Source organism: Desulfitobacterium sp. (assembly GCF_034927245.1).
Taxonomy (GTDB): domain Bacteria; phylum Bacillota; class Desulfitobacteriia; order Desulfitobacteriales; family Desulfitobacteriaceae; genus Desulfitobacterium_A.
In genome coordinates this window covers 57,672-113,663 of record NZ_JAYFQK010000038.1, presented here as the reverse complement: position 1 = coordinate 113,663, position 55,992 = coordinate 57,672, and the positions used below count along the sequence as shown (strand labels likewise).

The following is a 55,992-nucleotide window of genomic DNA, read 5'->3' as shown; positions in this document are numbered from 1 at the left end:
AGGGACAGGACGTGAGCATCAAAAGAGAACGCCCGATACTTTTCAGCACCCTTATGGTGCAAGCCATCCTCGGCGACCGCAAGACCATGACGCGTCGGATAGTAAAAGGAACCGCGCTCGAATGGCTCGAAAAGGATGGCTTCTCCCCCTCGTTTGTGGCTGACCCCGAAAATAGGCTATCCCCTTACACGGTCGGCGACATCCTCTGGGTGAGGGAGACATGGAACGGCGACTGGTGTGACCATGTAATTTACAAAGCCGATGGAGGCAGCGCAAAAGAAGCCGGATACACCAAGGAACCTAAATGGAAGCCATCTATTTTCATGCCCCGTAAGGCGGCGAGACTGTTCCTGCGCGTTACCAGTATCAGGGCGGAGCGGCTTCAGGACATCACAGAGGCGGACTGTTACGCAGAGGGCATCATCAAGGTGCCGCTGGGCGAAAACATGGAATGGGCTGAAGGAGGCTGGGCGATTGAGAAATTCGCGCACTTATGGGACAGCCTCAACGCCAAGCGTGGATACGGATGGGACACGAACCCGTGGGTATGGGTGATTACATTCCAAAAGGAGGACGCACTATGAAGACCAGACACGACCTTCTCGGCGACCTGCGCCGCACGACGGCGGGCTTCGTAGGACAGACCTTCACCGAGGAGATGCGCCAGCGCATCCGCATCGATGCCACAGAACTCATGAACACCGCATACGACGAAGGACAGGCAGCCATGACCTATCACGTTTGTGCCAACGCAGGAAACAAGAACTGCCCACAGGGAGAATGCGATGAGGAATATGAGGCGGTCTGCCGCCAGTGCGTTTTAGATGGAGGATTTGAGATATGAGCGACAGCCAGAAAGGAGAGAAATATGTATAAAACAACCGGGAGAATCGATAGCTTTGACGACATACCGTGGGACGTTCCGATTACTGTCACAGGCAGCATCGATGGAAACAGAGCGTGGATGCAGAGAATGTCGGGCGCGTTTAAAAGAGACAGCGGAGATTTTCGGTTTGTAAACGATTTTGGAATGTCTACACACTTCAAAAAGGGCGACATCATTTCACTAAATATACTGGAGAGGAGCGAGGAGATATGAACGACATCGAGCAAGGAATCAAGAATGTTCTGGAATCGCTCGCGGATACCTTCGAGGCGGGGAAGCAAGCGAATTTCGGAGAACTCGCCGAACGCATCCTCGAAAGCGAACACGGCGCACTCTGGTGGAAGACCCCTGAAAATTTCAGCGTCGGCTTTGTTTTCCCAGCAGAACAAGCCTTAGAAGTAGCAATCGAAAAACGATACCCCGGCGCGGACGCCCGGACGATACGAACCCTCGTCGCAATCCATGCCCACTACACTGGGATAAAGAAGCACCTCGAACGCCTCATAGAACACTTTGAGGGCTTCGGAGCGGTCGCAGACAAATCCCGCCGCCTGATTAACGCCTACGTGACATGGCTCACGACAGGCAAAACAGACGACTTCAAGGACAGAAAAGACCCTGACAAGCGCGGATGGGACTGCCCCAGCGTAGGAACTCCAGCGCAATGGCACAACCTCATCAAGGGAATTCTTTTCTTCTACACGGATGGCGCGACCGTCGAGCCGTTCATGCCATACCGCGAATTGTTGTTGCTCTATCAAGAAAAGCATAAGGAGGAAGAACAATGAAAACAGCCATCACAATCGCCCTGCTCATCATCGCTGCCATTTCATCACTCGGCGGCATCGCCCACGAGGATGAGCATAGGGGCAGGAACGCCGCCATCGTCGCGGCAGTATCCATCGCGGCACTCGCCGCCGTCGTCATCGCGGGAGGTGTGTAGCGTGAGTGGAATCCACAGAACCAAAATCGACTGGGCAGACAGCACGTGGAACCCCGTCAGCGGATGCCTTCACGGATGCCCCTACTGCTACGCCCGGAACATAGCGCGGCGATTTCAACCCAAGCTCTCGGAGTGGCCGGAGAACGGCACCATCTACGCGACGGCACACGACCCCCGGTGCTTCGTGGCGACCAAACCGACAGTCCTCCGGGATGCGGACGGGAACTACCTCCGCTCTACCCCGTACCCAAAAGGTTTCGCACCGACAATGCACGGTTACAAGCTGCAATACCTGAAGACCGCAAAGGAGCCACGCCGGATATTCGTCGGCAGCATGACCGACCTATTCGGTGACTGGGTGCCGGATGAATGGCTTGCCGCCGTCTTCCGCGAGTGCCACGAGGCACCCCAGCACGTTTATATGTTCCTCACCAAGAACCCAAAGAGGTACACGGAACTGGCGGAGAAGCACCTCCTCCCGGAGGGCGACAACTACTGGTGGGGAACGAGCGCACCGACCCCTGAGACGGAATTCTGGTACAGCCAGAAACACAACACCTTTGTGAGCATCGAACCAATCCTCGCGCCGTTTGAGACCGCAGGAGCGGAAGCCCTCGCCAACACGAACTGGGTAATCGCCGGAGCCATGACTGGGGCGGGCGCACGAAAATACCGACCAGAGCGTATCTGGGTGGAAAATATCCGCGCGGCGTGTGAGAGCGCGGGAGTGCCGCTATTCATGAAAGACAGCCTGACCGACATCTGGGGCAAGCCCCTCATCAGGGAACACCCCGAAAAGATGATGGCGCACATCAACAAAGTCAAAGTCACGGACTGGGCGCGGCTGGAGGCGCACAAGGTACGCGTCGAGAGCGTCCGAGACAAGAAGAACTGTCGCCAATGCGGGGAAAGCGTCCAAGGAAAACCCGCGACACGCATATCTGGCAGGTTTTACATCTGCGACAAATGCTACAAAGGAGGAACCCCAAATGAGCATTGAAAGGTCTGGAGACATCTACACGCCGACCTGCGACCTGTGCGGGGAGGAACTCCCCGGAGAGTTTGACTTCTACGATGCAGTGAACGCGAAAAAGAGCGCGGGATGGAAATCCCAAAAAGTCAATGGAGAATGGCAGGACATCTGCTGTGAATGCCAAAGAAACGGAGGAGATAAAGCATGAAACAGAACACATACAGGAGAACCCCACCCGCCCCCAAAAAGGCGAAAAAGCCAGAGCCGCAGGTACCGACCGAGAGCCAAGAACAACAGATGCTCTTTAACTGGGCGGCATGGCAGCGCGGAAAATACCCGGAACTCGCCCTCATGTACCATACGCCGAACGGCGGGCGTCGAAGCAAAGCCGAAGCGGGACGCTTTAAGGCAGAGGGCGTGAAGTCGGGAGTGCCAGACATCTTTCTCCCTGTCGCTCGCGGCGGTTACCACGGGCTGTACATCGAACTCAAACGACAGCGCGGCGGCAAGGTTAGTGACACTCAAAAGGACTGGGTGAAAGCCCTCGGCGAGCAGGACTACCTCGTCCATGTCTGCAAGGGCTGGGAAGCCGCCAGCAAGGTCATCCTCGAATACCTGAACATGGGGGCGAGCGCATGAACCAAGTATTCTTAATCGGCAACCTGACCCGCGACCCGGAGCATCGCACGACCAACGGCGGAATCAGCACCTGCTCATTCACCCTCGCGGTCGAGCGTGAGCAGTCCAAGAAAGACCGGGAGAGTGGCAACAAGGTGACCGACTACATCACCATCATCACATGGCGGAATACCGCAGACCTGTGCGCAAGATACCTCACCAAGGGGCGGCAGGTCGCCGTCCGGGGAAGCTGGCACAACCGCAACTACGAGGACAAGGACGGGAACAAACGCACCGTCTCGGAGTGCATCGCTGACGAGGTTAAATTCCTCGGCGCACCTCCCCAGCGCGACGACAGCGCGGACGATGAATACCCGCCCTACAGATAGACCACACAAATCACCTATTACAGGGAGCCGCCCTCGCGGGCGGTGTCCCTCGTTGTAGCCAAAAGGAGGCGAATGCAGTGGCAAAGAATTCAGCGGCAAAATTAGATACAAAAGCCCTCATCACCGAAGCGGTGAACGCTGGGCTTCAGGCGGGGAGGGCGCAAGCCTCCTCGACGGCAAAAGACGCATTCAAAGCAACCGAGCGCAGACTGTACGCGATACCCATACTCACCCGCAAGGTTAAAGAGGACATCGAGAAGCTGGAGGAAATCCGCGCCAACGGGCCGCAAAGTCGGAGTAAGAGTATTGTCCGCTTTCAAAAGACAGGATACCGCGTCGACCCAGAGGAAATGCTGGACGCAATCATCCAAGACCTCGAAGCAACCATTGCAATAGACAAGCACGAGATAGAAACCGTGCGCTGTGCGATGGAAGCATTCAAAGACGACCCCTACTACCCCACCGTGACAGGACGCTACATAGACCGCTACGATGACGAGGACATCGCCGCCGACCTCGGATGCAGTGCGAACCAAGTCTGGAAGCAACGGACACGCATCGTCAAGGACATCGCAGTGATGCTATACGGAGCATCGGCGGTGTAAATATAGCCCATAAATTCTGTGATATTTACCCATAAAAACATCCGTGGTATAATGGTCAAAATCAAAAGTGTGTCCAAAAGCCGCTCCAAAAACCGGGGGCGGCTTTTTCATTTGCACTCAAACCGCACGAAAGGAGGCGCGACCCGATGGCAATGGAAATCAGAAAGATGCGGCTGGATGAATTACAGCCCGCTGAATACAACCCCAGAAAAGACCTGCAACCCGGCGACCCGGAGTACGAGAAGCTGAAACGCTCCATCGGCACCTTCGGCTACGTCGAGCCGATAATCTGGAACGAACGCACCCGCCACGTCGTGGGCGGTCACCAGCGGCTGAAAGTTATGCAAGACCTCGGCATCACCGAGGAGAGCGTCGTGGTCGTCGACCTCCACCCCAACGACGAGAAAGCCCTCAACATCGCATTGAATAAAATATCCGGCGATTGGGATATGCCTCGACTGAGAGACATCCTCGAACTGCTCGACACAGGAGCCTACGACGTGACCCTGACGGGATTTGACACGGCGGAGATTGAGGACATCATGACGCAATTCACGACGGAGGAGGAAGCAGATGACGACTTCGACGCGGAGGGCGAATACGAGGCGGTCGGCGAGACCCCATTCACCGAGCGCGGGGACATTTACATCATCGACGGCAAGCACCGTCTGATGTGCGGAGATGCGACCAGCACGGAGGATTTCGACCAGCTGATGGACGGACACAGCGCAAGACTGACCGTCACCGACCCTCCCTACAACGTCGACTACGAAGGAACGGCGGGTAAAATCATCAATGACAAGCAGACAGATACCGCGTTTCAAGCATTCCTACTCGCGGCGTTTGGGAACATTTACCGTGTGAGCAAGCCCGGAGCCGCAGCTTATATCTTCCACGCCGACAGCGAGGGGCTGAACTTCCGCCGTGCTTTCGAGGGTGCGGGCTTCGAGATGAAGCAATGCCTCATCTGGGTGAAGAACGCCCTCGTCCTTGGGCGGCAGGACTACCAATGGAAGCACGAACCCATCCTCTACGGATGGAAAGGCGGGGAAGCCCACTATTTCATCGACGACAGGACGCAGACCACGGTCATCGAGGACGAGCAACCAAACTTTGACAAAATGAAAAAGCCTGAACTGCTCGCCTACATCAAGCAATACGTCAAGCGGCAGGAACAGTACACTACCATCCTCCACGAGAACAAACCTACCAAAAACGCAGAACACCCGACGATGAAACCCGTCTCCCTCGTGGGGCGGCTTGTCAGCAACAGCAGTAAAGCCGGATGGATTGTTCTTGACCCGTTCGGAGGCTCCGGCAGTACGCTCATGGCTTGTGAACAATTATCGCGAACGTGTTACATGATGGAACTTGACCCCAAATTCTGTGACGTAATAGTCCGGCGATACATCGCGTGGTGTTATGACCACGAGAAGACCCCGGAGGTCTCGCTCCTTCGTGGCGGAGAGCCTACCCCCTGCCCGTTCGTCGAAACAAACGAATAAGGGAGGTGAGCCGCCATGCCGAGAGCGCGAGACCCTGCGCGAGATAAAGCGCGAGAGATGTGGGAAGCCTCCGGCAGAAGCCTTAAACTATGCGAGATTGCCGAGCGGTTAAAGGTACCAGAGGCGACCGTCCGTGCATGGAAATCTAAAGACCGCTGGGAGGCGCAGACTTCAAAAAAAAACGAGCGGAACGCTCCGAAAAAAAATACGGAACGCTCCGATAGGAAACGGAACGCTCCGAAGCGTAAACCCGGCGGTCAACCCGGCAACAGCAACTCCGTGGGTGCAGGTGCGCCGCTGGGAAATGCGAACGCCGCCACCCACGGGGCGTATATGCAGATTTACGGCGACCTTCTCACCGACGAGGAAAAAGCCTTGCTCGACATCCTCGACCAACAGGAGGAACGCGACCGCCTCCGCGCCTTGTACGCCCAGCACCAGATAACCGAGCGGCGACTGATGGGGCACATCAACGCCATCGAGAACGGCGCGGAGATGATAACCCACCGCGTCATCAGCACCGCCGAGCCGACAGGCACCAAGGGTGCGGACGGGCGCGAGATTACCAAGGTCGTCCGCCTATCGCAGGAGCAGGAAACCCGAAAGGAGCAGCTACGGAACTTCACCGACGCTCTGACCCGTGTCCGTGCGGAAATGCGCCGCGTCGCCGACAGCCTCCGCCAGATTACCGAGACCGAAGCAAAGGTCAAGGCTCTAACTGCGGGTGACGACGAAATCGCGTCGCTCGTCGAGGCTATCAATTCGGCATGGGAGGAGAAAAAAGATGGCGACGATTGATATAAAAGCAATGCGACGGTTCATCAACTCCCCCGTCGATTTTACGACCCACATTATAGGAGCGACCCCGGACGCGGCGCAACGCGCCATCATGGAGAGCGTCGCCAAGAACCAGATGACCAGCGTGAGGAGCGGACACGGCATCGGAAAGAGCGCAGTCGAAAGCTGGCTCGTTCTCTGGTTCCTTTGCACTCGCCCCTACCCGAAAATTCCTTGCACGGCTCCCACCGACCACCAGCTGAAAGACATCCTATGGGCGGAGATTGCAAAGTGGATACGACACAGCCGAACGCTTGAAAATGTTATCGTCTGGACGCAGGAGCGCGTCTACCTGAAAGGACACGCAAAAGAATGGTTCGCGGTCGCACGTACGGCAACCAAGCCGGACGCGCTTCAGGGCTTCCACGCCGAACACATCCTCTACATCATCGACGAGGCGAGCGGCGTGGATGATGACCGCTTCGAGCCTGTCCTCGGTTCCCTTTCCACACCCGGTGCAAAGCTGCTCATGTGCGGAAACCCGACGCGCCTGACTGGATTTTTCCACGACAGCCACACGAAGAACCGCGCCCAGTATTCGACATTCCACGTCGACGGGCGCAAAAGCCGCCGCGTCTCGCAGGACTTTATCAACACCATCATCGAGATGTACGGCGAGAACAGCGACGTGTTCAGGGTGCGCGTTTCCGGCGACTTCCCAAAGGCTCTGCCCGACAGCTTCATCCCGATGGAGTGGTGCGAGCGACAAAGCGAAGCCGACCGACCCACCCGCGAGCCGAGCCGCATAGATATCGGCGTGGACGTGGCACGGTTCGGAGACGACAGCAGCGTCATCGCCCCCGTGCGAGACAAGACCCTACAGGACGAGCCGGACATCTACCATCACAACGACACGATGGAAATAGCCGGATACACCATCGCCGCAATCAGGCAATACGCCTCCATCGAGACCGTCCGCGAGATTTATGTCAAAATCGACTGCGACGGGCTGGGCGTAGGTGTGTACGACCGCCTCCGGGAACAACGGGAGGAAATCCAGAACAGCATCAACGACAAACGGCGCGAGGCGGCGGAGCAAAACGATACCGACCCCGTGCCTTTCCTTTTGGAGGTTTACGAGTGCCACTTCGGAGGCGAGGGCGGCACGGTAAGCCCAGACGACCCCGTCGAATACGCAAACAGCACGGGCGTGATGTGGGGAACCGTGCGCGAAGCACTGCGCAAGCAGACCCTTGTCCTCTGGCACGACGACCGCCAGATAACCCAACTATCCAACAGACGATACAGCATCAACAGCGCAGGGCGCATCGAACTGGAGCGCAAGGAAGCGATGAAGAAACGCGGCATCCAATCGCCGGACATCGCTGACGCGCTCGCCCTTGCCATGTACGACCCAGTCCAGAGCGACTGGTCAATAGATTTTTAGGGAAAGAGGTGAAAAACCATGCCACTATTCAGCAGGCGGCAGTCCAACGTAAGCAATCAATTCACGCGGCGCGACAACGGCAACAGCATGATACCGCGCTGGTCGCGCCCTCCGGAACGCAACACCGCCGAATGGATAAAGACTTTCAGCACCAGCCCCCGCCTCGCGGTCGTGGACAGAATAGCCTCTGACCTTTCATTCGCGACTGGCAAACTATATGCCATCGCGAGCAACGGCGAGGAGCAGGAGGTGCAGTCCCATCCGTTCCTCGACTTTTGGGACAACCTGAACCCCCTGCATGAATACTCCAGCGCGGCACTCTGGCAACTTCACGAAATATACCTCCTGCTCAAAGGCGAGGGATATTTCATCATTGAACGCGACCCAATGGGAAGACCCTCCGAATTGTGGCCGGTTCCGACGCATTGGGTATTCATGACCCCATACCTCGGTCACCCGTTCTACCGGGTGCGAACATCCAGCGGCGGCATCATTGACGTGCCTGTCGAGGATATGTTCGTGATGAAAAGCCTGAACCCGTTCGACCCGTTCATGCGCGGATTGGGCGCGGCGGAAAGCATATCGGATGAGGTCGAGACCGACGAGTACGCCTCGAAGTTTCAGAAGCGGTTCTTTTTCAACGACGCAACACCGAACCTCATCGTGGCGATGCCGAAAAGCACCGACGAACAGCGCAAACGCTTCCGTATGGAATGGCTCGAACGCTTTCAAGGCGTATTCAAATCCCACGGAATGGCAACCGTCAACGGCGAGGTCAGCGTCCAGCGCGTAGGCGAGACCATGAAAGACATGGATATGGTCAACGGTAGAATGTACCTCCGCGACGCGGTACTGGAGCATTTCGGTGTCCCCCGCGAGATTATGGGCATCACCGAGAACAGCAACCGCGCGACCGCAGAAGCGGCACAGTTTATCTATGCACAGAACGTCCTCATGCCGCGCCTGCGCCGACGCGAGGAGGCAGTCAACAAGCAGCTTCTCCCGATGTTCGGTGAGAACCTCGTCTGGCGATACGACGACATTGTGCCGCGAAACCAAGAGTTTGACAAGATGAAAGGCATAGACGGATGGAACGCCGGACTGCTCCTCAAAGACGAGGCGCGGGAACTGCTCGACTTGGCACCCGCAACCACAGGCGGGCGCGTTTACAAGGGAACGTTCTCTGACGTATTCATCGGCGAGGATGAAGACCCAGTCGCGGTCACTGCCGCCATGACCACATCCCAGCTGGATATGGAACCAGCAGACGCGGAGGACACGGTCGTCATCGAAGACGCGCCGGACAAAGGCGGCGACATTGAGGTGGAAGACGGCACCGACGAGGACATAGTCGAAATACTCGACGCATACGGGCAGAAAGCCGCAGGGCGGCGAATCAGTCTGTCAGCCGCCGAACAGTCAGAGAATGCCGCGCTCCGTGAAATGGGTGCGGCTTTTGAAATTGCCACCATGAAATTCTTCAGAGAACAGGCAAAACGCATCGGTGCCGCACTCGGAGAGACCGAGAAAGCGGACGGCACCGTGTGGGATAATATGCGCCCCTACTTCAACGAGGACGGTACGGTCAACTACGAAGCGTGGAACCTGCTCGATGAAGCCCAGCAAAAAGCCCTTGCGGATAAATTCGTCAGCGGCATGATTGACTGGACGCGCGAGGCGGATATCCTCAACAAAATTTATGAGCCACTGTGGAGGAAAGCCTACGACGCGGGCGCAAAGCACAGCCAAGACCTCTACCGCGTCCATTCTGTCCAGCGTCCCGAACTTGTCAGCACAGCCAAACTGCGCGGCGGCAAGCGCGTCGTCGGTATTCAAGACGCGACCAAGGAATCCATCAGCCGCATCGTCAGCGACGGAATCACCCACGGAAACAGCACCAAGGCGATGGCACAGGAAATCATGCAGGAAATGCAGACCACATCCAGCCGCGCCAAGCTGATAGCGCGACAGGAAACCACCACCAGCCTCACGACAGGGCAATACGACATGATGAGGACGGCGGGAGCAACCACCAAGACGTGGCATCACCGTCCCCAGAAGCAACCCCGTGATGGCAAAAACAACACGCCGAACCATGTGGCATTGAACGGAGAAACCCGCGCCATCGACGAGAGGTTCAGCAATGGGCTACGTTTTCCGCGTGACCCAGAGTGTTCCGACCCCGCCGAGGTCATCAACTGTCACTGCTACGTCACATACGGCGGATTTTAAGAGAGGAGGAACAATATGGCATTCACAGCAAAACAAGCCGCCGATGCAACTAAAGCCCTCGGCGTGGACTTCGACGCGGTAAAATTCACCCCCGACGATTTCCTGCGCGGGATGAACGTCGAACTCGAACACGGCACGGTCGCCACCGTCACTAACATTACGGACGACGACCCCTTAAAAACAGCGAAAATCGTACTGGCGCACCTGAATGAGACCCCGCGCTACTACGACGAAAAGGTCGGGCTGGAGGCTTGGGAAGCGTCCCTCCAAACGGGCGTGAAGACCAAGAGCCGCAAGACCGAATACAAAACACTCCAGTTTGAACTGGAAGAATTTGACGAGGAGCAGGGCATCTTCTCTGGCTACGCTGCCGTTTTCGGCAACGTGGACAGCGGAGGCGACATCATAGAACCCGGAGCCTTCACGAAGACAATCGCCGAGGGCTGGGAGCGAGTGAAAATTCTCGTGCTTCACAATGATTATGACCTGCCAATCGGAAAACCCCTCGAACTGCGCGAGGACGCGCACGGCCTCTATATCAAGGGCAAAATCAGCGATACAGCTATGGGCAAGGACGTGAAGACGCTCCTACGGGACAGAGTGCTGTCCGAGATGTCCATCGGCTACGACCCGGTGACTTTTGACTACGACAAAGAGGACGGTGTGCGGCACCTGCGCGAGGTCAAGCTGTGGGAGGTGTCCATCGTCACATGGGCTATGAACCCCGAGGCGGTCATCACGGGATACAAAGCTACCGAGACCGCAGACCGGGCGACCCAGATGGCAGAGGGCATCATCGCCGACCTGAAAGAGGGGCGTAAAATCAGCACGGTACGCCTGAAATCCCTGAAAGAAGCCTGTACCACGATGGAGGGTGCGATAAAGGCACTCAAAGCCATCATCAAGGAGGCAGAGGGCGAACAGCAGGGAGCCAAGAGCGCACCGCCGCCGAGCCGCACCCAACAGCGGAAACAGCGGCAGGAACCCCAGCAAATCCCAACCATCGAAATCACATTTTAACAAGGAGGAAAACGAACTATGAAGCGTTACAAGAAGGGCAACGCAGCCCCCACCAAAGCCAAGTCCATGAAGATGGGCGCGGACGAACTCGGCGAAATGATTAAAGCCGCCGTCAAGGAAGCGATGGGTGGAGAGAACGACGACGCATCCGAAGATGCGGCTGGCGTTTCCACCGAAGACCTCATGAACATCGTCACCGATGCTATCGCTTCCGCCACCGAAAAGCGCAAGAGCCGTAAAGAAGCTGGCGAGGAAATCGACGACGACCCCACTGAGGACATCATGGCAGAGGTCGCCGAAATCATCGACGGACTCGAAGACGGCGACGAGAAAGAAGACGGCACCGACGAGGACAGCGAGGAGAAAGCCTCCGATGGGCGCGAGGAAGCGCGTGAGGAGGGCGACGAGGGCAAGCGCAAGTACGCGAACCGCAAAGCCACCCAGACCAAGACGCGCTCCAAGAGCCGCAACGCTGCCCCTGCTCCCGCCTCCCGCAAGTATGGAGACATCTACATCCCTCGTTCTGGCGCAACGCAGAACACGAAGAAAATCCCGCCTGAAATCCAACTCGCCCGTGCAGTGAAGTGCTTGGACGTATTCGGGCGGCACGACCCCGACCAAGCCGCGTTTATGGCGCGGAAGCACTACGGCGACGAGGCAATGGAAAGGGAATTCAAAGCCCTGTCCGCAACCGTCCCCTCCACGGGCGGCTACCTCATCCCCGAAATCTACCTCGACGAAATCATCGAGATGCTCTACGCGAAGACCGTCGTCTTTGAACTCGGCGCAAGGAAAGTGCCGATGGCAAATGGCAACCTGAACATCCCGAAGATGACCAGCGGCGCGAGAGCGACATGGGGCGGCGAGCAGCGCAAAATCACTAAGACCCAGCCTGCGTTTGGCAACGTGAAGCTGTCCGCGAAGCGTCTGGAGGCTATCGTTCCCCAGACCCGCGAACTCATCATGTCGACCAACTACAGCGCGGATGCCATCTTTGCCAGCGACCTGACCCGACGCATGGAACTCGGTCTCGACTGGGGCGCACTGTTCGGCAAGGGCGGAGAATTCCAGCCCCTCGGCGTTCAGGCAACCCCCGGCATTCTCAACATCGACGCAACGACCCTTAACAACCCTGACCTCGTGGACGCGAGCGGAAAAATTACTTCTGACTTCCCTGTTTATGTGCGTAGCACCGTGCTGGCAAAGAACGTCGACGACCTCGGTCTCGGCTGGACTTTCAACAGCATGATGGAGGGCTACCTCATGAACTTGAAGACCACCACTGGCGCATACATCTACCGCGAGGAGATGAACAGCGGCAAGCTGCTGGGCTTCCCCTACAAGGTCAGCAACCAAATCCCGACCGACAGCGGCAACAAGACCGCTATGTTCTTCGGAAACTGGGCAGACCTGCTCATCGGCGAGCAACTCGGTCTCGAAACCTACACGACCCTCGACGGCTCGTGGACGGACGAGGACGGCGTACAGCATAACGCCTTTGAGGAGAACCTGACTGCCACCCGTGCCCTGATGTATGTCGATATCGCCGCACGTCATGCGGAGAGCTTCGCTTACATCAAGAACTGCGTCATCGCCTAAGAGCGGCGCAGATTATCGAACAAGGAGGAAAACGCAATGAAACGCGAACTCATGGAAAATGTAAAAGTCGCGCCGTACACCAGCGGCGCGGCGATTGACCGCCAGAACTTTCTCTCCGCGATTGTCGCGGCGGAAGTAACGGCAGCGGGCAAACTGACACTGACCGTCACCCACAGCGATACTGAGGGCGGCCCCTTCACGGCGGTCGCCGACACCCACATCGCACCCAGCGAGGGGAAAACCACGGACGGCGTGGTAGAACTGACCGTCGCGGCGGGCGATAAGGTGAACCTCGACCTCGACCTCGTCGGGTGCAAGAAGTACATCAAAGTCACCGCCAGCGGCGCGGCAGCGTCCGGGGCAACTTACGCATACGCGCTGGGCGACGCGCAGTACGCGCCCGTTTAAGAGGGGGACGAGAGCATGGCAAGGATTTATAAAAGCCCTGCTCCGTCAGCAAATAAGGCAGCACACCCCGTCGTGGAGACCAAGGTCGACGCACCCGCGCCAGCCACGGAACCCACGGCGGCGGCTTCTGCCGCACCAGCTGACAAAGGCAGAGGCAGACCCAAAAAGGACGAGGAAAAATAACAACCCCAGAGGAGGTGACCAACCATGAGTAATACTACGCCCGCCATACCGCTGGCTCCGAACGCGCTAACGACGCTTGAAGCAATGAAGACGATGCTCGGCATTGCGCCGGATGATATCGACCCCCAGCGCGACGTGATAATCGTTAATCTCATCAACAGCGTGTCCGCGTGGGTGGAGCGCATGACAGGGCGGCACCTCGGCAAGAAGACTTACATCCAGCAATACGTCGCCTCCGGCACACAAGAACTCGTCCTGCTTCAATGGCCGATACTCGCGGTCGAGTACGTCAAGGACACCAGCGACGGAGACATCATCCCCGATAGCGAGTACGACTTCAACGTGACCGGGGAAATCGGCGTGCTTTACAAAGACAAAGGGTGGCCGCTTCGGGGATACCGGGGCGGCCTATCCTATGACATCGTCGCTCCAATGCGGTGCTTGGAGGTCAAATACACGGCGGGCTATGTCTTGCCGAAAGACGCGACCGAGGAAGAACCCTCGACACTCCCATTTGACCTGCAGGGCGTGGTCTGGGGCGCGGTTAGTCAGGAATTCGCCACCATGCAGAACGGGGCGCAGGGCTTATCGGCGTTCAGCATTTCGGACGTATCGTGGACTTTTGACAAAAGCCCACGTCAGGAATGGCTCGATACCATAGGCTACTACACTCGACTTTAAGGAGGTGCGCGATGGCAAACAAACCGAACCCCATACTGGAAAACCTCGCCCGCATCCGGCGCGAACTCATGGCACTAAGCAAGATGAAAATTCACGTCGGCATCCAAGGCGACGAGGATAGCGAACTACTGATGATAGCTGGCGTTCACGAGTACGGTGCGACCATTACGGCAAAAAAGGCGAAGAACCTCGCAATACCGTTGAAGCCGTGGCTCAAAGACAAAAGCCCCAGAGACATCGACAACACATGGATACTGCGAACGGATGACGGCGATGTGTTCGTCGTCAGGGACAAAGGCAAGGACGAAATAGAATTTCTGTTTATGCTCCTGCCGACCGTCCATATCCCAGAGCGCAGCTTCATCCGTGGAAGCTATGACAGTGGTAAGCAAGGCATCGAAGCCACGACACGCATGGCAGTCGACCGCATAATTAAAGGCGAGTGGACTGCCCAACAAGCAGCAGAAAACATCGGACTATTCTGCGTTCAGATGACACAGGAGTATTTCAACACCAAGCTGAAGCCCAAGAGCAACATCACGATGGCATCAACCAATCAAGAGGCTCCGCTCGTAGAAAGCGGACGGTTATACCAAAGCATCACATTCAAAGTGGAGGGAGGAGAATAATGCTGAACTTTGCAAAACCCCAGATACCCATCGGTCTCCTCCACGACATGAAGCAGATAACGCCGGGCGGGAGCCACGACAGCACCAACGGAGGGCAATGGAAGCCTACTCTTAACCCAGCAACCGTCACCTTTAAGGGCGTGGTCATGCCGATGTCGAACGAGGACTTGCAGTATATGCCAGAGGGAACCTACACCAAGCAGACGCAAAAGCTGTACACCAACAGCCACCGTCTCGCAGTCGGGGCGACCTTCACGGACACCTACGACGGCGCGACCTACACCGTCACGCAGGAACTCACACACGGCCCGATACACCCCATGAAGCGGTACGCCGTGGAAGCGAGAGGAGGCGCATCGCCAAAATGACATTTTTAGAAGTACGCAACATCATCACCCAGCGGCTGGAACAGTACCTCGGTATCCCGGTGATATTGGGCGACCAAGCAACTCCCCCGCCCGATAACTATCCGTTTTGCTATTACAGCGTGACGACCCCATACGCGCCCACAGGAGCGATGGGAAACTACGAGCAGACCGAGATACCCAGCACGACCAAACTCACGACCACGCGCACAGAACAGCCCACAGCGACCCTTTCCCTCATCTTCTGCAGCATCAACCGATGGAGCAAGGATGAGAACGGCGCAGACACGGAGCCATACATCTACGGAGAAGATGAAGCCCAGAGCCTCGCAGAACGAGCGCAGGGCTTCTTTTTACACGCAGAGTACGACATCCTGTCCAACCTCGGCATCGTGGTCGTGGACGTGACCAACACCACTAACCGCACGACCCTCGTCGTCGACGAGGCGGCAAGACGCTACGGCTTCGACGTTCGCATCCGCTACACCCGCGTGGATAGCCGGACGGACGAGACGGTCGGAAGCGTCACAACATCAGAAACAAAGGAGTGAGATTATGCCTAAAGACGTTATCGTCGTCGTGAACATCGACGCAAAGCCCAGAGCATCGGAGGCACTCGACATCCTGCTCATTTCCACAGCGGGCGCAAAGGACATCGCTACCTACCGCAGCTTGGATGAGGTGCGGGCAGCGTTCCCCGACGTGGCTGGCAAGCCCCAGCGCATTTACAATAAGTGCGCCGCTATGTTTAACCAAGGCAAGACAACGCTCGCCGAGACCCTCATCCGCAAGGTGAAAATCGTCGGCTTCCCCGCCCTTACGGGAGAAACTGATAAGGCAAAGGCGACGGACTTAATCGACAAAATAAAAACCCTGCAGGAGACCGACAACGACTGGTACATCCTGCTTACCGACCGCGATGAGGACGACATAGTCACCGCGCTCGCCAAATTCGCGGAGGACAGTGAACCGACCGAGGCGGAACTCGGCGCGGGCATCGAAGACCATCGTAAATTCTATTTTGGACAGACCGACAACCTCGCGCTCGTGGGCGGGTACCGCCGTAGCGCGATTATTTACAGCGACACCCTGCACCTCGACGAGGAAGCAGACGCGGCGTACCTTGGCAATGTCGGCCCGTTCTACCCCGTCAGCGTGACGTGGAAATTCAAGCGTCCGCAGGGCATCACTATGCCGGACATCACGGACGCGCAGCGTGAAGCACTGGAGGAGGCAAACATCAACTTCCTCACCGAGGAGTATAAGCGGCAGTATGTCAAGAACGGCACCTGCTGGGACGGTGAATTCATCGATGTGCAGATGGGCGCAGATTACATCGCGCACCGTATGCGTTCGGAACTTTATGACGTGTTCCTGCAGAACGCGAAAGTGCCGTACACCGACGCGGGCTTTGCTCTGGTCGCTGCGGCAGTCTTCGCTTCGCTGAATAAAGCGGTATCCCTTGGCGTTATCGCCAGAGACCCGGAGAGCGGCGCGGGCATTTATAACGTCGTCGTGCCGAAACGGTCACAAGCGACTGATGACCAAGCGCGGGCACGGCAGATGCCGGACGTCGTCTGGGAAGCCCTGCTGGAGGGTGCCGTTCACAGCGTAAAAGTCAAGGGAACGCTCCGCGCCTCCCTAAGCGCGTAAGAAAGGAGGATAACGCACAATGGAAGTCAAGACTTACGACCCCAAGAAAGTCACTATTTCGCTCAACGGGCGAGCCATTACGGGCTTCGCGCAGGACGGCGTGGTGACACTGACCCACAACGAAGATATCGTAACCCCCACGGTCGGGGCGCAGGGTGACGTGACCTACAGCGAGAACGCCAACAACAGCGGCAATGCCGCGCTCCCGCTGATGTCCACCTCCGCCTCCCTTCCCTACATCCGCGACCTTTGCGCCAGACGGAAACCTATCCGCCTGTCCATCTCGGACGCGAACGACGCAGACGCAATTCAGGTCAACGAGGAGAACTGCCGCATCCTCAAAATGCCGGACGCACCGCGCGGGAAAGAGGAAACCACCGTGACAGCCAACATTTACATCCCCGACCTGAACTACAGGTAATCAGGGATGGCGGCACAGAACAAGAACTGGCGGCAGAAGCCAAAATCACTAAGCGAAAGGGGCTATAGAAAGTATATGGCTAAGCAGAAAAAGGTGACCGTGAACGGCCAGGAATTCACCCTACAGAGCGTCAGCCCGTCGTGGTATTACGAACTGAACGACAAGGTCGGCAACACAGGCGGCGGCAAACGCGACAGCGTGAAGTACATGGATACGATGTTCAGGAACTGCGTCATCGCTCCCTCCGAGGTCGCAAATGGCGGCATGGGATACTTTGACGAGCAGGAAGACCTGAAGACCCCGGAGGCTCTCATCAAGGAAATCGAATCCTTTCTTCGCGAGTGAACAGGACGTAGGAGAAGCACAGCGACGCGCCCGCCGCAATAAAGAATTCTGGTGCTTTGTCTTTGCCGGACCGGGTATAACTTACACCGAACTAAAGGCTATGGACTTAGCAGAATACCGCGAGGCGGTCGAGGCGCGTATCATTTGGCAAGACGAATGGCGAACAAAAATTAATGGCAGGTAGCCGCCCTTCCTTTCCGGGAGGGGCGGCTGTTTTGCCGTTTACAAGGAGGTGATGGAGATGGCAGACAGCAGGGAAATGACCTACGGGATAGGCTTTGACGCGGAAAAGGCTCTCGGTGACATTGAAAAGGTCGAGAAAGGCATCGAGGGCATCGACCGAGCGGAGCAACAGGCGCAGGTCGGAGCGCAGAACGTCAGCCAAGCCCTAAGTGGCATGGGAGCGTCAGGCGCAGGAGCGGCGAACGAAGCAGGGGCCGCCGCCGTTCGTATGGGCGCGGATTTCCGCGACGCGGGCGACGACGCAAGCGACCGCTTCCGCAAAATGGGCGCAGATGCTGAATCGTTCGGCGCAGCTTTCCGAAAGACCACCTCTGCCGCCATCAAGGACGGACAATCCCTCGCTCAGAGTTTCCAAAAGGGAATGTCGGGTGCGCTTGCATTCACCGGGAAAAAGTTTGACGGTTTCCGAAACAACGTATCGAAAGGTGCGAAGACCATCGGGAACGCCTTTATGCACCCGGTACAGACCATCAAGAGCAAGCTGGCGGCGGCTTTCGACGCTGCCGAGAAAAGCGAAAAAGGCGTGGAAGACCAGTCCGAAAAGACCGAGAAAGCCCTCAATGACATGGGGGCGGCTGGCGAAAAAGGCGGCAATCAGATAAGAGACGCGATGATGGGAGCGTTTAAGGCGTTCCTCGGCATCGAAGCTATCAAGGCGGGCGTGAATGCACTAAAGGATTTCATCGGCTCCGCGCTCGATGCTGCCAAGGCAACAGAAAATACCGCCGCCAAATTCGACCGTCTCTTTGCAGGGACGGACGCGCAGGACTGGGCGAACAGTTACGCCGACGCAGTACATCGAAGCACCACCGAGGTCAAAGGTTTCCTTGTTCAGAACCAAGCCATGTTCTCCGAACTGGGCATCACAGGAGAAGCGGCGACGGAACTGTCGGAAATCACCACCTCCCTCGCCTACGACTTCGGGAACGCTTTCAAGATGGAAGACGCGGAAGCCCTATCCGTCCTTCAGGACGCGATAAAGGGAAACACCTCCGCACTGGCGGAGTACGGCTTCAACCTCGACGACGCAACCCTGAAAGAGGAAGCCCTAAAGCTGGGGCTGTCTGGCAACATCGACCAACTGGACGACGCTACCAAGGCGCAGCTTCGCATGAACGCCATTCTCGACCAGAGCGCAGACGTTCAGCGAGCGGCCATCGAGCAGACAGGCGGTCTGGTTAACAGCACAAAGAGCCTTAAAGGTATCTGGGCGAACTTCATGGAGGACGCAGGCGCAAAATTCAGCCCAGCCATCGAGAAATTCTTCGGTGTCATCATGGACGCATGGCCGCGAATCGAGCCTATGCTGATGGGACTGGTAGAAATGCTCTCGGACGGGCTGTCGCAAGCAATGCCGATTATAACTGAACTCGGCATGACCCTCCTGCCAATATTGGTAGACGTTCTCGGTACGGTTTTCAAAGCCGTGACACCGCTTCTGCAGGTTTTCAATTCGCTGGCACAGGCGATACTCCCGCCGCTGGCGGAAATCCTGAAAGTGCTTGTGGACACCCTGCTACCTCCGATACTTAGCATTTTTGATGCCCTCGTTCCCATCATCCAGACGCTGATGCCAGTCATCAAGCAGATAGCCGAAGCCATCCTCCCGCCCATCGCCCAGCTTTTGGGGCTGGTGGCACCCATTTTGGAGGCTTTGTCTCCTGTTTTGGAGGTCATCGGTGACGTGCTGGGAGTGATAGCTGACGTTTTAGGAAAGACCATTGGCTGGCTCGCGGACGGCGTAGGCAAGGTCGTGGGCTTCTTTTCAAACCTTTTCGGAGGCGCGAAAGAGAGCAAAAAAGAAGTCGAAGGACTAAACGGAGCCGTGAACGGACTGGGCGAGGCGACAAGCAAAGAGACCACGCTCGCCGTGGACACGTCCTCCTACACCAAGGACATCGCCACTGCGTCGGCACAGGCGAACACCGCCGCACAGGAGAACATCATCGCCACCAAGGACATCAGCGACCTCAATCTCCAACTGATGGGCGCGGAGGCGACCAGCACCTACTCCACGATGGCGATAAACGCCGAGGAAGCGTGGACGCGCATGACCAATGCCGCCGAGATGGGCGCAAAGAAAATCGTCGAGGCGTTCAGGAGCATAGCTTCAGCGGCGCAGGGTGTGAACAATGCGAACATCAGCGTATCGGGAGCGAGCATCCCCGGACACGCCAGCGGCACGGACGACTTCGAGGGCGGCTGGACGCGCATCAATGAGCGCGGCGGTGAGGTCGCATTCCTCCCGTCCGGCAGCGCGATAATCCCAGCAGACAAGAGCGACCGCCTCATAGCGGGCGCGACAACCAACAACACCAGCAGTACTACGGCGATCTACGCCCCGCCGCAAATCCAAATCACCATTCAGGGCAACGCCGACAGCGCGGTCATCGACGAGATGATGGCGAAGCTAAAAACGACGTTTAAGAGCCTGTATGAGGAAGCGCGGCAGGATGAATTAACCACAATGTCCCTTAAGAACGCATACGCATAAGGAGGTGACCGAGCATGGCATACACCATCCAAGGTAGAAAAAGCGGCACTGTCCGCTTCACACCCGACGACAACGGCAACATTCAGACCGAGAGCCTAAGCCTTACCAGCAAGGTCACCTCCAACCCCGTCGAGAGCGGCTCCGACATCACTGACCACATCGTCAATGAGACGGCGAGGTTCAGCGTGTCCGGCACCATCATCGGCGGAGAAAAGGCGGTGACCGCGCTGAAGAATATGCGCGACAAGCGCGACATTCTGACCTACACCGGGCGGAGCCGCATATCGAACCTCGTCATCACCTCGCTCTCGTTCGACTACAACGCCAAAAACAAGGACGGGTGCGCATTTAGGGCGCAGTTTCAGGAAATCATCATTGCCTCGTCCGAGCGCGTCGAAGTCGGAGAGATGCCGCTGATGACACAACAGGATGCAGGAAAATCATCCAACAAGCAATCGAAAAAAACCGCAAACGCAGGGACTAAGACCATCGTCACCCAAACGGTGAGCGGTAAAGCCTACGCCAACTACGTCAACTCGTACAAGGGCAACAGCAACAGCGGCCCTGCGACGCGTAAAACGCCCAGCTACAGTGGCGTGAAGTAAAGGAGGCGACGGCATGGCTCTGCAACTTATAGACCTCGGCAACGAGGTCACCTACATCGACATTGATACCGAAAAGGTGCCGTACACCTTCTCGGTCAAACTCATAGACAAGACTTTCACCCTCACCGTCAAGTACAACGAGGTCGGCGGATTTTTCACCGTAGACCTCATCACGACCACGGGCGAGGTGCTGGCATTCGGAGACCCGATACGGTACGGTCGCCCACTTTTCGGAAGCATCGAAGACGAACGCTTCCCCTTACCCGTCATCATCCCCCAATGCCTCACGGACGAGGACATCAGCACGGTCACAGAGGGTAACTTCGGGAAAGCAGTGCGGCTCTACCTCCACGAAAGGCGGGTGGAGTAAATGGACTTCTGGATACGCGACGCAACGCTCCAGATTGGAACGCGGAGATACACGCTGGACACCCTGAACTTCTCGTTTGAAATCCCGTTTGAGGACAGCGAAGAACTGACGACGGCAACCATCACCGCAACCAACCTGTCAGCGGACACGCGCAATAGCATCAAGCGGGGCGATCCCATCATCATCAATGCCGGATACGAGGGAGACATCGGGTGCCTGTTCGTCGGAAAGGCCGCCGCCCTGTCCCACAAAAAGGACGCCACAGACTGGACGACCAAAATCACTGCGACCGTAGCCCTCGACGAGTGGCTGTCGGCTCAGGTGAATAAGACCTACAAGCAGAGCATCACCGCCAAGGCGATGCTGACCGACCTTTTCAACATCTTCGGGCTGGAGGTCGGAGCCTTTGAACTCGCCGAAAATAAGACCTACCCGCGCGGGCGCGTCTGCCGTGGCAAGCTAAAAGATGTGCTAAAAGACATCATCGTGAGCGACTGCAAGAGCCGGATGCTGATACGTCCAACCGGGCAGCTTATCGTCAACAAACCAGACACAGGCGTGAACAAAGGATACCTGCTCTCGGCACAGACAGGACTACTCAAAGCGACCGACGAGGACGAGGTCATCCCCATCGAAACCGCCTTAAACACCAAGACCCCAACGGCGGAGAAAGAAGAAAAGCTGAAGACCCGCGCAAGCCTCCTGAACTACCACATCGGGCCGGCCGATTTAATAAAAATCCAAAGCCAGAGCCTCAATGGTCGCTTCATGGTCGTGCGCGGGCGGCACATCGGCAGCAGGAGCGGCGACTGGAAGACGGAAATGGAGGTGCGTCCAGTATGAAGAACGTCAACCCAATGCGGTACCAGCAACAACAGGATAAGCAAACCAAAGAGGCGGTCAACGTGGCCGCCATCGTCAAGGTTACGGGATTTGACCCCGCCAAGATGACCGTCGACGTTCAGCCTCTATCGAAGCACCTCGAAAATGGCACATACCAGAGCCAGCCGCCCGTCCTTGGCGTTCCTGTCGCCGCGACCAAAAGCGGCGGCTTTGTCTTCCGCCCGTGGATACAGGCGGGCGACATCGGACTGGTGGTCTACATCGACCACGACATCGACAAGGCGGTCGCCGATGGCAAGGAGAGCGAACCGAACACCGAGCGCAACCACTCGACGAGCGACGCGGTGTTTATTGGCGGCATCGTCCCTGGAAATGCTCCTGTGGGCGGACTGCCAGACGGAGCGGCGGTCATCGCCACCGCAGACGGTAGCACCTACATAGCCGTCACACCCGGCACCATCACCCTCGTCGGCAACGTGGAGATAAAAGGCGACGTACACGCCACAGGGAACGCCTCTGTCGACGCGAACGCGACCGTGGCAGGTGATACCACCGCCAGCGGAATAAGCCTCGCAAATCACGTCCACGGCGGCGTAGAGAGCGGCCCCGGTACCACGGGCAAGCCGCAGTAAAGGAGGCAGACGGATGGCAGATGAAAACATGACCCTACGCATTGACCCTAACACCCGCGACCTCGTCCTCGACGAGAACGGGAACATGGAGCAGATATACGGCGACGAGACCACCGCCCAGTGCGTCCGGCTGACGCTCCAGACGTGGAAAGGAGAGTTTTTTCTCGACGATACCCACGGTACTGAATACGACCGCATTCTCGGTAAGAAGCCTCACGAACTGCCGGAAGACGAGGTCGGAGAAGTCCTGCGCGAGGCAATCTTCCAAGAGACTGACGTGGCGCAGGTAGATGATGTGACCGCCGAAATCGGCGACAAAACCGTAAGCGCAGCGTTTAACGCGACGCTGTACAGCGGCAGAAAAATAGGAATGGAGGTGAAGACCTGATGGCGGACATTAACGATTGGGGGCTGACAGACCGAGGTTTCCGCCGCCCAACCTACGCCGAACTTCTGGACGCGCTCGAACACAAGGCGCGGGAACTGTTCGGCACCAAGGCGAACCTTACCGTACGCTCCCCGCTTGGACTTTTCCTGCGCTTGTTCGCATGGGCATTAAACCTCTTGTTTTCCACAATTGAGGACGTTTATAACAGCCGTTTTGTGGATACGTCGGTCGGCACCAGCTTATACAACCTCGGCAAGGCGATAGGTCTCCGGCTCCTTCCGGCGCAAAAGGCTGTCGGGTACCTCCAGATAAGTGGCACGGACGGCGCGACCGTACCCGTAGGATGGCTCGCCGCGACCACCGCAGGAACGCAGTACGTCGTGATGGCGGAGGGAACCATCGCTAACGGCACCGTCACTCTCCCGGCGCAAGCGACACTCGCAGGGCCGGACGGCAACACGGCTGCCGGAACCATTACTTCCATTGTCAACCCAATGGAGGGCATCACGGCGGTGACTAACCCTGCGGATTTCGACGGCGGACGCAACACAGAGACCGACCCAGAATACAGGGAGAGGTACTACGAATCAGTGGACTACGCTGGCGGCGTAAACGCCGACGCAATCAGCGGCGAAATCCTCCAGAACGTGGAGGGCGTGTACAGTGCGGTCGTTTATGAGAACGACACCGACGAGCCAGATGCGGACGGAATCCCGCCTCATGCATTCGAGGCGGTCATCTACGGCGGGCTGGACGGGGACGTGGCGATGCAGATATTCAAGCGCAAAGCTGCTGGCATACGGACGCATGGCAACACGACCGTCCCGGTCGTTTCCGCCAGCGGCATGACCTACAACATCAGCTTCAGCCGACCCGTGCCCGTCCCTGTTTACATCCGCGTCACCAACCTGCAGACCGACCCCCGCAGGTTCCCCGTCGACGGCATAGAGCAGATAAAACAAGCCCTCGTCTCCTACATCGGCGGCGATGCTAAGGGCGGGCTTACCATCGGGGAGAGCGTGATTTTTAACCGCATCCCCACCCCGATTTACTCCGTGTCTGGCGTGGTCGATTTCGACCTCGAAATCAGCGGAGACGGCATCAACTACAGCGTAGAAAACATCCCCATAACGAGCCGCCAAAAAGCCGTCACCGACGAGGGGAAGGTGACTGTCACATGAGCGAGGGATTTCTTAGGACAATGCTCGACGCACTGACGAGCGGATACAACCGCAAAGACCTGCGGAACGCCTACCACAGCCTCCCGATGGACACCAACATCGGGAGGCTGTTCTCTACCTTCGACTTCGGTCTGAAAATCATCCAAGAGCAGACCGAGAAGATGCGGCTCTGGGACGACATAGACAACGCAAGGGGCGCGGTTCTTGACCGCTACGCGGCGAACTTCGGCGTGAAGCGCAACGGTTCGCCCGACCCCTTCCTGCGGCTCCTTATCAAGGTTAAGATGATTTCCCTGCTTTCAGGCGGCGACATCGACACCGTGATAAAAGCCGCCGCCTCGCTTTTCGACATCCCACCCGAAAACGTGGAACTCCGTGAGGTTTTCCCCGCCAAGGTGTGGATTTACATTGACGAGGCATTACTGGACGCAGCGCGGCTCGATACGGCAGAAATCATCGCCCAGATGATGAAACGTATCGTCGCGGCGGGCGTAGGAACGCGGCTCATTTTCCGCACCTATCGCCGATACCAGAACAGCGCGGTCATAAACACCGCTTGTACCGAGTATGCGGAAATCACACTGCGCCCGGTCAACCCCACCCGCACATTCGAACGCACCGCGCATATGAACCAAGCGACCTACGAATACGCCGAGATTACAGTACGCCCGGCGAATTAAAAAGGAGGACATGACAATGGCACAGCTTTATGCTGACGGCAGCTACTTGACCGAAAAAGGCAAAGCCCTCATCGCGAAGCTGCTCGCGTCAAAAGGGCAACTCACATTCACCAAGGTGACAGTCGGATCTGGCACTGTCCCGGAGGGACTGACCCCGGAGAAGATGACAAACCTCGCGCACTACGAGATGGATGGCATGATAGCCGCCATCGACAACCCCCAGAGCGGGGAGGTCTCGGTCGTGGCACAGGTCATCAGTTTGGGGCTGGAGCAGGGCTTCAATGCGACGGAACTCATGCTCTGGGCGGCAGACCCCGACGAGGGTGAAATCGGCTACACCTACCTAACCCTCGCCCAGCACCCTGAATGGATTAGACCAGAGGGCGACCCTGTGAACAAACTCGCCACCTTTACCCTGATAACCGTGGTGAGCGGCGTCGCGCTGGTGTCTGCCATCATCCACCCGGACGCTTTCGCCCGTGCCGTCGACCTTGCAAAATATGCACTCATCGGACACTCGCACGTCGTCGGCGACATCATCGGGCTTCAGGACACCCTCGACAAGCAGACCGCCGACATCGCACTGCTAAACGACCTCGTAAGCGGAGATATGCCCGGAGGCATTACCTTTGCGGCGGACTTCCTCACCCTGTCGAATGTGCGAATCGATGACGGCGTGTACAACCAATCCGCTCGCAGAATTGAGGCTGGCAATGCAAGCTAAGGTAGCCGTCACTGAAGAAAGAGCCTCCTGCCTGATTGCCACCCTTATAGCGGAGACACAAACGCCATGCCCCTGCGACAAAAAGAGCGGTCTCCGCATCGAGGGAACGACCTACGACGGGCGACCGATAGCAATCCGCATCGACGCGAAAGAGGGTGTTCTCTACATTGACGGCATGACACAGGAGGAGGTGGATACCATCAAGCAGAGGAGGTGTCCACTACGTCAGCACCAACAAACAGACAGGGTGACTTAACCGTCATCACCAAAGCAAAAGACCTCTTAAACCACACGCTCACGCTCACGAACAACACCTCGCTATTCCCCAAAAAGGTGCGGTTTACGCTTTGCCAGCGGATGCAGAACGTCGCCCTCGATATTCTGCATGACATCATCGCGGCAAACGAGATATACCCCAAGAGCGCGGCTGAAACGGAACGGAGGCTTTCACTTCAGCGCGAGGTGATGACTAATTGCAAAATCTTCTTAACGTTCCTCGACATTGCGATGGAGCAGGGATACATCGACATCCGGCGATGTGAATACTGGACGAAAATGACCCTCGACGTTAAGAACCTAACTGCCTCATGGTACAAAAAGGATGCCGCACGGTTCAACCCACAGGCGAGACCGTGATGACATTAGGGTGTGCTTTGTACGTGCATGGTTTCTATGTGCGCTTGGCTGCGCTCCCCGAACGCCGCGAACTCGAACAACGTGCGCCACGTGAACACGGACGGGAGCGAGACGAACAACAACGCGTACAACGGCAACAACGGACTGCGCCCCGCTTCGGTGGAAACTGCGACCCAGTAAGCCGCAAGGCTGAAAACGGAAGCCCACCCATCAAAGGAAAGCACATCCTGTCCAACCCGCCCAGCGGCGGCGCGGACGAACACATAACGCCGATGCCGCGAAGCCTGACGAGGAAATCCAAACGTCGGCTTTGCGGCTTTTTTACGGCGAATACGGGAGGGAGAGAATGAAGCCCAACCAGAAATACGACGATTTATGCGATTTTGGCAACCTCTACGCCGCATACCGAGCCGCAAGGCGCGGCAAGCGATGGAAAGATGCGGTCGCAAAGGTCGAAGCAAACGCGCTGGAAGCTGTGGCATACCTCCAAAAGGAACTCACAGAGGAAACCTACAAGCCCGGCATATACCGCGAGTTTTATGTCACGGAACCGAAACGCCGCCTCATTCAGACGAACAGTTTCAAGGACAAAATCGTGCAACACGTCTTCTGCGATTGCGTTCTTTACGACACACTGACCCGCCCTTTCATCCTCGACAATTACGGCTCACAGGTCGGCAAGGGGACGCACTACGGTCTCAATCGCCTACGTGATTTCATGCGCGACCACTACCGCAAGACGGGGAGCGCGGACGGCTGGGTGCTGAAAGCGGATGTTAGTAAATACTTCGCGAGCATCCGACATGACATCCTGAAGCAGGACGTGGCAGAGCAGCTCAAAGACCCGCGATGCCTCCGGCTTGCGTATTTGATAATCGACAGTACGCCGGGCGGTGTCGGTATCCCCATCGGGAACCAGAGCAGTCAGATATTCGCTCTGCTCTACCTGAACAAACTCGACCACCTCGTCAAAGAAGGACTGCGGATTAAATACTACGGGCGGTACATGGACGACTTCTACCTCATCCACAGAGACAAAGCCGTCCTGCTGGAGGCACGGGACATCATCGCCCGGCACCTCGCGGAGCGTGGACTGTCACTGAACCATAAGACCCAGATTTTCCCGCTTCGTAACGGGATAGACTTCCTCGGTTTCCACACCTACCTCACCGACAGCGGCAAGGTCATCCGCAAGGTGCGGAAGTCCAGCCGCGACCGCATGAAGCGGAAGCTGCGAAAACACGCCGTGATGGTCGAGAACGGCGCGATGACCAAGGAAAAGGCGACTGAAAGTTACCAAAGCTGGCGGGCGCACGCCGCGCACGGGAACTGCCGGAGCCTGATAGCGAAGTACGACCAAATCTATACATCGTTATTTGAAAGGAGCGAAGACACAGATGGCTCAACAGATTATTAACCTCCCTGTCGGCGCAAAGGTGAAAGACACCACCTCCATGCTCTACGGGAAGCCTCTCATTTTTCAGATTGCCGACAAGAACCACGCGGGTTACCCCGCGAACTCGGTAACGCTCATCACTGAACGCATCGTCAAAATCATGTGCTTCGACGCTATCGAAGCAACAAACAGCGACAGCAACCGCAAAAGCTACGGAAATAACCGCTACGCTTTCGCAAACCTGCGTCAATGGCTCAACAAGACGGGAACGAACTGGTACACCGCCCAGCACGGCGCAGACGCGCCTCCCAGCGCGGCGAACGTATGGGACAGCAAAAACCCCTACGACGCAGTGGCGGGCTTCCTGACAGGCTTCTCGCTTAATTTCAGGACAGCCATTCTCCAGACCACGCTGACCGTCGCAAAGGCAACCGTAGACGGCGGAGGTTCGGAGACCGTCACAGACGGCGTTTTCCTGCTCTCCAAGGCAGAAGTCGGGCTGGGAGCGGAGAACGGCATCACCGAGGGAAGCCTCCTCGCGTTATTCAACACCAACAACAGCAGCCGCCTTTGTATGCCGACCGCAGAAGCGGTTTCCAACAGCAACTACACTAACAGCAGCCTTTCCGCCAGCCAGAACTGGTATTGGTGGCTGCGCTCCCCGTACGCCGCGACCTCGTACAACGTGCGCCTCGTGTACTCGGACGGGAGCGAGACGTACGGCAACGCGTACTACGGCACCCACGGACTGCGCCCCGCTTTGAATCTGCCATCTAATATCTTGGTATCTGATTCCGCCGACGCAGATGGAGCTTACGTCATCCAATGGAACCAGCCTCCAACAAAGCCACCCAGCATGACAGTGCCAGACACGATAAAGAGCGGCAAGAACGCGACCATCACATGGACGGCAAGCACCGACCCGGATGGGAACCCCATCAGCTACGACCTCGACGTGAGCGTGAATGGCGGCGGTTACTCGAACATTTATACGGGGAGCGGGCTGACCTACAACCACGCCATAACGGTGGCGATGAATAGCGTCAAGTACCGCGTCCGCGCAAAGGACAGCGTCGGAGACTACAGCGACTACCTGTACAGCGACACAAGGACAGTCATCCACAACATCGCCCCCGGCATTTCGGGGAGCGACAGCGACCTCGGCATCATCACCGCGCCGCCGACGACCAAATTCACCGTCTCCAAGCCGGACGCGACAGGAAATGTAAGGGTGGATATCACGCTCGACGGCACAACCGTTCAGACGACAAACCCCGTCGAACTGGAACAGGAATACACCTACTCCATGACCCCCGCCCAGTTTTACGCACTAAAGAGTGGACAGCACACCCTGCAGATTAAGGCGACGGACTACTACGGCGATAGCACCACCCGCACCATCACATTCAGACGGTCGGTGGTAAAAATCGACCTGAAGACCGCGCCCATCCAGACCGACGCAAAGCCGGAGAAAATCCTGATTTCCCTCCAGTATTATGCCGCCGCTGGCGACGTGCAAGTCCGCGTCTGCAACAACGCCCTCGACGCTTCCCCGGCGTGGGAGACCGCAAACGTGGGCTTGAAGCACATCTTCAGCAACAACACCAAGACTGCGGAGAAGTGGGCGGTCGGCGTTTGGGTGACCATCAGCCCCTCGACAGCCTACCCGCAGGTCTACTGCAACGGGCTGAACGGCAGCTACATTTAAGAGAGGAGGACAGCACAATGGAAAAATCACTTGCACAAGCCCGCGCACTTCGCGAAATCGAGAGGGCGATGGATACCGCCGACATCTGGGAGGCAATCCTCGCCATCACCGAAGCGGTGGATGCGCTGGCGTATACACCCGACACTACGCCGCAGGTGGAGACCTTCGGACTTATGGCGGCACCTCCTGCACGTCCGGGGCTTGCGCCCATCTTTGCCCGCCGAGCGCAAGGAAACCTACTGCGGGCGGGCGTTATTGGCGCAGGAGACCTCACCGATAGCGTCCTGCGGGAAATCGCTAACGTCATCGGCTCGCGCCCGTGGGCGGCGACGATGGGGCCGGTCTACCTGAACGAAACCGTCTACCAGCCGGACGGCACTTTCTACATCTGCCTCCAGCAACACATGGCGAACGCGCAACTGAAGCCGGGTAGCGAGGAAGCCATCCGGCACTTCCGAGAACTCCGACAGGAGCCGGGGGATGGCGAGCGGCCTCTTGACTTCGTGTGGGGCGAGCGCGTCCCGTTTGGAGCAATCCGACGCGACCCGGAAGATGGCAAATACTATACCCCCATCTACGAGCAGGGCGTGACGCTCTACGAGCCGCACCACCCCCATCTCGTACCGGGCGAGCACACAGAGGTCGAGCCGCCCGCCGCACCGGAACCAGAGGCACCCGCCGAGGAACCCCCGCGCTGGGCTGACCTCCCAGACGGTCACGAATTCGCGGTCGGCGACTGCTTCACGGACTACAGCAAGACCTACATGGTCATCAGCGCATTCACGAAAGAAGCGCAGACGAGACCGCCCGCCCTTCTCGGTGAAGCCTATAAACAAGTATAGGAGGGCAGGGTATGGGCAATGAACTTTTAACAGTGATACTCGGCGGCGGAATTTCCGCCGCCATTGTTTCGGGCTTTGTTCAGATTATCATCTGGAAGATGAACCGCAAAGCCGCCAAGGAAGACAAGCAGAGCGACAAAGACGACCACGTCAAAAAAGCACTCTGCGTCCTCCTGTACGACCGCATCAAATACCTTGGCAGGTGCTACATTGACGACGGCTTCATCATGGCAGATGACCTCGAAGACCTTCTGAAGATGCACCAGATATACCACGACGACCTCGACGGGAACGGCTTCCTCGACAGCGTGATGAAACAGGTCATATCCCTGCCAATCCGAAAGGAAAAGAGGTGATGCGGATGGACAGGCGCATCAAGAGACCACCTCCAAAGCGACCGAAAAAGCGTAAAAAGCGCATGGAATTTTCAAAGAAAATATTCGTCGGAGTGACCATCGGAACGGTCGCCGTAAGCGTCTTCGCAATGGTCATGGCATGGAGAACACAGGACACGGGTGTCCTCGCATACCTCATCCCCGCCGTTTTCGCCGAACTCGCCACCGCAACCGGCTTCTATTATCGCAAGGCGGAAAAGGAGAACACCAAGGGCGGCATCGTCTACGACACCGCGATGGCGGACAGAAAATCCGACGAGAACCACACCAACGACGACCCGGCGGGCTAATAACAAAGCCCGCCCTTTTAGTCACATTTTCCACAGTTTCAACAACAAAAAGGAGGATACCAAAATGTTTGACGCTACCCCAATCCTTGAAGCCCTCGCGCTTCTTGTCGCCGCCGTAATTACGGCAGTCGTCATCCCCTACATCAAGAGCAAGACCACATCCACCCAGCAGCAGGAAATCAACAGCTGGGTGAAAGTCGCCGTCCTCGCGGCGGAGCAGATATTCAATGGCTCCGGGCGGGGCGCAGAGAAAAAGGCATACGTCCTGAACTTCCTCGCCGAGCATGGCATCAAGCTGGACGAGGCACGAGTGGATGCGCTTATTGAAGCTGCCGTCTTCGAGATGAAGAACGGCATCATCAAGAGCAATTAACTGAGCAACCCGAACAACCGCAAAGGAGGTTAAAATGCGAATCACAGCAGCGCAGCTTCTGGCGTACTTCCAGAGGGCGGTCACCGAGAAGTGGGGCTACGTTTGGAGCCTCAATGGTGAACTCTATACCCGCCAACTGGCACAAAAATACCACGACAAACGACGCAGTACCTCATCGCACCGCGACCCAGCAACCTACTGGCTCAAAGACTGCGCCCGCTGGATAGGAAAGATGGCGGCGGACTGTTCTGGCGGCATCGTCGGCGCATTCCGCTCCGTCCACCCCACCTACGGCGACCGCACAGCCGATACGTTCTACGCCCAATGCGTGGAGAAAGGGGCAATCGGTACCATCCCCGAAATCCCCGGCCTCTGCGTTTGGCGCAAAGGTCACATCGGCATCTACGAGGGCGGTGGCAACGTGCTGGAGTTTCGCGGCACCGAGTACGGCGCGGTAAGAACGCGCGTTAAAGAGCGCAACTTCACCCATTGGGGTAAGCTGCGCGATGTGGATTATTCAGTAAAAGGAGGAATAGCCATGAATCCGAACGACAAAAATCCCGACCTCCCCGTGAGTGATACCATCACCCCGGAGATGCTCGAAGAACTGAAGAACGGAAAGGGGGACGGCGGCGATGAGTAACAGCAAACTGGTAGACTTCACGCAGCTATCCCCGAACTGCACCAAGCCGCGAAACCATGTCATCGACACTATCACCATCCATTGTGTGGCGGGCAACTGCACGGTGGAGACTATCGGCGCGATTTTCGCCCCGACTTCCCGACAGGCAAGCAGCAACTACGGAATCGGTAGCGACGGGCGCATCGGGCAGTACGTCGACGAGGCGAACCGCTCGTGGTGTACCTCGTCGGGGGCGAACGACCACCGCGCCATCACTATCGAGGTAGCCAATGACGGCGGCGCACCCGACTGGCACGTCAGCGATAAAGCACTCGCCGCACTGATTGACCTTTGCACCGATATCTGCAAGAGGAACGGCATTAAAGCCCTTTTGTGGAAAGGCGACAAGAACCTCATCGGGCAGGTGGACAAGCAGAACATGACCGTCCACCGCTGGTTTGCAAACAAATCCTGCCCCGGCGACTACCTCTACAGCAAGCACCCGTACATCGCCGCCGAGGTGAACAAGCGGCTCGGAGCGGACACACCTACGCCCCCAGCGCAGACCCCCACACCGCCCGCCTCCGGCAGCACCGCGCTCAAAGTCGGCGACATCGTGCAGTTTGCAGGCGGGAGCATCTATACATCCTCGAACGCCGCTACCGCCGCCCAGACGCGCGGGAAATCCAGGTGCAAGGTGACGCAGATAGCAAGTAGCGGCAAGCACCCCTACCACCTCATCAGCGAGGATGGCGGCGGCGTATACGGCTGGGTAGATGCCAGCAATGCGTCCGCAGACGGCACCGCCCCTGTCGCTTCTTTCACGCCGTACCTCGTCCAAGTGACGGCAGACACCCTCAACATCCGCAAGGGCGCGGGGACGAATTACCCCGTTACCGGGAGTATCAAGGACAAGGGCGTGTATACCATCATCGAGGAAGCCTCCGGCGCAGGAGCCACCAAGTGGGGCAAGCTGAAATCCGGCGCGGGCTGGATTTCGCTCGACTACACGAAGAAAGCCTAAAAAGGAATAGCGAACGGAGAGCAGAACAAAGCCCCAGACCACGCAACGGTCTGGGGCTTTTTCTTCGTTTCTGGGGAACTTTTCAGGAAACAGTACCATAGCAGTACCACGGAGCGAAATGTTCCACGGGAAACACAGGTAAATAGCGGGTTTCTGGCGTTTTCATCGTTATTCCCACTCGATCGTGCCGGGGGGTTTGGAGGTAATATCATAGACGACTCGGTTGACTCCGATAACCTCGTTGACAATCCGATTAGAGATCTTCTCCATCAATTCATAGGGCAGTCTCGCCCAGTCGGCAGTCATCGCATCTTCACTGCTTACTGCACGAACAATGATCGGATAGGCATAGGTTCGTGAATCGCCCATTACACCAACGCTTTTAATCGTCGAGGGCAGAACTCCGAACGTTTGCCAGAGGTCTTTATAAAGGCCTGCTTTCCGTACCTCGTCAAGGATAATAGCATCCGCTTCACGAAGAATGTCCAGCTTCTCGCGAGTGATCTCACCTAAAATTCGAATCGCTAACCCCGGTCCCGGGAACGGTTGGCGAGAGACAATCTCATCAGGGATTCCTAACTTTGCGCCGACTTCCCGAACTTCATCTTTGAAGAGCATGCGCAGCGGCTCAATGAGGTCAAATTCCATGTCCTCAGGGAGTCCTCCGACATTATGATGTGATTTAATCGTCTCCGCGGTATCTGTGCCGCTTTCGACGATATCCGGATAAAGCGTTCCTTGAACCAGGAAGTCAATCTTGCCTAATTTACGAGCTTCATCTTCAAAGACACGTATAAACTCGTTTCCAATCGTTTTCCGTTTGGTTTCGGGATCTGAAACCCCTTCAATTTTTTGCATAAATCGTTCACCGGCATCAACGAAAACAAGATTTAATTGAAACTGCTCCGTAAAAATCTTCTTAACTTCAGCAGATTCATTTTTGCGCATAAAGCCGTGATCAACATAAACACAAGTCAGTTGATCCCCAATCGCTTTATTGACGAGAACAGCGGCAACCGAGGAATCTACGCCGCCGCTCAAAGCGCAAAGCACACGACGGTCTCCTACTTTCTCCCGAATTTCCTGCACTTGTTTATCGATAAAGGAACCCATCGTCCAATCGCCTTGACAACCGCAGATATCATACAGGAAATGTTCCAGCATTTTCTGTCCTTCCGGCGTATGTTTAACTTCCGGGTGGAACTGAACTGCATAGAACTGTTTACTTTCATTTAACATAGCTGCAACAGGAGTATGCTGGGTATGTGCTGCGATTTTAAACCCTTCCGGCAAGGAGACGACTGAGTCCCCGTGACTCATCCAACATTGCCGCTGCCCGCCTAGGCCTTTCCAAACTCCCTTGGCTTCATCAACCGAAAGGATTGCTTTGCCGTATTCCCTGACCTCCGGACGTTCCACCTTGCCCCCAAGTTGAATCGTCATCAATTGCATTCCGTAACAAATTCCGAGAATCGGGACTTCCAATTCATAAATCGCCGGATCAATTTTTGGGGCGCCTTCCTGATTGACACTTGCGGGACCGCCTGAAAAAATAATTCCTTTCGGATTGCGAGCTCGTATCTCATCAATCGGGGTTTTATACGAAATCATCTCCGAATAAACATGGGCCTCCCGCACCCTACGGGCGATCAATTGGTTATATTGTCCACCAAAATCCAAGACCAGCACTAATTCTTGTGACATAAACTAACCACCCTTTTATAAATATAGAAAATAACTGACGATTCTATTTTAACCGTCAGCATTTTCCTTACACTCACACTCAATTTTAGTCATTTTCATAAGCTTCCGGCTTTAAGATTCCGATATAGGGGAGATTACGATACATCTCATTAAAATCCAAACCATAACCCACGACAAATTCATCGGGAATCGTAAATCCATTATAATCCGGCTTAACATCAACTTTACGCCGTTCCGGTTTATCCAACAAGGTTACGATTCTGACACTTTCAGGATTGCGTGCGGTCAGATTCTCTTTTAAATATTTTAAAGTCAATCCCGTATCCACAATATCTTCGACAATTAAGATATGGACACCTTCAACACTCCGTTCGAGATCCTTCATAATACGAACGACGCCGGAGGATGTCGTTGATGCACCATAACTGGATACTGCCATGAAATCATAGGTTAAGGGAATTTTGATTTGTTGGATTAAATCCGCCATGAAAGGGACCGCCCCTTTAAGTATAGCTAAAACTAACAGATTCTTCTCCTTATAATCACGGGTAATCTCTTCCCCTAATTCAGCAATCCGTTTAAGGAGTTCTTCACGGCTAAAAAGAATTCTGCTTATATGTTCTTCCACTACTGCCACCTCCACTAAACTCATTCCAGAATTATATCAGACGAGCTCAGGGGAGTCAAACGTTTTTTCGAACATTACTACCATAATACCCTATAAAGTACGGAAAACCCGCTTCCACCAAACAAATAGCCCGGGCATTATCCCGGGCTTGAATTATAAATTAGGAGGCTGAATTTTAATATCTTTACCAAAATCCGAAAAATCTAAGGTCATAGTCATGGGCTCATTATTGGATTTATTTTTTGATTGAATCGTCGCCCTTCGGATCGTTTTATCCTTTCGACTGATATAAACCGTGTAGTCAAAATCGGTCCAAAAGTCTTCCATGATTTGATTCTGTACGGTAGGCTGAAGTTGGATTACCCATACCTTCTCTCCATCTAACTTCTCTTGTCCCTTAAGCATCACCTCGCCAAGCTCTTTGAACTGTAAAGAAGAAATTGGATTGAGCTCCGCCAGAAAGACTTCTTGAGTAGCCGGGACACTGGGGTAACGGACCCATCGTTTTCCGAGCGGATCCTTGAGGTAAAATCCTTCTCCGACGACAATCATCTCAACTTCGGTACCCACAAGCTGCCCAGAGATGTGCGTGTTTCCACCGTCCTTTTCTCCTAGAATCTGAGTCAGCACGCGATCCTTTCCTTCTACCCACTGATGTTGGGTGATGCTGTAGTGAAAAGAGGTCGCTTGGTTCAGTTTTTCTAAGCCATAAGTCAACAACTCTGCGGGGTTAGGTTTCCATAGAAGGCGACCCATAATCCCCCCTACTAACACGGTACCGATTAGGATGATTAACAAAAGACCCTTCTTTTTCATCTTCAGCCCCCCTGGCGGAGTTCTTATCACACTTTATGTAGAAACCAGGTTGCTTTATTCCTATTATTTTCCTAACTAAAACAAAAAAGAAAAGGGCCCCCCAACAAATTAGAGTTGATCATATCCTCAATCAATACTGCCTCAGTTAATACTTTACATATAGTTCCATCGTAACCACTATATGCATATTATGCACTATCTACCGGCAAAGGAGGAATTCAGATGGCATTCGGCGGCGTTGACGGAGCATGCGGTACTCCTCGTTTTTTACCTGGAATCGCGATTGTAACAGTCATCATTCTTTTGCTTATCGCATTGGGAATCGTATTCTAAGTTTAAGAAAGGAGGAAATATCATGTTCGGAATGGGGTTTGGTGGTATGGGCGGAGTATGCGGCGGTACAGGCGTCGGCGTAGGCGCAGGAATTATAGCTATCGCCATTTTAATTCTTATTGCTCTAGCCGTTATTTTTTAAAAAGTAGTATTTTAATAATTTGATTAAGCAAGGAGGTTTTCCCTAATGTATGGTTGCGTAAGGCCTATTTGTTGTCCTCCTCAATATTGCGTGCAAGATTTTTTCACTCAACGGGCTGTCCCTGTGATTCATCCTATCGTGACAATCAATCGGCAAAACATTGTTGATGTTCCTCAGCACTTTATTCAACAGACCACGAGAAATGTAACGGTTAATCAAGGTTTTCAAGCTCAAAACTTTCAAGGCCAGGGGCTGTTTGGCCAGGGGCTGTTTGGTCAAGGATTCAGTAATCGCTTCTTCTAAATGGATTTAGGCGGAAAGGCGTAACGATTTAGTCGTTGCGTCCTTTTTACATCTTCCGCATATTACCAAACCAAAAAAGAAAGAAGCCTCTCACAAGTTTGGTCAACTTATGAAAGGCTTACTTTAATATTCATTTTGTGGGCAAAATGTGGGAAGTGAAGATTTATCGAACCGCAAACACTTGATTATTCAAGGGTTTTAAGGCATTCTTACATCATTCCGCCCATTCCACCCATGCCGCCCATACCACCCATACCGGCAGCGGCAGCAGCTCCGTTATCCTTTGTAGGAATATCGGATACTAAACATTCTGTTGTGAGAACCATAGCCGAGATGGAAGCTGCATTTTGCAAAGCAGAACGAGTCACTTTTGCCGGGTCAACAATACCGGCAGCAATCATGTCTTCATATTCATCGGTCATAGCATTAAAGCCTACACCGCGAGCAGACGTTCTGACTTTTTCAACAACCACAGATCCCTCTTGACCGGCATTGTTCGCAATTTGACGAAGGGGTTCTTCCAATGACCGACGGATAATGGCCACACCCGTTTTTTCATCGCCGGTTAAGCTATTCAAAGCATCAAGTGCTTGAACTGCATCGATCAAAGTTGTACCACCGCCGGCGACGATACCTTCTTCAACCGCAGCCCGAGTTGCGGCAAGAGCATCTTCAATCCGAAGTTTCTTCTCCTTCATTTCGGTTTCGGTTGCAGCACCGACTTGGATAACAGCAACACCACCGGCTAATTTAGCCAGACGTTCTTGGAGTTTTTCGCGATCAAAATCAGATGTTGTTTCTTCGATCTGCTTTTTGATTGCCTCTACGCGTTTTTTAATTTCTTCAGTGTTCCCTGAACCTTCGACAATTGTGGTTTCATCCTTGGTTACACGTACTTGACGAGCACGTCCAAGCATATCAATTGTGGTATTTTCCAGTTTAAGGCCAAGATCTTCAGTAACTACTGTGCCACCGGTAAGAACAGCGATATCTTCAAGCATCGCTTTACGGCGATCACCAAAGCCGGGGGCTTTAACCCCTACGCAAGTGAAGGTCCCACGAAGTTTATTGACAACTAATGTTGCCATAGCTTCGCCTTCAATATCCTCAGCAATAATTAAGAGTTGACGGCCGGCTTGAACCACTTTTTCGAGAACAGGAAGGATATCGGCAATAGCACCGATCTTCTTGTCTGTAATCAAGATGTAAGGATCATTTAAGACAGCTTCCATCTTGTCTGTATCTGTAATCATATAAGCGGAAATATAGCCGCGATCAAATTGCATACCTTCTACAACTTGAAGTTCTGTCGTCATCCCTTTAGCTTCTTCAACTGTGATAACGCCGTCTTTGCCAACCTTCTCCATAGCTTCGGCAATCAATTCACCAATGGTTTGATCTCCGGCAGAAATGGAAGCAACTTGGGCAATAGCCGCTTTGCTTTCAATCGGTTTAGCATTGCCTTTAATATCTTCGACAACTGCATTAACCGCTTGTTCAATACCCCGTTTGATCCCCATAGGATTAGCACCGGCTGCCACGTTTTTCAAGCCTTCATGAATAATCGCTTGGGCAAGTACAGTTGCAGTCGTTGTTCCGTCACCGGCAACATCATTCGTTTTTGTGGCAACTTCTTTAACGAGTTGAGCTCCCATGTTCTCAAAAGGATCCTCCAACTCGATATCACGAGCAATAGTAACACCATCATTGGTGATCAGCGGAGAACCGAATTTCTTATCTAAAACTACATTACGACCCTTAGGTCCCAATGTTACACGAACCGCTTCGGCCAGAGCGTTAACACCGCGTTCCAGCGCATGGCGGGCTTCTTCATTAAAAACGATTTGTTTAGCCACCTTAAAATCCTCCTTAGAATACTCACATTTTTTCACTGGGTCATAACCGGGTTATTAATATTTAAGTAATTAGCCTACAATTGCTAAAATATCGCTCTCTTTTAGGATCAGATATTCTTCGCCATCATATTTAACTTCTGTGCCGGCATATTTGGAATAAATCACTTTGTCACCGACTTTTACATCAAGAGCAATACGCTCTCCCTTTTCCATTTTTCCGGGTCCTGCTGCTACAATTTCACCTTCCATCGGCTTTTCTTTAGCCGTATCCGGCATAATAATCCCACTCTTTGTTTTTTCCTCTGATGGAAGTGCTTTAATGACGACGCGATCACCCAAAGGTTTGATGTTCATTGAAGAAATTCCCTCCTTAAGATATTTTTACGCTTTTGTTAGCACTCACTCTGAATGAGTGCTAACATCTAAGTATTATAATAGGCAAGGGGGAAGATGAAATCAAGCGTTACCAAAGCCGCTCAAATGCGATTACCTGGTTCTATTTCAAAATATCTTCACTAATCACTCTCTTACTTCATTATTCGTATAACGTTTGATTTTCAATTTCCCCTGCCCGCTCTAACCTCCATTTTGACCAAACGCGTTAATATTTATTCGTTATTTGTTTCCTGATCTGAACTTTTCTTCCAATAGTGCATAAACTAAACCAGAAATAAATATTGGTTATCGGTTGAGAAAGGGGTCTTCTGTCGCTAATGCTTAATTCTCTCCATTCTATTCTTCTGAAGGTCGTTCAAACGACCAATTCAAAGAAAAGGGGAATGAAAATGAGCTTCGGAGGACTTGGGACATTTAACTGCAGACCCTTTATACTCGGTTTATTTGACACGTATCCTATTGGTTCCCAACTAAGAATTGGTATGGATTCTTCATTCTGGATTGGGAGCTTTGGTGGATTGCAGGACGGGGTAGCCCTTTTGACTAATGCACAGTTATTCTCTAATGTCGGAACTCCCATTGATGGTCTCCGTCCTGTAGTAAGGATTCCGCTACGCAATATCACCTTTGTCAGCCAATAACCTCTTACCGGTTAGGATTTTTCCTAACCGGCTTTTTCGCATATATCAACGCCCTACTCGCAAATGAGGAGCAGGGCGTACATCACTGATATATCTTATTAGGTTGATAGTAAGCTGCTTTTGCATCATGTTATCTTTGGATGACTCCCATTATTTCGTAACGGGCTTGAATTTTCCTTAGCGTATCCTCACTCAAAACCTTGCGAACTCTTTCATGCTCAAGGTTTAGCAAATAGATTTTGGTTTTCCCGATTTTTAGGCTTGCATCAACAAATTCCTGTTCAAAGAATACTTTCTCCCGTAAAGCGAAGCGGACCACCTCTTTGACTTGAGATATCGTCCGATGCAGCTGTTCACTTAGCGCTAACCGCGTCTTCGTTGATGCAACATAGGCCATTTTTAATTGAAGCTGTGCAAGGATCTGAATCCCTTGTTCCAAATCCTGTTCAGGCTTATAGCCTATATTCTGGCTTATGAATTCCTCGAAAAAGTCTGTACTGCTAAACGCTTGCAAAACGTGATGGGTGCTTCCGTTAACACCCATTACCCTAACGTCCTTCCCCCAAGCTCGGATTTTCCGGGCAAGCGGTAAAAAATCACCATCGCCGGTAAAGAGAAGGAACGTATCAAACGTTGAAGTCCGGGTAATCAATATTTCCTGTGCTTCTAAGATAAGTTCGACATCTGCCGCATTCTTTCTTATATCCGTACTGGCATACGTGTTTTTACCAAATACATGACGGGTAAAAACATTTGTTTTTTCGAATGAAGTCTGGGTTTTCCAAAATTCTTCCCGATCAAAATTAGCATATAGGTAGATTCCTGTTATGCTAAGATCCATCCGTTGCGCATAGGTTTGGATCGCCTGCATTAGAATTTCCGGGGTTAACTCGTACCCCCTTTCTAACAGACCCATCCAAATATTCTCGTAATCGACAAAAACTATAGCCCTTAAAATCATGATCACCCCGTTTCCGGTTCACCTACTATACTGTATGCACAAACCGGACAGGGGTGACAAGCATTATTTTGAATTCATGGGCGCAGCACATTCACTGGCTTCACCTTTAAGGATTTGAATTCCATGGGGTAGGGCAGGTGCAATGGCCTGCCAACATTCTTTAACTGCTTTCGGTGACCCGGGCATATTCACAATTAAAGTGCGTTTTCGCAAAGCGGCGACTGCTCTGCTCAACATGGCTTTAGGCGTAACCTTATAACTTTCATAACGCATCACTTCGGCAATCCCGGGAACCATGCGGTCTGCAACTTCCTTTGTTGCCTCCGGTGTCACATCCCGTAAAGAAAAACCTGTTCCACCGGTAGTGAGAATCAGATCTAAACCCAAATCATCTGCCCATTCGCGCATCTTCTGCGCTAATAGCTGTTGTTCATCCGGAAGGACTGCATATTCGACGACTTCACCATCAATGTCTTTCACTAATTCTTTGAGGAGCCCCCCCGAAAGATCCTCTCTTTCCCCACGGGAACCCTTATCACTGGCTGTAATCACACCCACTTTAAACATCACTCGACCACCTCGATACTGTCTCCTACCCGTACTTGGCCCCCTTGCAGGACCCGGATAAAGATCCCTTCTTTAGGCATTACACAATCTCCGGCTTGATAGTAAATCGCACATTTTGCATGACATTTCTTACCGATCTGAGTCACTTCACCTAAACCCGCCTCCCCAATTTTAAGTTTTGTCCCGACTGGTAAGCTCACGAGGTCTATTCCTTCGGTCGTTAAATTTTCGGCAAAATCGCCGGGACCAACATCCAGTCCTTTATCTTGCATCTTTTTAATACTTTCCGTCGCGAGCAAGCTCACTTGACGATGCCAATCTCCGCCATGGGCATCCCCTTCGATCCCAAAATTTACTTTTAATAATCCCTCACCTACGTTTTTCTTTCGCATCCCTTTACGTTCACTTGTGCACACCGCAATGATCTTTGCCATTTTCTATCTCCTTTTTCATAAACTTGATTCGTATTTACGAACTTTTATTAACGGACAAAATGACCGCTTTTTCCGCCTGACTTTTCCATAAGGCGAATTTCACTTATCGTCATTCTTTTGTCAATCGCCTTGCACATATCATAAATCGTTAAAGCGGCAACACTGACTGCCGTTAATGCTTCCATTTCTACTCCCGTTTTACCCGTTACTTTTACTGAGGCTTCAATTTCAATGGTTCCCGGTGGAACAATTTCAAAATTGAGTTCCGCACCCGTAATTCCTAAGGGGTGGCACATCGGGATTAAGCTTGATGTCTGTTTAGCCCCCATGATACCCGCCACTTGGGCAACCGCTAAAACATCTCCTTTAGCGATTTGTCCCTGACGAATCCTCTCCAGCGTATCCGGCTGCATTTCAACCTTTCCCCTTGCAACCGCGACGCGTCTCGTTTCTCCTTTGTCACTGACATCGACCATCCTGGCCCTGCCATTCTCATCAAAATGTGTAAGTTCCATCTTTTATCCTCCGATCTGAGACATCACACGGCTGCCTTGCCACGCTTCCTCGTTCATATGGTGTTCTACCGGTTTATTCCAAACGGCTTGCTTTAATATCTCTAACAACTCTTCATCGGTACTTCCGTTTCTCAGCGCATGACGCAAATCGATTTCCTTGGGACTATGCAGACAAGGCCGCAATTTCCCATCCGCCGTCAAACGCATCCGATTACAGGTGCTGCAAAAATGGCGGCTTAATGCGCTAATAAATCCAATATCTCCCTCTAGTCCTTCTAGCGTTACATACTCTGCCGGTCCGCCCCCATAAACCTTCTTTTGAGATTCTAAGCCCTTTAATCCCAGAACTTCTTTCATTTCAGCAATTGAGACAAACTCATCTCGTTGATCTGAGCTGACTCCTATAGGCATGAGCTCGATAAAGCGAACCTGAATTGGATATTTCCGGGCCAATTCAAAGAACTTCGGTAATTCATGCAGATTAAAATCGCGAACTACGACAACATTAATTTTTACCGGTTTTAAATCAGCCTCAAGAGACCGATTAATGCCCTGTAACACTTTGCTCACGTCTCCGCCCCGTGTCATTTCCCTAAAACGTTCAGGGTCAAAAGTATCGAGGCTGATATTGACACGGTTTAAGCCTGCTGCTTTCAAGTCAAACGCCATTTCTGGTAAGAGCATTCCGTTCGTTGTCAGCATTAGATCCTCAACTCCCGGAATTTGCGAAACTTGACTGATGAAATCGACCAGTCCCTTGCGTACAAGCGGTTCTCCCCCTGTGAGTCGAAAACGCTTAAAACCGATATGCGTACTTAATTTAACCAAGCGATAAATTTCCTCATAGCTAAGGATGTCCTCATGAGCAATCCATTGCACACCTGAGGCAGGCATGCAGTACTGACAGCGAAGATTACAGCGATCAGTTATGGAAATACGCAAATATTCAATTCGCCGTTCAAATTGATCTTGCATTAAAATCCCTCTTTTCATCAAGGCCGTTTGGAAATGATAGAAATAAAAAAACTCCGCGGTCTGTCTAAACCGCGGAGTTATCCCGCATTGATTTAACAGACTCCTTTCCAACAGGAGATATTATCGTTTCCGACAATACCCGAGTGTAAAAACACTTGCCTAGTCACCATAGCCTAAAGCTTTAGGTTATCTAGTTTCGGAGCATTCTTATATTACACGACTTTAAAACATTACTTTAATTCGCTATAAAAGTATATTTTCCTCCTTAATTTATTCCTTCCCTACCAATTTCTTCTGAAAGTTTAACCAATCTTCAGGCGTATTCACATTGCACAAAAGCAAACGTGGATCGCCAAAACAAGCGAGTTCATTTTCTTTAACATAGCGAACAGATAATTGGGGAAAGAAATCAATGACCTTATAGTGACCTTCCTGAAGGAAGTCTTTTATCTTTGGGAGACATGATTTATTGTAAAGGGCAAAAAGCGGATGTATTCTATCCTTCGTCCTTGGCACAATACAATCATACCCTTTTTCTGTCAAAGAAGCCATAAATCGAATAAGTTCAGGATTAAGTATCGGGATATCGCAGGCAACGAAAAACGCATACTCCGTATGTGCTTCTTCCAAGCAAGCATGAAGGCCTCCCAGCGGACCCGTCCCTATATATTGGTCCTGTACTACTTTTTCCTTATAAGAACGGTAAAGTTCAGGAGTATTGCTGCTTATCAAAACATCACTGAAAAGAGATTCAAGAGTAGCCAGATTTCTCTCGATCAAGGGTTTACCGTCAATTTCTAGAAAAGCTTTGTTTTTACCCATGCGAGAGCTCTTCCCACCGGCAAGCACAATGCCTGTGATTTCTAAAATTTCGACGACCCCCTCCGTCTTGAAAATCGAATTATTTCTTTTCTTTTTCAATATATACCCATTCCCTATTGAAAGCAACTTCTTTCCTTCTCAACAGAATACTGATGACAAAACAAACCGAGGGGAGAAAGAATCCTCTCGGTTTGTTTAAACAGCACCTATTAACCTACGCGCTCAATCCTGACTCCGCAAACTTTATATTCATAAGTCTTGGTTATCTTATCATACGCGCCATTGGTCAAAACATTTGTCGGAGATTCTTTATAGTGGAGTGTCATGAAGATCATTCCCGGTGGAACACGATCGGTTACTCTAACCTTGGTTTCCAGTTCACCCCGCCGTGAGGCTACTTTTACCTGTTCCCCGTCTTTTACCCGAAGCCGCTCGGCGTCCTTAGGATTAAGTTCGGCATACTCTTCCGGGGCATAAGCCTCAAGCGCCCCCGAATTGCGTGTCGTAATATTATAATGAGCAAGTTTACGGCCGGTACTTAAGAGGAAGGGATAGTCTTCATCGGGGAGTTCATCCGGCAGTTGATATTGAACGGTCCTGAATAATCCTTTGCCCCGTGAGAATTGACCTTCATGCAAGAACTTAGTCCCCGGATGTTCCGCATCGGGAACAGGCCATTGCAGTCCCTTTTGGCCAAGACGTTCATGCGAAATTCCGGCGTAAGAAGGGGTTAGGGCCGCGATTTCCTGCATTACCTCGGCTGTTGAGGCATAGGTCAAAGGATAGCCCATGCGAGTTGCAATCTCGCAAATAATCTGCCAATCCTGTCTTGTATTGGCAATCGGTTGGATTGCTTGATTTACCATTTGAACCCGGCGTTCGGTATTCGTAAACGTTCCTGTCTTCTCCGCAAAGCTCGTGCCCGGTAAGATGACATCGGCTAATTGGGCCGTCTCAGACATAAAAATATCTTGTACAACGAGAAAATCAAGAGCTTGCAATCCCTTACGGACATGATTGGCATCAGCATCTGTCAGTACGGGGTCTTCCCCAAAAATATACATGGCTCGCAGTGTTTTTTCGACTGCCGAATCGAACATATCCGGTATCATAAAGCCCGGATTCGGATTCAGCGGAACATTCCAGGCCCCTTCAAACTTAGCACGGGCCGTCAGACTCGTCACTTTTTGATAACCGGGGTAGTCCGTAGGCAAAGCTCCCATATCGCACGCGCCTTGAACATTGTTTTGTCCGCGCAAAGGATTGACACCGGAACTTTCTTTCCCGATATTTCCGGTTAATAACGCCAGATTGGCAAGGCTCATTACGTTATCCGTACCGCAGGTATGCTCTGTAATACCCAGGGTATAGAAGATTTGAGCCCGCTCAACATTAGCATATAGCCGTGCCGCTTCGACCATTTGTTCAAGGGGAACTCCGGTAATTTTGCTTACGGCTTCAGGCGGGAATTTCTTCAGGTTTTCAACGAAAGCCTCATAACCCTCTGTCCGCTCTTCGATGAATTTCCGGTCAGCCCAGCCTTTTTCCAGAATAATATTCATGATCCCATTGATCAGCGCAATGTCTGTTCCGGGACGCAGCTGCATCCAAACATCCGCCTTATCCGCAAGTTCGATGCGGCGCGGATCAGCGACAATAAGCTTAGCCCCCCGGGCTAAAGCCTGTTTCATCTTTGTCCCTATGACAGGATGAGCTTCTGTCGTGTTTGATCCGATCACGAACATCACTTCGGCATTAGGGATTTCGTTAATGGAGTTTGTCATCGCTCCCGAACCAAATGAAGTAGCCAGACCGGCTACAGTAGGAGCGTGTCAAGTCCTGGCGCAGTGGTCAATGTTATTCGTTCCGACCACCGCGCGCATGAATTTTTGCATAAGGAAATTCTCTTCATTGGTACAACGAGCAGAGCTTAAAGCACCGATGCTGTCCGCCCCGTATTGATTTTTAATTTCACCCATTCGGGAGGCGACTAAATCAAGAGCCTCTTCCCAACCGGCTTCAACAAATTCCCCATCTTTCTTAATCAGGGGAGTTGTTAAACGATTCGGGCTATGAATCATATCAAAACCGAAACGTCCTTTCACACAAAGGGCTTTACCATTTACGGGTGATTCCGGATTCGAAGTGACCCCAATGACTTTCCCGTCTTTAACATTAAGATCAAAATTACATCCCGTTCCGCAGAAAGGGCAAGTCGTTTGAACCTTCTTTATTTCCCAAGGGCGGCCTTTCCCAACCATCTGCTTCTCCGTAAGTGCTCCGACCGGGCATACGGCAACGCAGTCACCGCAGAATACGCATTCCGACTCACTGTAAGGTACTCCAAAAGCCGGTCCTACTTGGGAGTTAAAGCCGCGTTTAAAGAAGTCCAGATTATATTGCCCCTGCATTTCCTCGCAAGCCCGAACGCATTTTCCACAAAGAACACATTTATTGGGATCTCTTAATATAAAGGGATTACTATCATCTAAAGGCAGTTCCCTTCGTACCCCTGCATATCTCTCCCCTGTTGCTCCGTATTCATAGGCGTACTCAGCAAGTGAACAGTCCCCCATCTTTTGACAGGTCATGCAGTCCAATGGGTGATTTGCGACTAAAAGTTCGAGAATCGTCTTCCGTGCCTTTCTCACCTTTTCCGTCTGTGTCCGCACCGTCATACCTTGAGCAACTTGGGTTACGCAGGAAGGCGGAAGATTGCGCATGCCGTCAATCTCAACAATGCATAGCCGGCAGGCCCCTGCATTCGTAAGCTCCGGATCTTGGCAAAGTGTTGGGATCGGAATATTATGCATGCGGCAGGCTTCCAGGACCGTGCTGCCCTTAGGCACATCATATTCTGTCCCATTAATCGATAATGTCAGCCACTCCACGAATTTCACTCCTCTCTAAGCTCGTATCACTGCCCCAAACTTGCATTTTTCCATACAGGTTCCGCAACGAATGCAACTATCCTCTTTGATCGCATAAGGGGTATTTTTATCTCCGGTGATACATTTCGCGGGACAATTCTTTGAACAAAGTCCGCATTTCTTGCATTTTTCCGGATCGATTGAATAACTTAAGAGTTCTTTGCACACGTGTGCCGGACACTTTTTATCCCGGATATGAGCCTCAAATTCCGAACGGAAATACTTGAGCGTCGCCAGGATCGGATTCGGTGCATTTTGCCCCAAACCGCATAGAGAGGTTTCCTTAACCGTCAATGCTAATTGTTCAAGCGTTTCCAGGTCATCCTCTTTACCTTCACCCTTGCAAATCCGGTCCAGGATCTCCCACATGCGTTTATTTCCCTCGCGGCAGGGTGTACATTTGCCGCATGATTCACTCTGGGAGAAATTAAGGAAAAATCGGGCAATATCCACCATACAGGTGGTCTCATCCATAACGACCAGACCGCCGGAACCTACCATCGCACCGGCCTTAGTCAGGGTATCATAATCCACCTGTAAGCCAAGCATTTCCTCCGGCAGACATCCACCTGAGGGTCCTCCGATCTGTACTGCCTTAAACTTCTTGCCTTCGCGAATACCGCCGCCGATGCCAAAGATGATTTCCCGCAGGGGCATACCCATAGGGACTTCAACAAGACCCGTATTGTTAACTTTGCCTGTTAACGCAAAGATTTTTGTGCCTTTGCTCTTTTCAGTTCCGAACCGGGCATACCATTTCGCCCCATGTCTCAAGATATGAGGGATATTCGACCAAGTCTCGACATTATTAATATTTGTCGGCTTTCCCCATAAACCACTTACGGCAGGGAAAGGAGGTCTGACCCGAGGCATTCCCCTTTTTCCTTCGATTGAGGCCATCAAGGCCGTCTCTTCACCACAGACAAACGCTCCGGCCCCGGGTTGTATTTTCAGATGAAGATTAAAGCCAGTATTCAGAATGTTATCTCCGAGATAGCCTGCATCTTCCGCCTGCTTAATTGCGATTTGCAGATGTTTGATGGCCTGTGGATATTCCGCGCGGCAATAGACATACCCTTCATCGGCCCCAATAGCATAAGCCCCGATCAGCATTCCCTCGATAACGGAATGGGGGTCTCCTTCCAAAACACTTCGATCCATGAAAGCGCCGGGGTCTCCCTCATCAGCATTGCAAATAATGTATTTTTTCTCCCCGGGAGAAGCCTGGCAAAAGCCCCATTTTAGGCCGGTAGGGAAACCTGCTCCACCGCGGCCTCTTAAACCCGCTTCTTTTACTTCTTCAATGACCTGCTCAGGTGTCATATCCAGAAGCGCATGCTTGAGTCCCTGATAACCGTCCCGCGCGAGATAGTCTTCGATTTTAGTAGGATCAATCAGACCACAATTTCGAAGAACAACCCGATGCTGTTTAGCAAAGAATTGAGTCTCCGTGTAATCTTTCGCGGGTTGGCCTGTCAAAGGATCGACATAAACAAGCCTTTCGACCCGCTCACCCTCACCAATCTCCTTGTGTACAATCTCAGGGATATCTTCTTCATTGACTAACGTATACAGCGTTTGCTCCGGTTCGATTACGACCGTCGGACCTTTCTCGCAGAAACCCTGACAACCGGTAGGAATAACTTCGACTCGATCGGTCAAACCTTGCCGAAGGATTTCCTGATTAAGCAGATCAAGGATCTTGTGAGCGCCTGAAGAAGTGCATCCCGTACCGGCACAAACCAATACTTTTTTCTTAGTCGTCATTCCCTAACCCCCTACTCATACTTCGCGAGGATTCCCTGAATTTGCTCTGAGGTTAAACGCCCATGAACTTCTCCGTTTACTGAGATAACAGGTGCTAGGCCGCATGCTCCAATGCAGTTGACGATTTCCAAAGTATACCGCCCGTCCTCAGTGGTTTCCCCATCTTTAATTTTAAGTTCATTTTCAATCGTATCTAAGATTTTAGCCCCCCCACGAACATGGCAGGCTGTTCCCAGGCATATACTGATCACATTACGTCCCATAGGAGTTAATCGGAATTGCGCATAAAAAGTAACGACCCCATATACCTTAGCAATCGGGATTTCCATTTCCAGACTAATGTGTTTTAAAACATGTTCCGGCAGGTATCCGTATATTTCTTGAGCTTGTTGCAGAACGGGGATCAATGCCCCTTTTTGTGATTTGTAGTGAGAGATAAGTTCGTCAAGTTTTACCACTTTAGGGTCCACCAGATCTTTACACTCCTCACCCATTCATTTCCCTCCCCTTACGGTTATGTTTTAATCTCTTTTACTGATTTAAACCAGAGAATTCCTTCTTCCGTGACAAGTGCATCCATTTTGAAATCAAACGGCTCAAGCGGAATCTCCGGTAAAATTTGACATGAGAAGGCCAGTGCAATTTTAGGTGTTTCAGGACGCAGACGGTTTAGGAAACGATCATAATAGCCGCCTCCATACCCCAATCGATTGCCTTGCCGATCAAAAGCCGCCCCGGGGATAATAATCATTTCGATCTCCTCCGGATTAACCGGATTTAATTTCTCGCCTTTGGGTTCCCGAATTCCCCATTTTCCGGGTTCAATATCTTCATTCAGATCGTGAATTTCCGCTGGTATTAATATACCATGCGACGCGCAGCGGGGCAAAATTAAACGTTTTCCTGATTCAAGTATGGACACTGCAAGCAAAGTTGTATCCACTTCATCCCTAAAATTCAAAAAGGACATGATTGTCTTAGCCGCTTTAAATTTTGACAGCCCCTTAACAATTGATAGAATTTTTTGACTCTTTACTTCCCGTTCTTCCCTTGTCAGCGAAGCCCTCAAGTTTAAAGCAGTTTCGCGCACCATTCGTTTATCGATCATAGAACCTCCGCTTTTTAAAAGTTCTTCATTATTTTTTTCGGCGTATCCTCACGAAATCCTTCCTATCTCCCTAAATACTTTTTACAATATTTTGGAAACACATTTGTTCGATTGGAGTTATCCCCAAGAAGTAATTCTAAAACAGAGGAATTTATCCCACTTATCCACATTATCCACAGCCCCTGTGTGTAAAGTTATCCGCTTATCCCCAAACTTCCTGAAATCCCTCAAACCCGCTTTTTGCAGTTATTCACAGACTTATCCACATTATCCACAGTTTTTCTCTATCCACAGAACATTTAAGCCCCTACCCGAAAGTCCTAGTCCCTTTAAATTTAAAAATAACCCCTATGGCCTAATCGAAAAAAAGGAACCGTTCATAATCATTATGCAACAGTTCCTTTTTTATAAAAGGGGGATAATTAGGATTTGATATAAGGATTTAGGCTAAATTAAGTCCGGGAACAGCATTGAGATTCCAAGGTGCAAAATCTTGCACAAGATAATGATAATAGCCTGCAGTCGCAATCATAGCCCCATTATCCGTACAAAAAATGGAAGGAGGATAGAGAAAGCGAATATTTCTTGTTTGGAGCTCCTCTGTCAAACGTTCTCTCAGCAAGGCATTAGCTGCAACCCCGCCTGCCAGTACGAGTGTTTTGGCACCGGTCCTCTCTAAAGCAAGCAGGGCTTTCCGAACGAGCACATCGATTACCGCCTGTTGAAAAGAAGCCGCAATATCGGGTACACTGAGTTCTTCCCCTTTCATTCGCGCCGAATTCAAGGTATTAAGAACTGCGGATTTCATCCCGCTAAAGCTAAAATCTAAACTTCCCGGTTCTAACATAGCACGCGGAAACTCGAAAGCATGAGGGTTTCCTGATAAAGCAGCCTTCTGAATTTGAGGTCCGCCGGGATACCCTAACCCCAATGCGCGTGCAATTTTGTCGAGGGCCTCTCCCGCAGCATCATCGCGCGTATGCCCCAAAACTTGATAATGACCATGTCCTTCAAAATAAACCAGATGGGTATGTCCGCCCGAAACAAGCAAGGCCAGTAACGGGAACGTCAAGTCAGGCGTATTAAGAAAGTTAGCATAGATATGCCCCTCCAGATGGTTGATTCCAATCAAGGGAACCCCGGCTGCATAGGCCATTGCCTTGGCCCCTGCAACTCCGACTAAAAGAGAACCCACTAACCCCGGTCCATACGTCACCGCAATCCCTGAAAGATCTGAAAATTTCACACCTGCTTCTGACAAGGTTTGATGCATAACCCCTTGAAAATGGAGCAGGTGCTCCCGTGAAGCAATCTCCGGTACAACCCCGCCATATTTTTGATGGGTGCTGATCTGCGAAGAAATAATATGACTTAATAATTCCCGCCCATTGCGGAGAACTGCAGCCGAAGTCTCATCACAGCTTGTTTCTACTCCTAAAATTAAAATATCTGAACTCGCGATTGGGCTCACCTCCTAGCGCTCTGCTTCCAATGAATCGAGCTCAACCCACATGATCAAAGCATCCTCTCGATTATTGGTGTAGTATTCCTTTCTTCTACCGGCCGTCACAAATCCCAAACGTTCATAAAGCCTCTGTGCTGAGAAATTGCTTGTTCGAACTTCTAAGGTCATCCGTTCCATTCCCTCAGAGCGCATCTTCTCCATAACGGAGCGCATCAGGAATTCTCCGAGACGCTTCCCCCGAAATTCAGGAGCAAGCGCGACATTTGTAATATGCCCCTCCTCCAAAATAAACCATAAACCCATGTAACCGATAACCTGCTCGTCCATCACAAGGCAAAAATAACGGGCGTACTCATTGTCCTTTAATTCCGTGATAAAGGCATGCAGCGACCACGGCGTCGGAAAAGAAGCGTGCTCAATCTTCATGATGCGCTCAAGGTCATCTTCCTTCATAGGACGAATAAGGACATTGGCAAACGGTTCTTCACTCATCCCGATGCTCTCCATTCTTTTTTAGCCGTGCCTCCTCTTTTTTCGCCCAAGTCACTTCAGCTTCGGAAAGACGAAGGTAGAAGGGCTCCACACTTTCCCCCTGAGGTTTCTCACACCAGCGTTGCCAGACCTCCTTAACGGCGTAAGCAGCTCTGGGCAAAACTAAATAATCGGGAAGAATGACAGCACGCTCACCCATCTTTTCAAGGATCAGTTCTTGATAACGTGAAACGGCATCGCCGACAAACATAACCGGGCGATCTATACGAGCACATTCTTCTAACCAACGCTTGGGCTCGATTGCTTGAGGTTGGACCCGACAGTCCGGTCTTCCGGATGACACATCCCAAAAATAACCTGCAGTGTACCATTCATTTTTCCGTGCATCAAGAATCGGTACAATCGCTTCACTTCGCCCATAACCGGTCCAGGCTAAAGCATCCAAAGAGAGAACACCGATCAAAGGAAGCCGGAGGACTTCAGCCAGACCTTGCGCAGAAGCAATACCGATACGGATCCCTGTGAAGGAGCCCGGTCCGCGCACGACTCCGATAAAATCTAAATCTTGAAGTTTCCAGGCTGCCGCCCCGAGCAATTGATCCAGCATTGGAATCAGCCGTTCAGAATGCGTTTTCGTGGTATGCAAAAAACCTTCCGCAACAAGCTTCCCCTCTTCTCCCAAACCCAGCGCGGTCACCTTTGTCGTTGTGTCAATCGTAAGATACTTCATGGTTCCTAACCTCTTCCTATTGATCAATCTTTCATCTGCTCAGAAAAAACCTGTTCAAGACGGCTCTGCCAGCTTTCTTTTGGATAATGGAAGGAAAAAACTCGAATATCCTCCCCGCTTCCTTGAATTTGAATATCCAATCGATCCTCCGGAAGATAGTCTTCCGCAATTTCCGGCCATTCAATAAGGCAAATCGTATCCGTTTGGAACGCATCTTCGACACCTATGACTTCAACTTCCTCCGGATGTTGCAAACGGTAAAGATCCATATGAACAAGCCGAAGAAGGCTATCCTGCGACGGAACCGTGTATTCCTGGATTAAAGTAAAAGTCGGGCTGGTCACATCTGCCGCTATTCCTAACCCTGCAGCAATTCCTTGAGCCAAGGCCGTTTTACCTGCGCCCAAATCTCCTGCCAAACAGAGGATATCTCCCCCTTTTAAGACGTGACCCAGAGATTGTCCCAACTTTAGCGTTGCCTCTTTACTCTTGCTTTTAAACGTATATTCCATCGGTTCACCCTTCCGGTTTAACGATTTGACCATTGATGATCACGATTTCAGGCTGTGCTTGCAGTGTAAGCGGATGGTCACTCCAGATCACCATGTCCGCATCTTTCCCCACTTCTAAGGAACCGACGCGATCTGCAACGCCAAGAATTTCAGCGGGGTTAATGGTAATTGCTTTCAGTGCATCTTCAGGATCCATCCCATCTTTAACAGCAAGAGCAGCACATAACGGGAGCCGCTCAATGGGTGTTACAGAATGATCGGTTATAATTGCAACTTTAACCCCGGCACGGGCTAAAATTCCCGGAGTCTTAAAGGATTTTTCTTTTAATTCAACTTTAGCCCGGTTAACCATTGCCGGTCCTACTGCAGCCGGATATCCATACTCCACTAATTCCTCTGCAATCTTATGTCCTTCGGTGCAGTGCTCAATAACTAAATCAACCTTAAACTCCCGTGCAATTCGAATCGCTGTCATGATATCATCGGCACGGTGAGCATGCGCTCTTAAGGGGATTTCCCGCTTTAAAACGCGAGCGATATTTTCCAATCCTAAATCCCGTTCCGGCTTTTTCTCGGGATCTTTTTTTCCATCTTCCAACTTTTCCAGATAGACTTGAGCATCGACAAGGGCCTGACGCAAAAGCCCTGCCGTCCCCATCCGGGTCATCGGCATCTTCTTCTGCTCGCCGTACACGGTTTTAGGATTTTCTCCGAAAGCAACTTTTAAACCCGCAGGTTCACGAATGATCATCCGATCGACAATATTCCCGACTGTTTTAAGCACGACACCGGTACCCCCAATGACATTGCCGCTTCCGGGCGTTGAAAAAACGGTCGTTACCCCTCCTAAACGAGCATCTCTAAATCCTTCATCCTCAGGATTAATGCCATCAATCGCGCGCAGCTCAGGAGTAAGAGGATCTGTCATTTCATTTAAATCATCCCCTTCGGTTTGGTAAATTTCTTCTCCAATCCCAACATGAGTATGCGCATCAATAAATCCCGGCAACACCCATTTTCCGTCCGCCTCAATGACATTAATGTCTGCAGGAACCTCAATCTTTTCTCCAAGAGCCTTGATTTTCCCCGCCTCGATCCAAATGCTTCCTATAAATTCCCGACCGGCCATCGTTTTAATCCGGCCATTCCGTATCCATAAACTAATAGGTTTGTTCGTATTCATCAGTACTCCTCCAATTCAGTAAAATAATCCCGGCTAAGACAAATCCACCGCCGGCCCATTGAACAAGGCTTGGAATTTCCCTTAAAATAAGGGCTGCCAAAATAAAAGCTATGGGTAGCTCGAAGGTACTTAAAATGGCTGCTCGATCTGAGCCAATTTTTTTAATTCCAAACATGATTAAGTAGAAGGGAAAAATGGACGCGATCGTTGCTAAAGCGATACCAATCTTCCAAACCTCCGGACTCGACCAAGGAATCTGAAATAGATTTCCTCTCAAGTAGAGCATTAACCCCAGTGAAGAAAACCATTGGGAATAGCACATTGCCGTAAATGGAGAAACCTCTTGCAAAGCAACTTCGCCGATGAGATTAAAGCTTGTATACGCAACTGCGGATGCAATACCCAGAAGTATACCCATTAGTGGAATCCCGTTTACCCCGGAAAAGATTCCACTTGCCAAGGTCGTCCCTGCCAAGGTAAAAAGTAAAGCAATGATCTCTTTAAGACTCACTTTTTTATGTAAAAACACAACTCCTGCTCCCATAACCAGAACCGGATAAAGGTAAAGCAAAAGTGTCGCCATGGAAACCGGTAAAAAGAACAATGCATAAGCATAGAGAATACTTGTTCCTAAACTGCCGACTAAGCCTTGAAGCACAAGCAAGAGTGAATTTCGCTTGGAAATGAAAAATATCTTCCGGTTAAAAAACAAACCGTAGAATAGAAGCAGTGAAGACGCTATCCATGATTGGAGGGCCAAAATCTGTACAGGGCTTAAATCTAAGGTATAGGCCGTTTTAAATAGAATCGAGGTCATAGCAAAACAGACGGCTGAAAGGAGCACGGCAATTTCCCCAATAATTCCCTGTTTACTCTTATGGACTAACAAACTCATGATCTCCTCCCCGAACATGTTGTGAATCCCCTCAAATCTAAAGTTATGATGATGTCAAAGGGAAACTTGAGCATTTTCCGGTATATCTTTCATAGATAGTCCAACCCGCTCGCGGACTTTATCAATGCTGAGCACCTTGACTTTAACGATATCACCCACGGAAAGAGCTTCCATAGGATGTTTAATAAATTTCTGACTGATTTGTGAAATATGCACCAACCCATCGTGTTTAACACCAATATCGATAAAAGCTCCGAAATCAACGATATTGCGAACGGTCCCTTCCAGAATCATGCCTTCATTTAAATCCTCAAGATGTGTCACATCCCGTCGGAGCTTCGGTCGGGGAAGATCCTCCCGTGGATCACGGCCCGGACGTTGTAAAGCATCCAAAATATCTTTAACCGTCGGTACCCCTGCCTGGAATTCTTCCGCTAAATCTTCCGCTTGGAGAACCGCAATCTCCTGCCTGACGTCCGCCGGACGCTTTGCTAAATCATCTACGGTGAAGCCGGCCTTATGCAAAATATTTTCCGCCAAAGCATAGGATTCCGGATGAACGGGTGTATTTTCTATAGGATTCGCGCCGCCCGGGATGCGAATGAATCCGGCACACTGAATAAAGGTTTGCTCCCCGAGCCGAGGAATCTTCTTCAGTTGAGCACGCTTCAGGAATCTTCCGTTTTCTTCAC

General features: G+C 52.4%; 68 protein-coding genes and 1 riboswitch (1 of these 69 cut by a window edge). Of the genes, 45 read left to right on the top strand and 23 right to left on the bottom strand.

Annotation, left to right across the window (positions count from 1 at the left end; translation table 11 throughout):
- Positions 1-11 precede the first annotated feature (11 nt).
- From VB077_RS09690 to VB077_RS09610, 17 genes are all read left to right on the top strand, one after another.
- Positions 12-584 carry a hypothetical protein gene (locus VB077_RS09690; RefSeq protein WP_323415022.1) on the top strand — a complete coding sequence of 191 codons (573 nt, stop codon included), beginning with the start codon at positions 12-14 and terminating at the stop codon, positions 582-584.
- Entirely contained in the window at positions 581-844 is a 264-nt protein-coding gene (locus VB077_RS09685; protein ID WP_323415021.1) for a hypothetical protein, read from the top strand. Before VB077_RS09690 ends, VB077_RS09685 begins: the two co-directional genes overlap by 4 nt.
- A gap of 24 nt (positions 845-868) precedes the next feature.
- A complete protein-coding gene (locus tag VB077_RS09680) occupies positions 869-1,099 on the top strand; it encodes a hypothetical protein (RefSeq protein WP_323415020.1) in 231 nt (76 codons plus the stop codon).
- Entirely contained in the window at positions 1,096-1,674 is a 579-nt protein-coding gene (locus tag VB077_RS09675) for a hypothetical protein (protein ID WP_323415019.1), read from the top strand. The genes VB077_RS09680 and VB077_RS09675 overlap by 4 nt, the downstream gene beginning before the upstream one ends.
- Positions 1,671-1,829: a hypothetical protein gene (locus VB077_RS09670; protein WP_323415018.1), complete on the top strand. Its 159-nt coding sequence runs from the start codon at positions 1,671-1,673 to the stop codon at positions 1,827-1,829. Before VB077_RS09675 ends, VB077_RS09670 begins: the two co-directional genes overlap by 4 nt.
- A 1-nt stretch (position 1,830) precedes the next feature.
- Complete coding sequence (locus tag VB077_RS09665) at positions 1,831-2,829, top strand: DUF5131 family protein (RefSeq protein WP_323415017.1); 999 nt, start codon at positions 1,831-1,833, stop codon at positions 2,827-2,829.
- The gene (locus VB077_RS09660) at positions 2,819-3,010 is read left to right on the top strand and encodes a hypothetical protein (protein WP_323415016.1); all 192 of its coding nucleotides are present in this window, start codon (positions 2,819-2,821) and stop codon (positions 3,008-3,010) included. Before VB077_RS09665 ends, VB077_RS09660 begins: the two co-directional genes overlap by 11 nt.
- The gene (locus VB077_RS09655; protein WP_323415015.1) at positions 3,007-3,441 is read left to right on the top strand and encodes a VRR-NUC domain-containing protein; all 435 of its coding nucleotides are present in this window, start codon (positions 3,007-3,009) and stop codon (positions 3,439-3,441) included. The genes VB077_RS09660 and VB077_RS09655 overlap by 4 nt, the downstream gene beginning before the upstream one ends.
- Positions 3,438-3,809 (top strand): single-stranded DNA-binding protein, encoded by a 372-nt coding sequence (locus VB077_RS09650; protein WP_323415014.1) that lies wholly within the window; start codon positions 3,438-3,440, stop codon positions 3,807-3,809. Before VB077_RS09655 ends, VB077_RS09650 begins: the two co-directional genes overlap by 4 nt.
- A 77-nt stretch (positions 3,810-3,886) precedes the next feature.
- The gene (locus VB077_RS09645; protein WP_323415013.1) at positions 3,887-4,414 is read left to right on the top strand and encodes a hypothetical protein; all 528 of its coding nucleotides are present in this window, start codon (positions 3,887-3,889) and stop codon (positions 4,412-4,414) included.
- A gap of 146 nt (positions 4,415-4,560) precedes the next feature.
- Positions 4,561-5,919, top strand: a complete 1,359-nt coding sequence (locus VB077_RS09640) for a site-specific DNA-methyltransferase (protein ID WP_323415012.1) — start codon at positions 4,561-4,563, stop codon at positions 5,917-5,919.
- 15 nt (positions 5,920-5,934) lie between these two features.
- Complete coding sequence (gene terS / locus VB077_RS09635; RefSeq protein ID WP_323415011.1) at positions 5,935-6,717, top strand: phage terminase small subunit; 783 nt, start codon at positions 5,935-5,937, stop codon at positions 6,715-6,717.
- On the top strand, positions 6,704-8,143 hold the full coding sequence (locus VB077_RS09630) for a terminase (protein ID WP_323415010.1): 1,440 nt from the start codon (positions 6,704-6,706) through the stop codon (positions 8,141-8,143). Before terS ends, VB077_RS09630 begins: the two co-directional genes overlap by 14 nt.
- Before the next feature lie 18 nt (positions 8,144-8,161).
- The gene (locus VB077_RS09625; RefSeq protein ID WP_323415009.1) at positions 8,162-10,375 is read left to right on the top strand and encodes a phage portal protein; all 2,214 of its coding nucleotides are present in this window, start codon (positions 8,162-8,164) and stop codon (positions 10,373-10,375) included.
- Between the two features lie 15 nt (positions 10,376-10,390).
- Positions 10,391-11,395: an HK97 family phage prohead protease gene (locus tag VB077_RS09620; RefSeq protein WP_323415008.1), complete on the top strand. Its 1,005-nt coding sequence runs from the start codon at positions 10,391-10,393 to the stop codon at positions 11,393-11,395.
- An 18-nt stretch (positions 11,396-11,413) separates the two neighbouring features.
- Positions 11,414-12,994 carry a phage major capsid protein gene (locus VB077_RS09615; RefSeq protein ID WP_323415007.1) on the top strand — a complete coding sequence of 527 codons (1,581 nt, stop codon included), beginning with the start codon at positions 11,414-11,416 and terminating at the stop codon, positions 12,992-12,994.
- Between the two features lie 36 nt (positions 12,995-13,030).
- The gene (locus tag VB077_RS09610; RefSeq protein ID WP_323415006.1) at positions 13,031-13,402 is read left to right on the top strand and encodes a hypothetical protein; all 372 of its coding nucleotides are present in this window, start codon (positions 13,031-13,033) and stop codon (positions 13,400-13,402) included.
- Positions 13,403-13,428: 26 nt separating this feature from the next.
- On the opposite strand, the gene VB077_RS09605 is transcribed toward VB077_RS09610, so the two are convergent.
- On the bottom strand, positions 13,429-13,632 hold the full coding sequence (locus tag VB077_RS09605; RefSeq protein ID WP_323415005.1) for a hypothetical protein: 204 nt from the start codon (positions 13,630-13,632) through the stop codon (positions 13,429-13,431).
- On the opposite strand from VB077_RS09605, the gene VB077_RS09600 reads away from it, so the two are divergent.
- The 26 genes from VB077_RS09600 (at position 13,610) to VB077_RS09480 (ending at position 33,125) form a co-directional block, all read left to right on the top strand.
- Positions 13,610-14,266: a hypothetical protein gene (locus VB077_RS09600; RefSeq protein WP_323415004.1), complete on the top strand. Its 657-nt coding sequence runs from the start codon at positions 13,610-13,612 to the stop codon at positions 14,264-14,266. The genes VB077_RS09605 and VB077_RS09600 overlap by 23 nt on opposite strands.
- 11 nt (positions 14,267-14,277) lie before the next feature.
- The gene (locus VB077_RS09595) at positions 14,278-14,895 is read left to right on the top strand and encodes a hypothetical protein (protein WP_323415003.1); all 618 of its coding nucleotides are present in this window, start codon (positions 14,278-14,280) and stop codon (positions 14,893-14,895) included.
- On the top strand, positions 14,895-15,263 hold the full coding sequence (locus VB077_RS09590; protein ID WP_323415002.1) for a hypothetical protein: 369 nt from the start codon (positions 14,895-14,897) through the stop codon (positions 15,261-15,263). Before VB077_RS09595 ends, VB077_RS09590 begins: the two co-directional genes overlap by 1 nt.
- Positions 15,260-15,811, top strand: coding sequence for an LIC_12616 family protein (locus tag VB077_RS09585; RefSeq protein ID WP_323415001.1), 552 nt, complete (start codon positions 15,260-15,262; stop codon positions 15,809-15,811). Before VB077_RS09590 ends, VB077_RS09585 begins: the two co-directional genes overlap by 4 nt.
- 4 nt (positions 15,812-15,815) lie before the next feature.
- Positions 15,816-16,913 (top strand): DUF3383 family protein, encoded by a 1,098-nt coding sequence (locus VB077_RS09580; protein ID WP_323415000.1) that lies wholly within the window; start codon positions 15,816-15,818, stop codon positions 16,911-16,913.
- A 19-nt stretch (positions 16,914-16,932) separates the two neighbouring features.
- Entirely contained in the window at positions 16,933-17,334 is a 402-nt protein-coding gene (locus VB077_RS09575) for a phage structural protein (protein WP_323414999.1), read from the top strand.
- 75 nt (positions 17,335-17,409) lie between these two features.
- Positions 17,410-17,679 carry a hypothetical protein gene (locus tag VB077_RS09570; protein WP_323414998.1) on the top strand — a complete coding sequence of 90 codons (270 nt, stop codon included), beginning with the start codon at positions 17,410-17,412 and terminating at the stop codon, positions 17,677-17,679.
- Between the two features lie 241 nt (positions 17,680-17,920).
- Complete coding sequence (locus tag VB077_RS09565; protein WP_323414997.1) at positions 17,921-20,416, top strand: hypothetical protein; 2,496 nt, start codon at positions 17,921-17,923, stop codon at positions 20,414-20,416.
- A 14-nt stretch (positions 20,417-20,430) separates the two neighbouring features.
- Positions 20,431-21,021: a phage baseplate protein gene (locus VB077_RS09560; protein WP_323414996.1), complete on the top strand. Its 591-nt coding sequence runs from the start codon at positions 20,431-20,433 to the stop codon at positions 21,019-21,021.
- Between the two features lie 13 nt (positions 21,022-21,034).
- Positions 21,035-21,391, top strand: coding sequence for a phage baseplate plug family protein (locus tag VB077_RS09555; protein WP_323414995.1), 357 nt, complete (start codon positions 21,035-21,037; stop codon positions 21,389-21,391).
- Positions 21,392-22,234, top strand: a complete 843-nt coding sequence (locus VB077_RS09550; protein WP_323414994.1) for a phage protein — start codon at positions 21,392-21,394, stop codon at positions 22,232-22,234.
- Complete coding sequence (locus VB077_RS09545; protein WP_323414993.1) at positions 22,231-22,866, top strand: Gp138 family membrane-puncturing spike protein; 636 nt, start codon at positions 22,231-22,233, stop codon at positions 22,864-22,866. The genes VB077_RS09550 and VB077_RS09545 overlap by 4 nt, the downstream gene beginning before the upstream one ends.
- 13 nt (positions 22,867-22,879) lie before the next feature.
- The gene (locus VB077_RS09540; protein WP_323414992.1) at positions 22,880-23,254 is read left to right on the top strand and encodes a DUF2634 domain-containing protein; all 375 of its coding nucleotides are present in this window, start codon (positions 22,880-22,882) and stop codon (positions 23,252-23,254) included.
- Positions 23,254-24,435, top strand: a complete 1,182-nt coding sequence (locus tag VB077_RS09535) for a baseplate J/gp47 family protein (RefSeq protein WP_323414991.1) — start codon at positions 23,254-23,256, stop codon at positions 24,433-24,435. Before VB077_RS09540 ends, VB077_RS09535 begins: the two co-directional genes overlap by 1 nt.
- Positions 24,432-25,115, top strand: coding sequence for a hypothetical protein (locus VB077_RS09530; protein ID WP_323414990.1), 684 nt, complete (start codon positions 24,432-24,434; stop codon positions 25,113-25,115). Before VB077_RS09535 ends, VB077_RS09530 begins: the two co-directional genes overlap by 4 nt.
- A gap of 16 nt (positions 25,116-25,131) precedes the next feature.
- Positions 25,132-25,839, top strand: coding sequence for a hypothetical protein (locus tag VB077_RS09525; RefSeq protein ID WP_323414989.1), 708 nt, complete (start codon positions 25,132-25,134; stop codon positions 25,837-25,839).
- Between the two features lie 213 nt (positions 25,840-26,052).
- Entirely contained in the window at positions 26,053-26,475 is a 423-nt protein-coding gene (locus VB077_RS09520; RefSeq protein WP_323414988.1) for a four helix bundle protein, read from the top strand.
- Between the two features lie 27 nt (positions 26,476-26,502).
- The gene (locus VB077_RS16610) at positions 26,503-26,655 is read left to right on the top strand and encodes a DUF6273 domain-containing protein (RefSeq protein WP_416337050.1); all 153 of its coding nucleotides are present in this window, start codon (positions 26,503-26,505) and stop codon (positions 26,653-26,655) included.
- A gap of 166 nt (positions 26,656-26,821) precedes the next feature.
- Complete coding sequence (locus tag VB077_RS09515; protein ID WP_323414987.1) at positions 26,822-27,892, top strand: reverse transcriptase/maturase family protein; 1,071 nt, start codon at positions 26,822-26,824, stop codon at positions 27,890-27,892.
- Positions 27,873-29,579, top strand: coding sequence for a DUF6273 domain-containing protein (locus tag VB077_RS09510; protein ID WP_323414986.1), 1,707 nt, complete (start codon positions 27,873-27,875; stop codon positions 29,577-29,579). The genes VB077_RS09515 and VB077_RS09510 overlap by 20 nt, the downstream gene beginning before the upstream one ends.
- Before the next feature lie 17 nt (positions 29,580-29,596).
- The gene (locus tag VB077_RS09505) at positions 29,597-30,421 is read left to right on the top strand and encodes a hypothetical protein (protein ID WP_323414985.1); all 825 of its coding nucleotides are present in this window, start codon (positions 29,597-29,599) and stop codon (positions 30,419-30,421) included.
- Between the two features lie 11 nt (positions 30,422-30,432).
- Complete coding sequence (locus tag VB077_RS09500) at positions 30,433-30,777, top strand: hypothetical protein (RefSeq protein WP_323414984.1); 345 nt, start codon at positions 30,433-30,435, stop codon at positions 30,775-30,777.
- 5 nt (positions 30,778-30,782) lie between these two features.
- Complete coding sequence (locus VB077_RS09495) at positions 30,783-31,106, top strand: hypothetical protein (protein WP_323414983.1); 324 nt, start codon at positions 30,783-30,785, stop codon at positions 31,104-31,106.
- A gap of 64 nt (positions 31,107-31,170) precedes the next feature.
- Positions 31,171-31,479, top strand: coding sequence for a phage holin (locus VB077_RS09490; RefSeq protein WP_323414982.1), 309 nt, complete (start codon positions 31,171-31,173; stop codon positions 31,477-31,479).
- Between the two features lie 34 nt (positions 31,480-31,513).
- Positions 31,514-32,122, top strand: a complete 609-nt coding sequence (locus VB077_RS09485; RefSeq protein WP_323414981.1) for a hypothetical protein — start codon at positions 31,514-31,516, stop codon at positions 32,120-32,122.
- Entirely contained in the window at positions 32,115-33,125 is a 1,011-nt protein-coding gene (locus VB077_RS09480) for an N-acetylmuramoyl-L-alanine amidase (protein WP_323414980.1), read from the top strand. Before VB077_RS09485 ends, VB077_RS09480 begins: the two co-directional genes overlap by 8 nt.
- A 168-nt stretch (positions 33,126-33,293) precedes the next feature.
- On the opposite strand, the gene guaA is transcribed toward VB077_RS09480, so the two are convergent.
- The 3 genes from guaA to VB077_RS09465 all read right to left on the bottom strand — a co-directional run bounded on the left by guaA (position 33,294) and on the right by VB077_RS09465 (position 36,273).
- Positions 33,294-34,829, bottom strand: coding sequence for a glutamine-hydrolyzing GMP synthase (gene guaA / locus VB077_RS09475; protein WP_323414979.1), 1,536 nt, complete (start codon positions 34,827-34,829; stop codon positions 33,294-33,296).
- Positions 34,830-34,914: 85 nt separating this feature from the next.
- On the bottom strand, positions 34,915-35,457 hold the full coding sequence (gene hpt, locus VB077_RS09470; RefSeq protein WP_323414978.1) for a hypoxanthine phosphoribosyltransferase: 543 nt from the start codon (positions 35,455-35,457) through the stop codon (positions 34,915-34,917).
- A gap of 153 nt (positions 35,458-35,610) precedes the next feature.
- The gene (locus VB077_RS09465; RefSeq protein WP_323414977.1) at positions 35,611-36,273 is read right to left on the bottom strand and encodes a hypothetical protein; all 663 of its coding nucleotides are present in this window, start codon (positions 36,271-36,273) and stop codon (positions 35,611-35,613) included.
- Between the two features lie 520 nt (positions 36,274-36,793).
- Between VB077_RS09465 and VB077_RS09460 the strand changes: the two genes are divergently transcribed.
- On the top strand, positions 36,794-37,051 hold the full coding sequence (locus VB077_RS09460; RefSeq protein WP_323414976.1) for a spore coat protein D: 258 nt from the start codon (positions 36,794-36,796) through the stop codon (positions 37,049-37,051).
- Between the two features lie 209 nt (positions 37,052-37,260).
- Here VB077_RS09460 and groL read toward each other — a convergent pair whose 3' ends face one another.
- Both groL and groES read right to left on the bottom strand, forming a co-directional pair.
- A complete protein-coding gene (groL, locus tag VB077_RS09455; RefSeq protein ID WP_323414975.1) occupies positions 37,261-38,907 on the bottom strand; it encodes a chaperonin GroEL in 1,647 nt (548 codons plus the stop codon).
- Positions 38,908-38,976: 69 nt separating this feature from the next.
- Entirely contained in the window at positions 38,977-39,261 is a 285-nt protein-coding gene (gene groES, locus VB077_RS09450) for a co-chaperone GroES (RefSeq protein ID WP_323414974.1), read from the bottom strand.
- 359 nt (positions 39,262-39,620) lie between these two features.
- On the opposite strand from groES, the gene VB077_RS09445 reads away from it, so the two are divergent.
- Entirely contained in the window at positions 39,621-39,944 is a 324-nt protein-coding gene (locus VB077_RS09445) for a hypothetical protein (RefSeq protein WP_323414973.1), read from the top strand.
- 130 nt (positions 39,945-40,074) lie between these two features.
- On the opposite strand, the gene VB077_RS09440 is transcribed toward VB077_RS09445, so the two are convergent.
- The 17 genes from VB077_RS09440 to VB077_RS09360 form a co-directional block, all read right to left on the bottom strand.
- On the bottom strand, positions 40,075-40,905 hold the full coding sequence (locus tag VB077_RS09440; RefSeq protein ID WP_323414972.1) for an NYN domain-containing protein: 831 nt from the start codon (positions 40,903-40,905) through the stop codon (positions 40,075-40,077).
- A gap of 63 nt (positions 40,906-40,968) precedes the next feature.
- Positions 40,969-41,472 carry a MogA/MoaB family molybdenum cofactor biosynthesis protein gene (locus VB077_RS09435; protein ID WP_323414971.1) on the bottom strand — a complete coding sequence of 168 codons (504 nt, stop codon included), beginning with the start codon at positions 41,470-41,472 and terminating at the stop codon, positions 40,969-40,971.
- A complete protein-coding gene (locus VB077_RS09430) occupies positions 41,472-41,906 on the bottom strand; it encodes an MOSC domain-containing protein (protein WP_323414970.1) in 435 nt (144 codons plus the stop codon). Before VB077_RS09430 ends, VB077_RS09435 begins: the two co-directional genes overlap by 1 nt.
- A 47-nt stretch (positions 41,907-41,953) precedes the next feature.
- Entirely contained in the window at positions 41,954-42,421 is a 468-nt protein-coding gene (gene moaC / locus VB077_RS09425; RefSeq protein ID WP_323414969.1) for a cyclic pyranopterin monophosphate synthase MoaC, read from the bottom strand.
- A 3-nt stretch (positions 42,422-42,424) separates the two neighbouring features.
- Positions 42,425-43,396 carry a GTP 3',8-cyclase MoaA gene (gene moaA / locus VB077_RS09420; protein WP_323414968.1) on the bottom strand — a complete coding sequence of 324 codons (972 nt, stop codon included), beginning with the start codon at positions 43,394-43,396 and terminating at the stop codon, positions 42,425-42,427.
- 86 nt (positions 43,397-43,482) lie between these two features.
- Positions 43,483-43,610: riboswitch (molybdenum cofactor riboswitch) on the bottom strand.
- Between the two features lie 56 nt (positions 43,611-43,666).
- Positions 43,667-44,317, bottom strand: a complete 651-nt coding sequence (gene mobA / locus VB077_RS09415; protein WP_323414967.1) for a molybdenum cofactor guanylyltransferase — start codon at positions 44,315-44,317, stop codon at positions 43,667-43,669.
- Positions 44,318-44,427: 110 nt separating this feature from the next.
- The gene (gene fdhF / locus VB077_RS09410; protein ID WP_323414966.1) at positions 44,428-47,109 is read right to left on the bottom strand and encodes a formate dehydrogenase subunit alpha; all 2,682 of its coding nucleotides are present in this window, start codon (positions 47,107-47,109) and stop codon (positions 44,428-44,430) included.
- 15 nt (positions 47,110-47,124) lie between these two features.
- Complete coding sequence (gene nuoF, locus VB077_RS09405) at positions 47,125-48,915, bottom strand: NADH-quinone oxidoreductase subunit NuoF (RefSeq protein WP_323414965.1); 1,791 nt, start codon at positions 48,913-48,915, stop codon at positions 47,125-47,127.
- An 11-nt stretch (positions 48,916-48,926) separates the two neighbouring features.
- Positions 48,927-49,409: an NADH-quinone oxidoreductase subunit NuoE gene (gene nuoE, locus VB077_RS09400; protein ID WP_323414964.1), complete on the bottom strand. Its 483-nt coding sequence runs from the start codon at positions 49,407-49,409 to the stop codon at positions 48,927-48,929.
- A gap of 20 nt (positions 49,410-49,429) precedes the next feature.
- Positions 49,430-50,023 (bottom strand): 5-formyltetrahydrofolate cyclo-ligase, encoded by a 594-nt coding sequence (locus VB077_RS09395; protein ID WP_323414963.1) that lies wholly within the window; start codon positions 50,021-50,023, stop codon positions 49,430-49,432.
- Positions 50,024-50,465: 442 nt separating this feature from the next.
- The gene (gene tsaD, locus VB077_RS09390) at positions 50,466-51,494 is read right to left on the bottom strand and encodes a tRNA (adenosine(37)-N6)-threonylcarbamoyltransferase complex transferase subunit TsaD (RefSeq protein WP_416337049.1); all 1,029 of its coding nucleotides are present in this window, start codon (positions 51,492-51,494) and stop codon (positions 50,466-50,468) included.
- Positions 51,495-51,497: 3 nt separating this feature from the next.
- Positions 51,498-51,980: a ribosomal protein S18-alanine N-acetyltransferase gene (gene rimI, locus VB077_RS09385; protein WP_323414962.1), complete on the bottom strand. Its 483-nt coding sequence runs from the start codon at positions 51,978-51,980 to the stop codon at positions 51,498-51,500.
- Positions 51,973-52,710, bottom strand: coding sequence for a tRNA (adenosine(37)-N6)-threonylcarbamoyltransferase complex dimerization subunit type 1 TsaB (gene tsaB, locus VB077_RS09380; protein WP_323414961.1), 738 nt, complete (start codon positions 52,708-52,710; stop codon positions 51,973-51,975). The genes rimI and tsaB overlap by 8 nt, the downstream gene beginning before the upstream one ends.
- Positions 52,711-52,733: 23 nt before the next feature.
- Positions 52,734-53,222 carry a tRNA (adenosine(37)-N6)-threonylcarbamoyltransferase complex ATPase subunit type 1 TsaE gene (gene tsaE, locus VB077_RS09375; protein WP_323414960.1) on the bottom strand — a complete coding sequence of 163 codons (489 nt, stop codon included), beginning with the start codon at positions 53,220-53,222 and terminating at the stop codon, positions 52,734-52,736.
- Positions 53,223-53,226: 4 nt separating this feature from the next.
- Positions 53,227-54,405 (bottom strand): amidohydrolase, encoded by a 1,179-nt coding sequence (locus tag VB077_RS09370; protein ID WP_323414959.1) that lies wholly within the window; start codon positions 54,403-54,405, stop codon positions 53,227-53,229.
- Positions 54,383-55,300 (bottom strand): DMT family transporter, encoded by a 918-nt coding sequence (locus VB077_RS09365; RefSeq protein ID WP_323414958.1) that lies wholly within the window; start codon positions 55,298-55,300, stop codon positions 54,383-54,385. Before VB077_RS09365 ends, VB077_RS09370 begins: the two co-directional genes overlap by 23 nt.
- 54 nt (positions 55,301-55,354) lie before the next feature.
- Positions 55,355-55,992, bottom strand: partial view of a Tex family protein gene (locus tag VB077_RS09360; RefSeq protein ID WP_323414957.1) — the 3' end only. It continues 1,528 nt past the right edge of the window; the window shows 638 of its 2,166 coding nt (coding positions 1,529-2,166); its start codon lies beyond the right edge, outside the window — the gene reads right to left on this strand; it ends in the stop codon at positions 55,355-55,357.

Coding starts and splice junctions, on each gene's coding strand:
- VB077_RS09610 (WP_323415006.1), top strand. CDS start 13,031: ATGAAACGCGAACTCATGGAAAATGTAAAAGTCGCGCCGTACACCAGC.
- VB077_RS09590 (WP_323415002.1), top strand. CDS start 14,895: ATGCTGAACTTTGCAAAACCCCAGATACCCATCGGTCTCCTCCACGAC.
- VB077_RS09580 (WP_323415000.1), top strand. CDS start 15,816: ATGCCTAAAGACGTTATCGTCGTCGTGAACATCGACGCAAAGCCCAGA.
- VB077_RS09365 (WP_323414958.1), bottom strand. CDS start 55,300: ATGAGTTTGTTAGTCCATAAGAGTAAACAGGGAATTATTGGGGAAATT.
- VB077_RS09615 (WP_323415007.1), top strand. CDS start 11,414: ATGAAGCGTTACAAGAAGGGCAACGCAGCCCCCACCAAAGCCAAGTCC.
- VB077_RS09560 (WP_323414996.1), top strand. CDS start 20,431: ATGGCATACACCATCCAAGGTAGAAAAAGCGGCACTGTCCGCTTCACA.
- nuoE (WP_323414964.1), bottom strand. CDS start 49,409: ATGGGTGAGGAGTGTAAAGATCTGGTGGACCCTAAAGTGGTAAAACTT.
- VB077_RS09555 (WP_323414995.1), top strand. CDS start 21,035: ATGGCTCTGCAACTTATAGACCTCGGCAACGAGGTCACCTACATCGAC.
- VB077_RS09565 (WP_323414997.1), top strand. CDS start 17,921: ATGGCAGACAGCAGGGAAATGACCTACGGGATAGGCTTTGACGCGGAA.
- VB077_RS09525 (WP_323414989.1), top strand. CDS start 25,132: ATGGCACAGCTTTATGCTGACGGCAGCTACTTGACCGAAAAAGGCAAA.
- VB077_RS09515 (WP_323414987.1), top strand. CDS start 26,822: ATGAAGCCCAACCAGAAATACGACGATTTATGCGATTTTGGCAACCTC.
- VB077_RS09540 (WP_323414992.1), top strand. CDS start 22,880: ATGGCAGATGAAAACATGACCCTACGCATTGACCCTAACACCCGCGAC.
- VB077_RS09440 (WP_323414972.1), bottom strand. CDS start 40,905: ATGATTTTAAGGGCTATAGTTTTTGTCGATTACGAGAATATTTGGATG.
- rimI (WP_323414962.1), bottom strand. CDS start 51,980: ATGAGTGAAGAACCGTTTGCCAATGTCCTTATTCGTCCTATGAAGGAA.
- VB077_RS09510 (WP_323414986.1), top strand. CDS start 27,873: ATGGCTCAACAGATTATTAACCTCCCTGTCGGCGCAAAGGTGAAAGAC.
- terS (WP_323415011.1), top strand. CDS start 5,935: ATGCCGAGAGCGCGAGACCCTGCGCGAGATAAAGCGCGAGAGATGTGG.
- VB077_RS09680 (WP_323415020.1), top strand. CDS start 869: ATGTATAAAACAACCGGGAGAATCGATAGCTTTGACGACATACCGTGG.
- VB077_RS09625 (WP_323415009.1), top strand. CDS start 8,162: ATGCCACTATTCAGCAGGCGGCAGTCCAACGTAAGCAATCAATTCACG.
- VB077_RS09370 (WP_323414959.1), bottom strand. CDS start 54,405: ATGAATACGAACAAACCTATTAGTTTATGGATACGGAATGGCCGGATT.
- VB077_RS16610 (WP_416337050.1), top strand. CDS start 26,503: ATGGTTTCTATGTGCGCTTGGCTGCGCTCCCCGAACGCCGCGAACTCG.
- VB077_RS09495 (WP_323414983.1), top strand. CDS start 30,783: ATGGACAGGCGCATCAAGAGACCACCTCCAAAGCGACCGAAAAAGCGT.
- VB077_RS09650 (WP_323415014.1), top strand. CDS start 3,438: ATGAACCAAGTATTCTTAATCGGCAACCTGACCCGCGACCCGGAGCAT.
- guaA (WP_323414979.1), bottom strand. CDS start 34,829: ATGTCACAAGAATTAGTGCTGGTCTTGGATTTTGGTGGACAATATAAC.
- nuoF (WP_323414965.1), bottom strand. CDS start 48,915: ATGACGACTAAGAAAAAAGTATTGGTTTGTGCCGGTACGGGATGCACT.
- VB077_RS09585 (WP_323415001.1), top strand. CDS start 15,260: ATGACATTTTTAGAAGTACGCAACATCATCACCCAGCGGCTGGAACAG.
- VB077_RS09570 (WP_323414998.1), top strand. CDS start 17,410: ATGGCTAAGCAGAAAAAGGTGACCGTGAACGGCCAGGAATTCACCCTA.
- VB077_RS09550 (WP_323414994.1), top strand. CDS start 21,392: ATGGACTTCTGGATACGCGACGCAACGCTCCAGATTGGAACGCGGAGA.
- VB077_RS09620 (WP_323415008.1), top strand. CDS start 10,391: ATGGCATTCACAGCAAAACAAGCCGCCGATGCAACTAAAGCCCTCGGC.
- VB077_RS09485 (WP_323414981.1), top strand. CDS start 31,514: ATGCGAATCACAGCAGCGCAGCTTCTGGCGTACTTCCAGAGGGCGGTC.
- VB077_RS09535 (WP_323414991.1), top strand. CDS start 23,254: ATGGCGGACATTAACGATTGGGGGCTGACAGACCGAGGTTTCCGCCGC.
- VB077_RS09505 (WP_323414985.1), top strand. CDS start 29,597: ATGGAAAAATCACTTGCACAAGCCCGCGCACTTCGCGAAATCGAGAGG.
- VB077_RS09685 (WP_323415021.1), top strand. CDS start 581: ATGAAGACCAGACACGACCTTCTCGGCGACCTGCGCCGCACGACGGCG.
- tsaB (WP_323414961.1), bottom strand. CDS start 52,710: ATGAAGTATCTTACGATTGACACAACGACAAAGGTGACCGCGCTGGGT.
- moaA (WP_323414968.1), bottom strand. CDS start 43,396: ATGCAAGATCAATTTGAACGGCGAATTGAATATTTGCGTATTTCCATA.
- VB077_RS09500 (WP_323414984.1), top strand. CDS start 30,433: ATGGGCAATGAACTTTTAACAGTGATACTCGGCGGCGGAATTTCCGCC.
- VB077_RS09430 (WP_323414970.1), bottom strand. CDS start 41,906: ATGGCAAAGATCATTGCGGTGTGCACAAGTGAACGTAAAGGGATGCGA.
- VB077_RS09545 (WP_323414993.1), top strand. CDS start 22,231: ATGAAGAACGTCAACCCAATGCGGTACCAGCAACAACAGGATAAGCAA.
- groES (WP_323414974.1), bottom strand. CDS start 39,261: ATGAACATCAAACCTTTGGGTGATCGCGTCGTCATTAAAGCACTTCCA.
- VB077_RS09445 (WP_323414973.1), top strand. CDS start 39,621: ATGCTTAATTCTCTCCATTCTATTCTTCTGAAGGTCGTTCAAACGACC.
- VB077_RS09465 (WP_323414977.1), bottom strand. CDS start 36,273: ATGAAAAAGAAGGGTCTTTTGTTAATCATCCTAATCGGTACCGTGTTA.
- VB077_RS09675 (WP_323415019.1), top strand. CDS start 1,096: ATGAACGACATCGAGCAAGGAATCAAGAATGTTCTGGAATCGCTCGCG.
- tsaE (WP_323414960.1), bottom strand. CDS start 53,222: ATGGAATATACGTTTAAAAGCAAGAGTAAAGAGGCAACGCTAAAGTTG.
- moaC (WP_323414969.1), bottom strand. CDS start 42,421: ATGGAACTTACACATTTTGATGAGAATGGCAGGGCCAGGATGGTCGAT.
- VB077_RS09670 (WP_323415018.1), top strand. CDS start 1,671: ATGAAAACAGCCATCACAATCGCCCTGCTCATCATCGCTGCCATTTCA.
- VB077_RS09630 (WP_323415010.1), top strand. CDS start 6,704: ATGGCGACGATTGATATAAAAGCAATGCGACGGTTCATCAACTCCCCC.
- VB077_RS09460 (WP_323414976.1), top strand. CDS start 36,794: ATGTATGGTTGCGTAAGGCCTATTTGTTGTCCTCCTCAATATTGCGTG.
- VB077_RS09640 (WP_323415012.1), top strand. CDS start 4,561: ATGGCAATGGAAATCAGAAAGATGCGGCTGGATGAATTACAGCCCGCT.
- VB077_RS09605 (WP_323415005.1), bottom strand. CDS start 13,632: ATGGCGGGCGTAGTATTACTCATGGTTGGTCACCTCCTCTGGGGTTGT.
- VB077_RS09530 (WP_323414990.1), top strand. CDS start 24,432: ATGAGCGAGGGATTTCTTAGGACAATGCTCGACGCACTGACGAGCGGA.
- VB077_RS09480 (WP_323414980.1), top strand. CDS start 32,115: ATGAGTAACAGCAAACTGGTAGACTTCACGCAGCTATCCCCGAACTGC.
- VB077_RS09435 (WP_323414971.1), bottom strand. CDS start 41,472: ATGTTTAAAGTGGGTGTGATTACAGCCAGTGATAAGGGTTCCCGTGGG.
- VB077_RS09660 (WP_323415016.1), top strand. CDS start 2,819: ATGAGCATTGAAAGGTCTGGAGACATCTACACGCCGACCTGCGACCTG.
- VB077_RS09575 (WP_323414999.1), top strand. CDS start 16,933: ATGGAAGTCAAGACTTACGACCCCAAGAAAGTCACTATTTCGCTCAAC.
- VB077_RS09595 (WP_323415003.1), top strand. CDS start 14,278: ATGGCAAACAAACCGAACCCCATACTGGAAAACCTCGCCCGCATCCGG.
- VB077_RS09490 (WP_323414982.1), top strand. CDS start 31,171: ATGTTTGACGCTACCCCAATCCTTGAAGCCCTCGCGCTTCTTGTCGCC.
- VB077_RS09600 (WP_323415004.1), top strand. CDS start 13,610: ATGAGTAATACTACGCCCGCCATACCGCTGGCTCCGAACGCGCTAACG.
- VB077_RS09655 (WP_323415015.1), top strand. CDS start 3,007: ATGAAACAGAACACATACAGGAGAACCCCACCCGCCCCCAAAAAGGCG.
- VB077_RS09395 (WP_323414963.1), bottom strand. CDS start 50,023: ATGATCGATAAACGAATGGTGCGCGAAACTGCTTTAAACTTGAGGGCT.